This window comes from Streptomyces sp. 796.1 (assembly GCF_047525675.1).
Lineage (GTDB): Bacteria > Actinomycetota > Actinomycetes > Streptomycetales > Streptomycetaceae > Streptomyces.
This window is the reverse complement of sequence record NZ_JBLIWA010000036.1, coordinates 1-57,671: the sequence shown is the minus strand read 5'-3', so window position 1 is coordinate 57,671 and position 57,671 is coordinate 1. Positions and strand designations below refer to the sequence as shown.

The 57,671-nt window shown below is 69.8% G+C and carries 49 protein-coding genes and 1 pseudogene (1 of these 50 running past the window's edge); 22 read left to right on the top strand and 28 right to left on the bottom strand.

Annotated features, from left to right (window positions below; genetic code table 11):
• The 3 genes and pseudogenes from ACMA1D_RS23090 to ACMA1D_RS23080 form a co-directional block, all read right to left on the bottom strand.
• Window positions 1–272, bottom strand: the start of a protein-coding gene (locus tag ACMA1D_RS23090; protein ID WP_414725916.1) for a M15 family metallopeptidase. 385 nt of this gene lie to the left of the window's left edge; 272 of the gene's 657 nt are visible here — the first part of the coding sequence; the start codon lies at window positions 270–272; the stop codon falls past the left edge of the window.
• 26 nt (window positions 273–298) lie between these two features.
• A complete protein-coding gene (locus ACMA1D_RS23085; RefSeq protein ID WP_414725933.1) occupies window positions 299–1,210 on the bottom strand; it encodes a saccharopine dehydrogenase NADP-binding domain-containing protein in 912 nt (303 codons plus the stop codon).
• A 138-nt stretch (window positions 1,211–1,348) separates the two neighbouring features.
• A pseudogene (locus ACMA1D_RS23080) lies at window positions 1,349–1,489 on the bottom strand (saccharopine dehydrogenase); the annotation flags it as partial.
• Window positions 1,490–1,588: 99 nt separating this feature from the next.
• Between ACMA1D_RS23080 and ACMA1D_RS23075 the strand changes: the two are divergent.
• Window positions 1,589–2,539 carry a helix-turn-helix domain-containing protein gene (locus tag ACMA1D_RS23075; RefSeq protein ID WP_414725915.1) on the top strand — a complete coding sequence of 317 codons (951 nt, stop codon included), beginning with the start codon at window positions 1,589–1,591 and terminating at the stop codon, window positions 2,537–2,539.
• Between the two features lie 170 nt (window positions 2,540–2,709).
• The gene (locus ACMA1D_RS23070; protein ID WP_414725914.1) at window positions 2,710–3,501 is read left to right on the top strand and encodes a DUF6193 family natural product biosynthesis protein; all 792 of its coding nucleotides are present in this window, start codon (window positions 2,710–2,712) and stop codon (window positions 3,499–3,501) included.
• 113 nt (window positions 3,502–3,614) lie between these two features.
• Here the strand turns inward: ACMA1D_RS23070 and ACMA1D_RS23065 are convergent, their stop codons facing one another.
• The 9 genes from ACMA1D_RS23065 to dnaB form a co-directional block, all read right to left on the bottom strand.
• The gene (locus tag ACMA1D_RS23065; protein ID WP_414725913.1) at window positions 3,615–4,220 is read right to left on the bottom strand and encodes a LysE family translocator; all 606 of its coding nucleotides are present in this window, start codon (window positions 4,218–4,220) and stop codon (window positions 3,615–3,617) included.
• Complete coding sequence (locus tag ACMA1D_RS23060) at window positions 4,217–5,539, bottom strand: cation:proton antiporter (protein ID WP_414725912.1); 1,323 nt, start codon at window positions 5,537–5,539, stop codon at window positions 4,217–4,219. Before ACMA1D_RS23060 ends, ACMA1D_RS23065 begins: the two co-directional genes overlap by 4 nt.
• A 33-nt stretch (window positions 5,540–5,572) precedes the next feature.
• Window positions 5,573–6,325 carry a thioesterase II family protein gene (locus ACMA1D_RS23055; RefSeq protein WP_414725911.1) on the bottom strand — a complete coding sequence of 251 codons (753 nt, stop codon included), beginning with the start codon at window positions 6,323–6,325 and terminating at the stop codon, window positions 5,573–5,575.
• Window positions 6,322–7,200, bottom strand: a complete 879-nt coding sequence (locus ACMA1D_RS23050; RefSeq protein WP_414725910.1) for a DMT family transporter — start codon at window positions 7,198–7,200, stop codon at window positions 6,322–6,324. Before ACMA1D_RS23050 ends, ACMA1D_RS23055 begins: the two co-directional genes overlap by 4 nt.
• A 91-nt stretch (window positions 7,201–7,291) precedes the next feature.
• Complete coding sequence (locus ACMA1D_RS23045) at window positions 7,292–7,948, bottom strand: alanyl-tRNA synthetase (protein ID WP_414725909.1); 657 nt, start codon at window positions 7,946–7,948, stop codon at window positions 7,292–7,294.
• An 80-nt stretch (window positions 7,949–8,028) separates the two neighbouring features.
• Window positions 8,029–8,985, bottom strand: a complete 957-nt coding sequence (locus tag ACMA1D_RS23040) for a chlorinating enzyme (protein ID WP_414725908.1) — start codon at window positions 8,983–8,985, stop codon at window positions 8,029–8,031.
• A 62-nt stretch (window positions 8,986–9,047) separates the two neighbouring features.
• Entirely contained in the window at window positions 9,048–9,305 is a 258-nt protein-coding gene (locus ACMA1D_RS23035) for a phosphopantetheine-binding protein (protein ID WP_414725907.1), read from the bottom strand.
• Window positions 9,280–10,908 (bottom strand): amino acid adenylation domain-containing protein, encoded by a 1,629-nt coding sequence (locus ACMA1D_RS23030; protein ID WP_414725906.1) that lies wholly within the window; start codon window positions 10,906–10,908, stop codon window positions 9,280–9,282. The genes ACMA1D_RS23035 and ACMA1D_RS23030 overlap by 26 nt, the downstream gene beginning before the upstream one ends.
• A 474-nt stretch (window positions 10,909–11,382) precedes the next feature.
• Window positions 11,383–12,876: a replicative DNA helicase gene (gene dnaB / locus ACMA1D_RS23025; protein WP_349990465.1), complete on the bottom strand. Its 1,494-nt coding sequence runs from the start codon at window positions 12,874–12,876 to the stop codon at window positions 11,383–11,385.
• Between the two features lie 458 nt (window positions 12,877–13,334).
• Here dnaB and ACMA1D_RS23020 point away from each other — a divergent pair, with 458 nt between their 5' ends.
• The gene (locus ACMA1D_RS23020; protein ID WP_414725905.1) at window positions 13,335–14,672 is read left to right on the top strand and encodes an MATE family efflux transporter; all 1,338 of its coding nucleotides are present in this window, start codon (window positions 13,335–13,337) and stop codon (window positions 14,670–14,672) included.
• Between the two features lie 465 nt (window positions 14,673–15,137).
• Here ACMA1D_RS23020 and rplI read toward each other — a convergent pair whose 3' ends face one another.
• The 4 genes from rplI to rpsF form a co-directional block, all read right to left on the bottom strand.
• Window positions 15,138–15,584: a 50S ribosomal protein L9 gene (gene rplI / locus ACMA1D_RS23015; RefSeq protein WP_349997278.1), complete on the bottom strand. Its 447-nt coding sequence runs from the start codon at window positions 15,582–15,584 to the stop codon at window positions 15,138–15,140.
• 18 nt (window positions 15,585–15,602) lie between these two features.
• Entirely contained in the window at window positions 15,603–15,839 is a 237-nt protein-coding gene (gene rpsR, locus ACMA1D_RS23010) for a 30S ribosomal protein S18 (protein WP_004950692.1), read from the bottom strand.
• A 54-nt stretch (window positions 15,840–15,893) separates the two neighbouring features.
• A complete protein-coding gene (locus ACMA1D_RS23005; RefSeq protein WP_414725904.1) occupies window positions 15,894–16,487 on the bottom strand; it encodes a single-stranded DNA-binding protein in 594 nt (197 codons plus the stop codon).
• Between the two features lie 81 nt (window positions 16,488–16,568).
• Window positions 16,569–16,859 (bottom strand): 30S ribosomal protein S6, encoded by a 291-nt coding sequence (gene rpsF / locus ACMA1D_RS23000; protein ID WP_349997276.1) that lies wholly within the window; start codon window positions 16,857–16,859, stop codon window positions 16,569–16,571.
• 303 nt (window positions 16,860–17,162) lie between these two features.
• On the opposite strand from rpsF, the gene ACMA1D_RS22995 reads away from it, so the two are divergent.
• The 3 genes from ACMA1D_RS22995 to ACMA1D_RS22985 all read left to right on the top strand — a co-directional run bounded on the left by ACMA1D_RS22995 (window position 17,163) and on the right by ACMA1D_RS22985 (window position 20,048).
• Complete coding sequence (locus ACMA1D_RS22995) at window positions 17,163–17,480, top strand: hypothetical protein (RefSeq protein WP_414725903.1); 318 nt, start codon at window positions 17,163–17,165, stop codon at window positions 17,478–17,480.
• Window positions 17,481–17,757: 277 nt separating this feature from the next.
• Window positions 17,758–18,876, top strand: coding sequence for a lipid II:glycine glycyltransferase FemX (locus tag ACMA1D_RS22990; RefSeq protein ID WP_414725902.1), 1,119 nt, complete (start codon window positions 17,758–17,760; stop codon window positions 18,874–18,876).
• A gap of 140 nt (window positions 18,877–19,016) precedes the next feature.
• A complete protein-coding gene (locus ACMA1D_RS22985) occupies window positions 19,017–20,048 on the top strand; it encodes an alanine racemase (protein ID WP_414725901.1) in 1,032 nt (343 codons plus the stop codon).
• A gap of 84 nt (window positions 20,049–20,132) precedes the next feature.
• On the opposite strand, the gene ACMA1D_RS22980 is transcribed toward ACMA1D_RS22985, so the two are convergent.
• Both ACMA1D_RS22980 and ACMA1D_RS22975 read right to left on the bottom strand, forming a co-directional pair.
• Entirely contained in the window at window positions 20,133–21,668 is a 1,536-nt protein-coding gene (locus tag ACMA1D_RS22980; RefSeq protein WP_414725900.1) for a glycosyltransferase family 87 protein, read from the bottom strand.
• Between the two features lie 392 nt (window positions 21,669–22,060).
• Window positions 22,061–24,898, bottom strand: coding sequence for a transglycosylase domain-containing protein (locus ACMA1D_RS22975; RefSeq protein ID WP_414725899.1), 2,838 nt, complete (start codon window positions 24,896–24,898; stop codon window positions 22,061–22,063).
• Window positions 24,899–25,258: 360 nt separating this feature from the next.
• Here ACMA1D_RS22975 and ACMA1D_RS22970 point away from each other — a divergent pair, with 360 nt between their 5' ends.
• From ACMA1D_RS22970 to ACMA1D_RS22960, 3 genes are all read left to right on the top strand, one after another.
• On the top strand, window positions 25,259–25,951 hold the full coding sequence (locus ACMA1D_RS22970) for a PadR family transcriptional regulator (RefSeq protein WP_414725898.1): 693 nt from the start codon (window positions 25,259–25,261) through the stop codon (window positions 25,949–25,951).
• A gap of 50 nt (window positions 25,952–26,001) precedes the next feature.
• A complete protein-coding gene (locus ACMA1D_RS22965) occupies window positions 26,002–27,084 on the top strand; it encodes an inositol-3-phosphate synthase (protein WP_414725897.1) in 1,083 nt (360 codons plus the stop codon).
• A gap of 82 nt (window positions 27,085–27,166) precedes the next feature.
• Window positions 27,167–28,477: an MFS transporter gene (locus ACMA1D_RS22960; protein ID WP_414725896.1), complete on the top strand. Its 1,311-nt coding sequence runs from the start codon at window positions 27,167–27,169 to the stop codon at window positions 28,475–28,477.
• A 64-nt stretch (window positions 28,478–28,541) separates the two neighbouring features.
• Here ACMA1D_RS22960 and ACMA1D_RS22955 read toward each other — a convergent pair whose 3' ends face one another.
• A complete protein-coding gene (locus ACMA1D_RS22955) occupies window positions 28,542–30,026 on the bottom strand; it encodes a CCA tRNA nucleotidyltransferase (protein WP_414725895.1) in 1,485 nt (494 codons plus the stop codon).
• Between the two features lie 187 nt (window positions 30,027–30,213).
• On the opposite strand from ACMA1D_RS22955, the gene ACMA1D_RS22950 reads away from it, so the two are divergent.
• From ACMA1D_RS22950 to trxA, 7 genes are all read left to right on the top strand, one after another.
• Window positions 30,214–32,574 (top strand): DUF6049 family protein, encoded by a 2,361-nt coding sequence (locus ACMA1D_RS22950; RefSeq protein ID WP_414725894.1) that lies wholly within the window; start codon window positions 30,214–30,216, stop codon window positions 32,572–32,574.
• A 46-nt stretch (window positions 32,575–32,620) separates the two neighbouring features.
• A complete protein-coding gene (gene murJ, locus ACMA1D_RS22945; RefSeq protein WP_414725893.1) occupies window positions 32,621–35,356 on the top strand; it encodes a murein biosynthesis integral membrane protein MurJ in 2,736 nt (911 codons plus the stop codon).
• Window positions 35,357–35,466: 110 nt separating this feature from the next.
• Window positions 35,467–37,194: a protein kinase family protein gene (locus ACMA1D_RS22940; protein WP_414725892.1), complete on the top strand. Its 1,728-nt coding sequence runs from the start codon at window positions 35,467–35,469 to the stop codon at window positions 37,192–37,194.
• Window positions 37,195–37,231: 37 nt separating this feature from the next.
• Entirely contained in the window at window positions 37,232–37,921 is a 690-nt protein-coding gene (gene sigM / locus ACMA1D_RS22935; protein ID WP_414725891.1) for an RNA polymerase sigma factor SigM, read from the top strand.
• Window positions 37,918–38,946 (top strand): anti-sigma factor family protein, encoded by a 1,029-nt coding sequence (locus tag ACMA1D_RS22930; RefSeq protein ID WP_414725890.1) that lies wholly within the window; start codon window positions 37,918–37,920, stop codon window positions 38,944–38,946. Before sigM ends, ACMA1D_RS22930 begins: the two co-directional genes overlap by 4 nt.
• 273 nt (window positions 38,947–39,219) lie before the next feature.
• Entirely contained in the window at window positions 39,220–40,179 is a 960-nt protein-coding gene (gene trxB / locus ACMA1D_RS22925; RefSeq protein ID WP_414725889.1) for a thioredoxin-disulfide reductase, read from the top strand.
• 44 nt (window positions 40,180–40,223) lie between these two features.
• The gene (trxA, locus tag ACMA1D_RS22920; RefSeq protein ID WP_414725888.1) at window positions 40,224–40,553 is read left to right on the top strand and encodes a thioredoxin; all 330 of its coding nucleotides are present in this window, start codon (window positions 40,224–40,226) and stop codon (window positions 40,551–40,553) included.
• An 81-nt stretch (window positions 40,554–40,634) separates the two neighbouring features.
• Here trxA and ACMA1D_RS22915 read toward each other — a convergent pair whose 3' ends face one another.
• From ACMA1D_RS22915 to rpmH, 9 genes are all read right to left on the bottom strand, one after another.
• Window positions 40,635–41,252, bottom strand: coding sequence for a GNAT family N-acetyltransferase (locus tag ACMA1D_RS22915; RefSeq protein ID WP_414725887.1), 618 nt, complete (start codon window positions 41,250–41,252; stop codon window positions 40,635–40,637).
• A gap of 269 nt (window positions 41,253–41,521) precedes the next feature.
• Window positions 41,522–42,688 carry a ParB/RepB/Spo0J family partition protein gene (locus ACMA1D_RS22910; RefSeq protein ID WP_414725886.1) on the bottom strand — a complete coding sequence of 389 codons (1,167 nt, stop codon included), beginning with the start codon at window positions 42,686–42,688 and terminating at the stop codon, window positions 41,522–41,524.
• The gene (locus ACMA1D_RS22905; RefSeq protein WP_349989846.1) at window positions 42,685–43,833 is read right to left on the bottom strand and encodes a ParA family protein; all 1,149 of its coding nucleotides are present in this window, start codon (window positions 43,831–43,833) and stop codon (window positions 42,685–42,687) included. Before ACMA1D_RS22905 ends, ACMA1D_RS22910 begins: the two co-directional genes overlap by 4 nt.
• A 338-nt stretch (window positions 43,834–44,171) precedes the next feature.
• The gene (gene rsmG / locus ACMA1D_RS22900) at window positions 44,172–44,888 is read right to left on the bottom strand and encodes a 16S rRNA (guanine(527)-N(7))-methyltransferase RsmG (protein ID WP_349989845.1); all 717 of its coding nucleotides are present in this window, start codon (window positions 44,886–44,888) and stop codon (window positions 44,172–44,174) included.
• Window positions 44,889–45,014: 126 nt separating this feature from the next.
• On the bottom strand, window positions 45,015–45,521 hold the full coding sequence (locus ACMA1D_RS22895; RefSeq protein ID WP_414725885.1) for a protein jag: 507 nt from the start codon (window positions 45,519–45,521) through the stop codon (window positions 45,015–45,017).
• A 15-nt stretch (window positions 45,522–45,536) separates the two neighbouring features.
• Window positions 45,537–46,766 carry a membrane protein insertase YidC gene (yidC, locus tag ACMA1D_RS22890; RefSeq protein ID WP_414725884.1) on the bottom strand — a complete coding sequence of 410 codons (1,230 nt, stop codon included), beginning with the start codon at window positions 46,764–46,766 and terminating at the stop codon, window positions 45,537–45,539.
• A gap of 3 nt (window positions 46,767–46,769) precedes the next feature.
• Window positions 46,770–47,087, bottom strand: a complete 318-nt coding sequence (gene yidD, locus ACMA1D_RS22885; RefSeq protein WP_414725883.1) for a membrane protein insertion efficiency factor YidD — start codon at window positions 47,085–47,087, stop codon at window positions 46,770–46,772.
• Window positions 47,084–47,506, bottom strand: a complete 423-nt coding sequence (rnpA, locus tag ACMA1D_RS22880; RefSeq protein ID WP_349989841.1) for a ribonuclease P protein component — start codon at window positions 47,504–47,506, stop codon at window positions 47,084–47,086. The genes yidD and rnpA overlap by 4 nt, the downstream gene beginning before the upstream one ends.
• Before the next feature lie 16 nt (window positions 47,507–47,522).
• On the bottom strand, window positions 47,523–47,660 hold the full coding sequence (rpmH, locus tag ACMA1D_RS22875; protein WP_003949374.1) for a 50S ribosomal protein L34: 138 nt from the start codon (window positions 47,658–47,660) through the stop codon (window positions 47,523–47,525).
• Between the two features lie 421 nt (window positions 47,661–48,081).
• Between rpmH and dnaA the strand changes: the two genes are divergently transcribed.
• From dnaA to ACMA1D_RS22845, 6 genes are all read left to right on the top strand, one after another.
• Window positions 48,082–50,124 (top strand): chromosomal replication initiator protein DnaA, encoded by a 2,043-nt coding sequence (dnaA, locus tag ACMA1D_RS22870; RefSeq protein ID WP_414725882.1) that lies wholly within the window; start codon window positions 48,082–48,084, stop codon window positions 50,122–50,124.
• 1,284 nt (window positions 50,125–51,408) lie between these two features.
• Window positions 51,409–52,539, top strand: a complete 1,131-nt coding sequence (gene dnaN / locus ACMA1D_RS22865) for a DNA polymerase III subunit beta (RefSeq protein WP_414725932.1) — start codon at window positions 51,409–51,411, stop codon at window positions 52,537–52,539.
• 227 nt (window positions 52,540–52,766) lie between these two features.
• Window positions 52,767–53,651, top strand: a complete 885-nt coding sequence (gene gnd, locus ACMA1D_RS22860) for a phosphogluconate dehydrogenase (NAD(+)-dependent, decarboxylating) (protein ID WP_414725881.1) — start codon at window positions 52,767–52,769, stop codon at window positions 53,649–53,651.
• Between the two features lie 120 nt (window positions 53,652–53,771).
• Window positions 53,772–54,917, top strand: a complete 1,146-nt coding sequence (gene recF / locus ACMA1D_RS22855; protein ID WP_414725880.1) for a DNA replication/repair protein RecF — start codon at window positions 53,772–53,774, stop codon at window positions 54,915–54,917.
• Window positions 54,914–55,531 (top strand): DUF721 domain-containing protein, encoded by a 618-nt coding sequence (locus tag ACMA1D_RS22850; RefSeq protein ID WP_414725879.1) that lies wholly within the window; start codon window positions 54,914–54,916, stop codon window positions 55,529–55,531. Before recF ends, ACMA1D_RS22850 begins: the two co-directional genes overlap by 4 nt.
• Before the next feature lie 1,062 nt (window positions 55,532–56,593).
• The coding region (locus ACMA1D_RS22845) for an ATP-binding protein (RefSeq protein ID WP_414725931.1) at window positions 56,594–57,671 on the top strand (1,078 nt) is incomplete at its 3' end.

Below are 57,671 nucleotides of genomic sequence, written 5' to 3'. Positions count from 1 at the left end.
GAGTACTCGTCGAAGTACTGACGCTGAAGGGCTGGCGGGCGGTACCCCTCGACGAACAGCAGTCGCAGCCCCGGGGGGAGTGCCTGTTGTGCGGTGCAGAGCCGGTCCAGCACGCCCGACCGCAGGTGAGCGAAGGCGCTGCCGGCGTCCTGCCCCTTGCGCTCGTCAACGAGGAGGGGCGTGCCGCGCCGTACGTCCACCAGCGGTTCACCGCACTCCTCGACCGGCACGGCGGCCACCTGCGGATCGGACATCAAGACGATTTCAGTCATGGTGCGGTCATCCCCAACCCCCCACCTCACCCAACCTCCACCAAAACCCGCGGCGCCAGGGCCCGAAGGAAATCGGCCGCATCGAAGAGAGCACCGGCCGAGGCGACGCCCAGCGCCTTGGACCTGCCGGTGAGGATGCGGTCAACCGCCTCCACGACCAAGGGCGCGGTGACGGCGTAGATGTCCTGCCCCTGGGCCACGGCGCGCCGTTCGACGTCGCCGGCGCGGACCCGGACGTCGACCAGGAAGGTCTGCGCGGACCTGCCCTGTTCGTCGACGGCGGCCGGAGTGGGCGTGTCGGGGCCCACGACGTCCCGCGCGGCCTCGGTCGTCATGTAGGTGCACACCTCGGGAATGGCCAGATGGCTCGGCACCGTGATGACGTCGGCCATCGTGAACTCGCCGATCACGTCCCTCGCCCCGAGTGGGGCGGGGAAGTTCCATTCCAGGGTGGGCAGTTCGCTCCGAACGTACTCCAATCGGCCCTTCGTGTACCTGACGCGTTGGCCGTTGCGCCGGTCCCTGGAGACCCGCCCGGCCGCCCGTGTCCCCTCCGTAGGGTGCCAACTGTTCAGCCCGTACGCGATGTGCGCCTCGTCCGCCCCGGTCCAGTCGCCCATCGCCGCCGTGGCGAGCAGGTCGCCGAGGCCACCGTAGAAGGCCATCGCGGGGACGACCGCCACCCCGGCGGCGCGGGCGGGCCCGTCGAAGTGCGCGAACGTGTCGGCGTTGGCCTCCACTTCGGCCGCCACGTCCAGGTACGGGATGCCGGCACGCAGCGCCGCCTCGATCACGGGCGCCGCCGTGCTCGCGAACGGGCCCGCGCAGTTGATCACGGCGGCCACGCCCGTCAGCGCCCGATCGAGCGCCGCCGGATCGTCGGCCGTCGCCGGGCGGACGTCCAGCCCGACGGCCCCGCCCCCCACCGGCCCGCCCAAGCCACCTGCACCATCCAGCCCACCCCCACCACTCGAACCATCCACCCCACCTGAGCCATTCACTCCGCCCGAGACACCCAAGCCACCCAAGTCACCTGAGCTACCTACTCCATCCGCCGCACCCCACACCCGCCCCAACGCCCCCGCCAGCGCCCGCAGCTTCTCCGCGTCCCGGCCGACCAACACCGGCCTGAAGCCGCGTTCGAGCAGTTCGGCCACTACGAACCGCCCCGTGTGTCCGTACGCCCCGACCACCGCGACCGGCTGCCCCGACCCCATGACTACCTCCCGTACTCGATTGATCGTTCACGTCATCCTGGCCAGCACCGGCCCCCCGACGTGAGTGTCTGGAACGACCTGGCCCGTACAATTTCGGACATGAGCACTGTCGCGCTGGCCGTCACCGACGGGATGCTGCACCTCGAACTTTCGATGGCGTACGAGCTCTTCGGAGCTGCCCCGCCGCAGGTGGCAGACGATTGGTACGAGGTCGCGCTGTGCGGGCCCGCGGCCGTACGCGTCGGGCGGTTCCAGCTCGAACCCGACTGTGGGCTGGACCGGCTGCCGTTCGCCGACACCGTGATCGTCCCGGCCTGGGCGGACGTGGACGTGCCGCCGCCGGATGAGCTGATCGCGGCCGTGCGTGCGGCGCACGCGGCCGGCGCGCGGGTGGCTTCCCTGTGCACCGGCGCGTTCGTCCTGGCCGCCGCCGGCCTGCTGGACGGCCTGCGGGCCACCACGCACTGGGCGCACACCGCGGAGTTGGCCGCCCGCTACCCGCGGGTCGAGGTCGACGCCGACGTGCTGTACGTGGACAACGGCAGCGTTCTCACCTCCGCGGGCAAGGCCGCCGCCCTGGACCTGTGCCTCCATCTGGTTCGGCTGGACCGCGGTTCGGCGGTCGCCAACATCGCGGCCCGGCGGCTGGTCGTACCGCCGCTCCGGGCCGGCGGCCAGGCCCAGTTCGTCACGGCCCCGGTGCCCGAGCAGGGCGATCATCCGCTCGGTGCGCTGCTTCCGTGGGTGCTCGAACGGCTTGATGAGCCGCTGACCGTGGAGGATCTGGCCCGGCGGGCGGGGTTGAGCGCGCGTCACCTGGGCCGCCAGTTCCGGGCGGCGACCGGCACCACACCGTTGCAGTGGCTGCACACCCAGCGCATCCGGCGCGCCCAGGAGCTGCTGGAGAAGACCGACGACAGCATCGACGCCATCGCCGCGGCCACCGGCATGGGCACCGCGACCACCCTGCGCCGCCATTTCCACCGCGCGCTCGGCGTCCCCCCGCACGCCTACCGCCGCACCTTCCGGCACGGCCAGAGCGCCGGCTGACCCGAGGTCCGCTGTCCGGCCCGTACCAGTGTCCTGTCCGCACCCGCGCCCCAGGGCCGCCCCGTACACCCCCGGTGACCTGCGGTGAGACCGTCAGTCGGAGCGGATAGCCCGGATCATTCCCGTCCCGAGGGGTGGTCTTTCCGCAGCGCAGACGCAAGACTCCGACGGTGACTTCGAACTCTCCTCGCCCCGCCAACCCCGCAGATCCCGAGCTGTATCCGGACCTCGCGGCTGCGGGCAGTCTCGCCGAAGCCCTGGAGTCGGCGGCTGCCGAGCAGGGCCTCGACCTGGGCGCGATCCAGCGCAACGACTCGGAACCCCTGCGCTCCGCCGGGGTCACCAGCACCGACGCCGACCGGGCCCCGTGCTGGGTCTTCGTCGGTGTGAAGAGCCGCTGGTTCAGCATCAACGGCTGGTCGCAGGGGATCGAACTGCTCACCGGTACGACGTCCGACTTGGCGGAAGTGGCCCGGGCGGCGGCGGGTTGGCGCAGCGGCGTCGGGCTGGGCGAGATCCAGCGGGTCGCACCGTTCATCAAGGTGAGCGAGTTGGTCGCGGCCCACGAGGTGGGTCCGGCCGAGGCGGTGTCCGTGCAGTGGGGGCTGCTGTGCGACGACCTCCGCCGGCAGGCTGGTCGCCTGGAACCCGCGCGGCAGACGCTCGCGCTCGCCGAGGTGGCGGCCGAGGAGCCGAAGCTGCGGCAGTTGTACCCGTTCACCAGCCACTGGTCGCTGCACTTCAGCACCTGCACCGGTTTTCCGTACGCCTGGGACGTGCCGTTCGTCGACCTGTTGAAGGACGGGCGCTACCGGGTCTGCGGCCCCGCGCGGGGCACGGTCGTCGGGGAGGCGGACACCGCCGAGCAGGCGATAGCCCTGGTGCTCGCCGGCCTACCGGCCGACTGCGGCCCCGCCGTCGCAGGCACCGCGGGCGACCTGGCCCAGCCCGACCCGGCCTGACCGAAGCCTGCTGTCATCGGCAACGAAGCGGCAGCTCATTCTTCGCACCGACCGGCTCAGCGGGCGGAAGTTCTCCCACCCGTACCCGTGCACCGTTCCGCCAACGTGTCAGATCACCAGGCCACCAACGCCACGCCCAAGCAGATCAGGGCCGAGCCGAGCAGCCGGTTCAAGATCGCCTGACTGCGCAGCATGACCGCCCGCAGCCGTCGGTTGGAGAAGCAAAGGGCGGCCAGACCGAACCACACCCCATGGATCAACGACATGAACAGCCCGTATCCGATCCGCTGGGGCACCCCCGTGTCCGGGCCGACGACCTGGGTGAACACGCTGAGGACGAACAGCATCGTCTTCGGATTGAAGGCGTTGGTCAGGAATCCGGTGCGCAACGCGTCCAACCGGGAGGTACGTGGCCCCTGTTCGGCGTCGACGTCGGCCGTGACACGGGCCGTGAAGGTGCGATAGCCGAGGTAGACGAGGTATCCGGCGCCGCACAGCTTGATGACGGTGAACAACTGTGGCGACCGGGAGACGAGGAGGCTCGCGCCCAGCATGGTGTAGGTGACGTGGACGAGCACGCCCAGAGCAACTCCGGCGGCGGACAACAGCCCGTAGATCCGGCCGTAGAGGTAGCTGTTGCGCACGATCATCGCGAAGTCGGCACCGGGGCTTATGACCGCCAGTACGGTGATGGCCGCGACGGCCAGCAGCTCGGTCACACCCGCTCCAGAGGGGTGTCGTCATCCGTGACGTCCCGCGGCCCACGCTCCGAAGGCCGAGGCAGCCCACCACCAGCGGCAGCCGCGGGGGCGGGGGGCCACATCCGCAGGGCCCGGAGCAGGGGGCTGGCGACGACGGTCGTCAGCAGGGCCATCAGGACCATCATGGTGAACATCTGGTCGCTGATGAGCCCCAGCTCACGGCCGATGTCCAGGATGACGATCTCCGTCAGGCCACGGGTGTTCATCAGCGTCCCAAAGGCCCCGGCCTCACGCCAGCTCATGCCCGACAACCGGGCCGGGAGCGCAGCTCCAGCGAACTTGCCGACCATGGCGACCGCAACGATCAGCAACAGCGCCAGCAGCCCCGCCCAACCGAGCGCACCGACATCGACCGATAGCCCGGTGATGACGAAGAAGACCGGTAGGAACAGAGCTGAGACCTTCTCCAGGGAGACCGCCACCTGTCCGAGCTGCCCTGGCAGGGCGTCCCGCGGCATGACCATCCCGAACACGAAGGCGCCGAAGATGGCGTGGATGCCGATCCATGAGGTCGCGCAGGACGAGAGGAAGACCCCGGACACGACCAGGGTCGTCAACATGCCGTGGTCGCCGTCCCGGCTGAGGCGGGTGACCACCCGGTGCGCCAGTGGCCGCACGGCCAGGAACATCACCAGGCCGTACGCGACGCTCCAGGCGATGACGGAGGCGGATCGGCTGACGCCGCCGGTCTGGGCGACGGCCACGACCACGGCCAGCAGGCACCAGGCGAGGACGTCGCCCAGCGCAGCGCAGGCCATGGCCAGGGCGCCGACCCGAGTCCGGGACAGCCCGCCGTCTCGGATGATGCGTGCCAGTACGGGAAAGGCCGTGATGGAGAAGGCCGTTCCCAGGTAGAGGGCGAAGACACCGTGGCTGACGTCGCCGGTCCCGTACCGGCCGTAGAGCAGGGCCGCGGCGCCCGCACCGAGGGCGAAGGGCACGGCCAACGAAAGCCCCGCCATGGCGCTCACGGCTCTCCCCTTGCCGCGCAGCAGCGTGACGTCGAGCTCCATGCCTGCGAGGAACATGAAGAGCACCAGGCCGACCTGGGCGACGATCGACAGCATGGGCAGGGCCTCGCCCGGAAACAGCATTCCCGGAATGTCTCCGGGCAACAGACCGAGGACGCTGGGCCCGAGCATGAGGCCGACGGTGATCTCGCCGACGACCGGGGGCTGGCGCAGTCGCTTGCCGAGTTTCACCATCACGGTTCCCGCGAGGAGAACGAGGGCGATGTCCGCAAGGACTATGGATTCGATGGGTGGAGCGGCAGCCATGCTTTCTCACTCCCAAGGAAGTCCGGAACTGAGCTATACCTCCGCGACGGCGCGGTTCCGGTCCGGTCCTGACGGATCGATTCCCAGGTGCGTGGATACCGCCCCGGCCACCTCCGCGGCGTGGTCCGTCAGGTAGAAGTGGTCCCCGGCAAAGGACACTATTTCGCTGCTGGCCGTCGTGCTGAGTCGCCAGCGGTCGAGTTGCTCGGCGGTGAAGACGTCGTCGGTGCCGTGGCACACCACGATCCGGCTCTCGGTCACGGTATTGCGGTGCATCCGTACGAAGGAGTCGCACACCGAGAAGTCGGCGCGGAGCAGTTCGGCGGTGCGTTCTCGTAGCTGCTCGTGTTCGAGAATCTGCGGCGACAAACCACCGAACCGGGCGGCGGTGTCCAGAACCTCCTGATCGCCGGCTTCCCGCGGATCGCCGCCGAACAGCGGGGATGCGCCGAGAGGCCCGGCGTTGGCCGAGGCGAACAGCGTCCCGCAGTACGCGCCGCCCGAGATGCTCTCGAAATGCGAGGCGAGGAGCAGCCCGAGATACGCCCCCATGCTGTGTCCGAAGATCGAGAATTCCCCGGTGATTCCGGCTTCAGTTACCTGCCCGGCCAGATGCTCTACGGCTTCCAGCGCCGATACGGCCGGCTTCTCCCGCCACCTGCGTCCCCGCCCGGGAAGCTCCAGGGCATGGGCGTCGACTTGCTCAGGCAGTGCGCGGACGAGCGGATCGAAGACTTGCGCTGATCCGCCGGAATGATGGAGCAGAACCACCGGGAAAGTGCTCACGACATGTCCTCCAGGCTGGCTTTCGGTTCACGGTGTCTGGCGTCCAACCAGCGCCCTACGAGGGCGGCGAAGAGGATGATTCCTCCGCCGACCAGTTGAGCGGGACCAAGATGTTCGCCGAGCAGGACGACAGCGAAGACGGCAGCGAAGAACGGTTCGGTGGAGAGCACCAGCCCCACCCTGGTCGGGCTGGAGGCGCGTGCGGCGTGCAATTGGACGAGGAACGCGAAGGCCGTTCCCAGCACTCCCAGATACAGGATGACCAGCCAGGCCCCGACCGACAGTTGGCCGATGTCGTGCAGTGTCTCCACCGGTTGCGCGAGGGAGAGCAGCAGGCCGCCGGCGGCCACGACCCAGAGTTCGATCGCAGTGATCCGCAGCAGCGAGACGTCCTCCCCCTTGGCCCGGGAGGCGAAGAGCACGATCTGGCTCGCTCGGATCAGCGCCGCGGCCAGGATGATCAGGTCACCGCTACGGACCGACAGGCCCTGCTGGAAGGTGAGGAGCGCGCAGCCCGCCAGGGAGAGCAGCGCCAACAGGTAAATACTGCGGGCCACCCGACCCTTGAGGAACACCCGCTCGATGATGGGCACGAGCATGACGGACAGGGCGATCAGGAAGCCCGCATTGGACGCCAGGGTGTAGCGCACGCCGAGGGTTTCCAGAAAGAGAATCCCGAAGAGGAGTACTCCGAAGAGCACGCCGATCTTCCATTCGGTCCGGCTGGCGCTGCGCCACGTCCGGAGGGACATCAGGGTGATGCACAGGGCGCCGAGGGCGAAGCGAAGAAAGAGAAAGGCCGGTACGGACACGTAGTGGCCCACCCACTGCATGGCCACATAGGTCGATCCCCACACCACGGCCACGGCAAGCACGCCGAGGTCAACCGCCCAGGTATTCCGTCCGCGGGTGGATTCCTCCGTTGCAGCAGTACCGGTGCTTGCAACGAAGGACTCGCTGGCGACGTCAGGCGTGTCCAACCGTGTACCCCACTTTGAGAACACCGCCCTTGATCTTGAGGGACCTCAGCGAAAACCCGGTGAGCTGGCTCAGCGAGGCCACGTGCGTACCGCCACAGGGGTCCTCGGTCAGACCGTCGATGACCACGATTCGCTGGTCACCGCGGTCGGTCGCCGACACCTTGTGGTCGGCTTCGATGGCCAGGCGGGTACGCTCCTCGACCTTGGCCGCGAGCTGGTCCAGATCAGGCCGCTCGGCCCCCACCTCGAATTCGATACGGGCCTGGCCGGGAAAGTGGTTACTGACCTTGTGCGAGAACCCGAGCGCGCGGATGAATCCGTCCACCACATGGCCGCAGGTGTGCAGGGCGGCGTGCAGGCGGCGCAGCTCGGGATCGATGCTGCTGGTGACCTGCTCGCCGACCTGGAACTCGCGGGTGCTCGCGAGCCGGACGACATGGCCGCCTTCGCCGGGCACCTTGAAGGGGTGGGCCTGCGCCTCGGCGACCGTTCCCCGGTCGCTGGGCTGGCCGCCGCCCTGGGGATGGAAGATGTTCTCCTCCAGCTCCACCCAGGGCCCCTTGTCAGTCGTACCGGCGTCGGCCACTCGGCTCTCGACGGTGAAGTGGTAGGTGTCCTGTAGGTAGATGTGTCGTTGTGGCACCGGTTCCTCCGCGGTGGTACTGGGCTCTGCGCCCGGTGGCGGGGCGCAGCGCACACGCCCCACCACCGGCCTACGTGTTGTCAGAATCGGCGGGGGGTGAACACATAGCCCCGCCGGCTTTGTTCGGTGACCTTGTTGATCCCGTAGGTGTCCTGGCCGGAGACGAGAACCGCACCGTAGTTGTCGAGCGGGATGCCGCCACCGTATTCAGCCACTTGCTCGGTGTCGGGGTAGATCTGCACCTTGGTCGGCACATAGCGGGCAGCGAACCCCATGCGGTAGTCCTTCTTACTGCCGGTGTGCGGAAGGGAGGCGTGCATCAGGGTGGACCAGAAGATGACGCATTCACCCCGCTTCATCACCAGGGGGAAGGCCTGCGACTCGTCCGGCTTCCAGTTCGGATCCTTCTGAAGCTGCCGGTAGTCGTAGCCGAAGAATCCGCGCCTGATGCCCTCCTTCTCACGGGAGTTGATCGCGTTCGGATCGTAGTCCATGGCCCTGGACTCGTCGTAATTCATCTCCCGGTGGGTGCCCGGCATGAGCTGGAGGCAGCCGTTCTCCAGGGTGGAGTCCGTGAACGCGGTCCACACCGTGATCGTGCCGCCGAAGGGGATCTCACCGTCCTCGGCGGGCCACTTGATCTGCGGCTTCTTGCTGGCATTGGCGAAGGTGGCGGCCTGGTGCCAGTCGGTGCCCTCGTCGCCGGGGTACTTGGGGAAGAACTCGGTACGCCAGCAGAACACGTCGGGCCCGAGTATGGAGGCCACCCGGTCGACGATCTCCCGGTTCATGATGTGCTCGGAGAGCAGGTCGACGTCGAGGTGACGGTCGTAGTTCGAGATGTTCGTGCCGCCGCTGAGCGCGTCATCGGGGTAGATGGCCTTGGAGCGGTCGGGGAGTTGCCGCCGGATGGCGTCCCAGCGCTCCTCCATCTCCTCCGGCTCGAAGATCTTGACCGGGCCGATGAAGCCGTCCCGTTCGAACTTCGCGAGCTCCTCGGTGCTGAGTCGGAAGTCCTTTTCCTGACTGGTCGTCATCTGAACGATCCCTTCTCTGCTGTCACGGAGTTCCGTACGCGGGGTCGTGCGTGCGACGCTGCTCAGCCCTTGGTGACGCGGGAGGCCAGTTCGGCTGCGGCCGAGGCGAGGCTTCCTTCGAAGAGCGTCTTGAGGTCGTAGTCGGCACCGAAGGCGTCCTTGGCGCGCTGCCCCAGTTGCAGGGCGAGCATCGAATGGCCGCCCAGGTCAAGGAAGTTGTCCTCCGCGAGGACCTCGGGTTCCTCAAGGATCTCGGCGACCCACTCCAGCGTGCGGCGCTGGATTTCCGCCACGTCAAGTGCTGTGTGTGCTTCGGGCATCTCGCGTGTTCTCCTGTCGTTGCTCTTCCCAGATCCGGACCACGGCGGCCCGGTCGACCTTTCCGTTGACGGTTCGTGGCAGGCTCGGCAGCCGCTGATAGCTCGCGGGCTGCATGTAGGAGGGCAGTTGCTCCTTGACGTGGCGGCGCAGGGCTCGCGCGTCCGGCGATGCGGTTGCCGACTCCTCGCCCGCGACGAAGGCGCAGACCAGCCGCTCGTCACCGGGCTTGAACTCGCGTACCCACACCACGGCGTCGACGACACCGCGGTACGAGCGCACGGAGGCTTCGATGTCACTGAGCTCGATACGGTGGCCGCGCAGCTTGACCTGGAGGTCGGCACGGCCGTGGTAGATCAGGTCGCCCCGCTTCCGACGGCTTACGAGGTCGCCGGACCGGTAGTACCAGGACGGGCCGGGCTCGGCTCCCGCCGGCGCCGGAGCGTCGTCCCCGCTGCCCGAAGCCGGGATGCGAGGAAACCTTTCAGCGGTGAGCTCGGGTCGGTTCAGGTAGCCCTTGGCGACCTGTGGTCCCGCCAGCCACAGCTCTCCCGGCTCGTCGACACCGGCTTCCCGGCCGTCCTCCGTCACGACCCGCGCGGTGAACCCGGGCAGCGGACGACCGATGCACGAGACGTCCTCGTCCAGGTCTGCCTCCGCGTACTCGTGGAAGGTGGAGTGCACGGTGGTCTCGGTGATCCCGTACATATTGACCAGCCGCGGCTGGACCAGGCCGTAGCGCTTGGCCCAAGGTCGCAGCACCGGCGGCGTCAGCTTCTCCCCGCCGAAGACGACGTAGCGGAGGTCCGGCAGGTGTGCGCCCTGCCGCAGCGCCTCCGCTGCCACTGCACCGAACGCGGTCGGCGTCTGGTTCAGGACGGTGATCCGCCGGTCAGTGACGGCCTTGAGGGTCTCCTCGGGGGATCGAGTGGTCCAGTGCGGCAGGACCACCAGCCGGGCACCGGTGGACAGCGGCCCCCAGATCTCCCAGACGGAGAAGTCGAAGGCGATGGAGTGGAAGAGGAGCCACCGGTCGGAAGAGGTGAAGGTGAAAAGACCTGAAACGGCGGTGAGGAGGGCCACCACGCTGCTGTGCCGCACGGGCACGCCCTTGGGTCGCCCCGTCGTGCCAGAGGTGTAGATGATGTAGGCGACGTCATCCGGCCGCGGGCCTGGCGCGGTGCTGTCCGGCCCAGGAGCTCCACTTCGGCGGGCGCCGGAGACGGACTCCGGCTCACCGAGCTCCGCCACGAGCTGCTCCCCGATGACGGGTAACCCGGTCAGGGTGGAGCCATCCGGATCGCCGACGAACGCAACAGCACCACTGTCAGCGAGGATGAACTCGTTGCGGGAGGGTGGATTGCGCACGTCCAGCGGTACGTAGGCCGCGCCTGCCTTGAGGATTCCCAGCATGGCTGCGATGGCCTCGGCTCCGGGGGGCATCCGCAGGACGACGTAGTCGCCCCTGCCTACACCGATGCCTCGCAGCGCCGCACAGACGGCGTCCGACCATCCGTCGAGCTGGGAGTAGCTGACCGTACGCCCTTCCGCTTCGATAGCTGGGCCATCGTCCGATCGCGCGGCAGTAGATACGAAGAGATCCACGAGGGTAACGCCGGGACGTCCACGAGTTTGAGTGGCCGGTAATGGTGCATTGTGCGTCAACGTTCCTCCCCACATTGGATGTTGGAAAGGTATTGGCGATCAATGATGACCAACTACAACACTTCCACGCTGCGATCGCGCGTATGGCCGATTCCGGATGAAGTGATCTTCCTTACAGGTCGTGCCCCTCTGGTTTGAGTAGACGCATATACGAATGAGTGCAGGTCACGTGATGTACGGAAACCGCGCCAGTCGGGCCCATGGGCGCCCCATCGCATGTCTGTGACCCTGCACGCCTCGGGGAGGACACCTTTCGCGAGCCGACGGCGCTCCCTAGACCGCGGCCGGGGCCAGCACTACGCCGCCTGAACGATCATGACGAGGCGCAGTCTCATCGAGCTGTCACCCGAGGCTGCAAAGGGCAACGGTCAACGCGAAAGGGACATTTGAAATTCGGGCTTAAAGCCGCCCCGACTACGTCTGCGCCATATCCACAAAACGCGAGTAATGCCCCTGAAAGGCGACCGTGATCGTGGCCGTCGGGCCGTTTCGGTGCTTGGCGACGATCAGGTCCGCTTCGCCTGCTCTCGGCGACTCCTTCTCGTACGCGTCCTCACGGTGCAGCAGGATGACCATGTCGGCGTCCTGCTCGATCGATCCCGACTCTCGAAGGTCGGAGACCATCGGCTTCTTGTCCGTACGTTGCTCGGGACCACGGTTGAGCTGGGACAGGGCGATCACCGGGACCTCCAGCTCCTTGGCCAGCAGCTTGAGGTTACGGGACATGTCCGAGACCTCCTGCTGACGGCTCTCGGGGCGGCGGGCGCCGCCGGACTGCATCAGTTGGAGGTAGTCGATGACCACGAGCTGGAGGTCGTTGCGCTGCTTGAGGCGGCGGCACTTGGCACGGATCTCCATCATCGACAGGTTCGGGGAGTCGTCGATGTACAGCGGCGCTGCGGTCACCTCGGGCATCCGGCGCGCGAGTCGCGTCCAGTCGTCGTCCGTCATGCTGCCCGACCGCATGTGGTGCAGCGCCACCCGCGCCTCGGCCGACAACAGACGCATGGCGATCTCGTTGCGACCCATTTCCAGCGAGAAGATGACACTGGGCAGATTGCCCTTGATCGAACATGCCCGTGCGAAGTCCAGGGCCAGGGTGCTCTTACCCATCGCGGGACGCGCCGCGATGACGATCATCTGTCCCGGGTGCAGGCCGTTGGTGAGCGAGTCCAGGTCCGTGAAGCCGGTCGGTACGCCCGACATCTGGCCGCTGCGCGAGCCGATGGCCTCGATCTCGTCGAGCGCGCCCTCCATGATGTCGCCGAGCGGCAGGTAGTCCTCGCTGGTGCGCTGCTCGGTGACGGCGTAGATCTCGGCCTGGGCGCTGTTGACGATCTCGTCGACGTCGCCGTCGGCCGCGTATCCCATCTGGGTGATGCGGGTGCCGGCCTCCACCAGGCGGCGCAGCACGGCCCGCTCGTGGACGATCTCCGCGTAGTACTCCGCATTGGCCGCGGTGGGGACCGACTGGACGAGGGTGTGCAGATACGAGGCGCCGCCGACCTTGGTGATCTCGCCGCGCTTGGTGAGCTCGGCGCCGACCGTGATCGGGTCGGCCGGCTCACCCTTGGCGTACAGGTCGAGAATGGCCTGGTAGATGGTCTCATGCGCGGGTCGGTAGAAGTCGTGGCCCTTGAGGACCTCGACCACGTCGGCGATGGCGTCCTTGGAGAGCAGCATGCCGCCGAGCACGGACTGTTCGGCGTCCAGGTCCTGCGGGGGGACGCGCTCGAAGCCCGAGCCCTCCCAGCCGCCGCCGTCGCGCTCCCGGTCGTGCTGGTCCTCGCGGCGTCCTTCGCCCCGACCGCCGCGGCCCTCGCCCCGGCGGGGGCGTGGTGCCGTGGGCAGCCGGTCACTGGGGCCAGGGTCGGGCCAGGGGTCGTCCATGGGCTCGGGCATGCTCACCCCGCCACCTCCTCCCGTCCGCGACGCGGACCCTCGCCGGTGCCCTTCCTTCTTACGGCACGGCTCTGACAAAAGGACGTCCGACTCCGCTTACGGCGCGTCGAGTTCGAGGTTCGTCATGCCAAAAGAGGCGGCGGGCGCCGGACCACGGTAGGCCCGCAAAAGCCGTCCGCCAATCTGGTTATCCACAGGCCATGTGGATGACGGGGGCCATCCTGTGGAGAACTCCCGAAAAGCTGTGCATGGCGCGGGGGACAGCGCTGTGGACAAGCTCTCACGTTCCGCGCTTCCACCTCGCTGACCTGCACTTTCCTCATGACGGGGCTGTGCAGAAGAAAAACTTCCCCGCTCGACCGAAGATCGCGACAAACGGCGCAGAGGACACCACGCAGAGCGACCCCAAGTAAGGACTGCGACTGCATTGCATCTCTTACCTGTGGACGATTAGATTGGGACGCATGATCCAGGCCACCGCGAAGGACCGGCGCACGCGCAGCCGCCACGACCGAGAGATCATCGCGCTCGCCGTTCCGGCCTTCGGCGCCCTCATCGCCGAGCCCCTCTTCGTGATGGTGGACAGTGCCATTGTCGGTCACCTCGGCACCCCCCAGCTCGCCGGACTCGGCGTCGCCGCCGCCCTCCTGCTCACCGGCGTGAACGTCTTCGTCTTCCTCGCCTACGCCACCACGGCGGCCGTCGCCCGCCGGGTCGGCGCCGGCGATCTCCCCGGCGCCATCAGGCAGGGCATGGACGGCATCTGGCTCGCCCTCCTCATCGGCCTCACCGTGATCGCCGTGGTCCTCCCCACGGCGCCCGCCCTCGTCGACCTCTTCGGCGCCTCCGGCACCGCCGCTCCGCACGCCCTCACCTATCTGCGGATCAGCGCCCTCGGCATCCCGGCCATGCTCATCGTGCTCGCCGCCACCGGCGTGCTCCGCGGCCTCCAGGACACCCGTACCCCGCTCTACGTCGCCATCGGCGGCTTCACCGCCAATGCGGGGCTCAACGCCGCGCTGGTCTACGGCGCCGACCTCGGCATCGCCGGTTCCGCCTGGGGCACCGTCATCGCCCAGTGGGGCATGGCCGGCGCCTACCTCGTCGTGGTGGTCCGCGGCGCCAGGCGCCTCGGCGCCTCCCTCCGTCCCGACGCGGCCGGCATACGCGCCTGCGCCCAGGCCGGAGTGCCCCTCCTGGTCCGTACGCTCTCGCTGCGTACGGTCACCCTCATCGCCACCGGCGTCGCGGCCAACCTCGGCGACGCCGACGTCGCCGCCCACCAGATCATCCTCACCCTGTGGAGCCTGCTCGCCTTCGCGTTGGACGCCATCGCCATCGCCGGGCAAGCCATCATCGGCCGCTATCTGGGCGCCGGCGACAAGGAAGGAGCGCGGGCCGCCTGCCGGCGCATGGTCGAGTGGGGGATAGCCTCCGGCATCGTGCTCGGCCTCCTGGTCATCCTGGCCCGCCCGCTGTTCATCCCGCTCTTCACCACGGACCAGTCCGTACGCGACACGCTCCTCCCCGCCCTGCTGGTGGTCGCCGTGACCCAGCCCATCTCCGGGGTGGTGTACGTGCTCGACGGCGTGCTGATGGGCGCCGGCGACGGCCCCTACCTCGCCCTAGCCATGATCATCACCCTGGCGGTGTTCGCCCCCGTCGCCCTGCTCGTCCCGACGCTGGGCGGCGGCCTCACCGCGCTGTGGTGGGCGATGGGGCTGATGATGACCATGCGCATGGTGACCCTCTGGGTGCGCACCCGGTCGGGCCGCTGGCTGGTCACGGGAGCCACCCGCTGACGCGCGTTGAACCGGCCCGCCCGCCGCCCCTCTCGCCGCACCGCGCCCCTCGTACGCCACCGGCCTCGGGCCCGGCCCCGCGGCACTGTTTCACGTGAAACGGCGCCCTCGCCCGTACGGCCATCGCCGCGACGTACTGCCGTCACGCACCACCGCCACGAGTCGGTGCCACGAGTCGGTGCCGCCTCCCGACGCCTGCCGGTTCCGCTCCGCGCACGGCGGGTGTTTCACGTGAAACGAGGGCGAGCAGCTCGTGAAACGAGAACGGTCCCCCGCGGCACACCGCACCAACCCAGCCCCAGCCCCACACCCCGTACGACGAGCGCGCCGTTTCACGTGAAACGGCGCGGCGGAGTTCACGCCTTCGCCCGCGCCGGGCCACGACATGCAGAAAGGGCCGCATCCCGAAGGATGCGGCCCTTCCCTACCGCGCTACGTCTCCGCAGCGTGGCGGTGCACCTGTCGTCAGGCGGCGACGACCTCGACGCCGACCTTGGCCGAGACCTCGGCGTGCAGTCGCACGGACACCTGGTGCGCGCCCAGGGTCTTGACCGGGGTGCCCAGCTCGATGCGGCGCTTGTCCACATCGGGGCCACCGGCGGACTTGATCGCCGAGGCGATGTCGGCCGGGGTCACCGAGCCGAACAGCCGGCCGCCCTCGCCGGCACGGGTCGCGAGCTGAACCTTGAGGTTCTCAAGCTGCGCCTTGATCTCGTTCGCCTGCTCGATCGTGGCGATCTCGCGGATGCGACGACCGCGGCGGATCTGCTCGACGTCCTTCTCGCCACCCTTGGTCCAGCGGATCGCGAGACCGCGCGGAACCAGGTAGTTGCGAGCGTAGCCGTCCTTGACGTCCACGACGTCGCCCGCGGTGCCGAGGCCGGTGACCTCGTGGGTGAGGATGATCTTCATGAGTCGGTCACCCTTCCCTTATCGCGCGGACGAGGTGTAGGGCAGCAGCGCCATCTCACGGCTGTTCTTCACAGCCGTGGCGACGTCACGCTGGTGCTGCGTGCAGTTGCCGGTCACGCGACGGGCACGGATCTTGCCGCGGTCGGAGATGAACTTCCGCAGCATGTTCGTGTCCTTGTAGTCCACGTACGCGGTCTTGTCCTTGCAGAACGCGCAGACCTTCTTCTTCGGCTTGCGCGGAGGCGGCTTCGCCATGGTGTTTCTCCTGTGTGATCAAGAAGGGTGTGATCGCCCTCCAGAGCCGTGGCTCTAGAAGGGCGGCTCGTCCGAGTAGCCGCCGCCCTGCTGGCCGCCGCCGGAGCCACCGCCCCAGCCGCCGCCACCCTGCTGGCCACCGCCAGCCGGAGCACTGGTCGCCCAGGGGTCGTCGGCGGGAGCCCCGCCGCCCTGCTGGCCACCGCCGGAGCCACCGCCCCAGCCGCCGCCACCACCCTGCTGGCCACCGCCACCGCCGAAGCCGCCACCCTGACCGCCCCGACCGGACGTCTTGGTGACCTTCGCCGTGGCGTTGCGCAGGCTGGCGCCGACCTCTTCGACGTCGAGCTCGTAGACCGTGCGCTTGACGCCCTCGCGGTCCTCGTAGGACCGCTGCTTCAGCCGGCCCTGCACGATGACGCGCATGCCGCGCTGGAGCGACTCGGCGACGTTCTCCGCTGCCTGCCGCCAGACCGAGCAGGTGAGGAAGAGGCTTTCGCCGTCCTTCCACTCGTTGGTCTGTCGATCGAAGGTGCGGGGAGTGGACGCGACACGGAACTTCGCGACCGCCGCGCCGGACGGGGTGAAGCGCAGCTCGGGGTCGTCAACAAGATTGCCGACGACCGTGATGACGGTCTCGCCTGCCATTGGATGAACCTCTCGGCGGGTGTGCTGCTGGCTGCTGTGCTACTCGGGACACGGCCCGAGAGCCGCTGAACGCTGACGCGATCAGTGGGTCTCGGGACGGAGGACCTTGGTCCGGAGGACCGACTCGTTCAGGTTCATCTGGCGGTCGAGCTCCTTGACGACCGCAGGCTCGGCCTGGAGGTCGATGACCGAGTAGATGCCCTCGGGCTTCTTCTTGATCTCGTACGAGAGACGACGACGGCCCCAGGTGTCGACCTTCTCGACCTTGCCGTTGTTCGAGCGAACGACGGAGAGGAAGTTCTCGATCAGGGGGGCGACAGCGCGCTCCTCAAGATCGGGGTCGAGGATGACCATCACCTCGTAGTGACGCATGTGGAACCCACCTCCTTTGGACTCAGCGGCCACGGTCGTTCCGTGGCAGGAGGGTCGTGATGCGTAGCGCCGGATGCGTCCCCGGACCTCGTCCTCGGACCTCACCCGCAGACCCGGTGATCAGGACTGGGAGGAGTGTGGCCCTCGAACGGCTCTGGGCAGACACCGGCGCAGACCGTACAGACTACCCGGGACGGTGCTTGCGGTTGAAATCCAGCCGGACCTGCCCGCAATCTGGAGACCAAGAGTGTGAGCGGCGTTACTCCTCGCCGCCCCGCGTCCTCGCAGGACCGGAGGTCTCCCATGGCTCAGGCAGCCCGTTCCCCGCACGGCGTTCTCTCCCTCCTCGATACCGACGGCAAGCCACACCCGGTCGAGAACACCTTCGCCGCGGCCACCCTCGTACTCGGCGTGGTGGCTTTCGTCACAGCCATGTTTCACCATCTCCACCTGGTCAGCTCCTGGACCGGGTTGGTCGGTGTCCTCACCGGTGCCTGGGGACAGTTCATCTCGGCGACCACGGCCGAGCGGTTCGTCCTGATCATCGGTCTCGGCGCGTCCGCCATGGGGCTCTTCCTCGGCATGGCGCACGGCGGCCTCTTCGGCGGCGTACTGGGGTGATGCGCACCGCCGTTCGGCCCTCCCGGTGCCGTGGGCGCCCGGGGCGCCGGCGGTGCCACCCCCCGGACGGCGGTCCGGTGCGGGCGACGTCCGGAGCCCCCCGCACCGGCCGTACCGCCACCGCTTCCTCGGGCCCGGGCCCTGCGGCGTGACCGCCGGGCCCGCAGGGCATCCATCGCCGTAGGCCCAGCCTCTGGTGCACCCTCTCGCAGTAGGCTTCGCCGCGAGAGCCGGAGCCCCGACACTGGGGACACACCTGCCCGAGGAGCGCCCCGCAATGAGCCTGACCCTGAGGACCATCAGCCGCGAGCAACATCTGGCGTACATCCAGAGCCTGCCGTCGGCGAGCCACATGCAGGTCCCGGCGTGGGCGGACGTCAAGACCGAATGGCGCTCGGAGAGCCTCGGCTGGTTCGACAGCACGGGCCAGATGGTCGGTGCCGGCCTGGTTCTCTACCGCCAGCTCCCCAAGATCAAGCGCTATCTGGCGTACCTCCCCGAGGGCCCGGTGCTCAACTGGTACGCGCCGAACCTGGAGGACTGGCTGCGGCCGATGCTCGCGCACCTCAAGCGGCAGGGCGCGTTCTCGGTGAAGATGGGCCCGCCCGTGATCATCCGGCGCTGGGACGCCGCCGCGATCAAGGCCGGCATCCAGAACCCGGACGTGAAGCGGCTGCGGGACATCGAGGCCACCCACATCGAGCCGCGTGCCTTCGAGGTCGCCGACCGGCTGCGGAAGATGGGCTGGCAGCAGGGCGAGGACGGCGGCGCCGGCTTCGGTGACGTACAGCCGCGGTACGTGTTCCAGGTGCCGCTGGAGAACCGCTCGCTGGAATCCGTCCACAAGGGCTTCAACCAGTTGTGGCGACGCAACATCAAGAAGGCCGAGAAGGCCGGCGTCGAGGTCGTCCAGGGCGGCTACGAGCACCTCGGCGAGTGGCAGCGGCTGTACGAGATCACCGCCGAGCGCGACCACTTCCGCCCGCGGCCCCTCAGCTACTTCCAGCGCATGTGGACGACGCTGAACTCCGAGGACCCCAACCGGATGCGGCTGTACTTCGCCATGCACGAGGGCGAGGCGGTGGCCGCCGCCACCATGCTGATCGTGGGCGGGCACGTCTGGTACTCCTACGGCGCATCGGCCAACCACAAGCGCGAGGTCCGGCCCTCCAACGCGATGCAGTGGCGCATGCTGCGCGACGCCTACGCGCTCGGCGCCAGCGTCTACGACCTGCGCGGCATCAGCGACTCGCTGGACGAGAACGACCACCTCTTCGGCCTGATCCAGTTCAAGGTCGGCACCGGCGGCCAGGCCGCGGAGTACCTGGGCGAGTGGGACTTCCCGCTGAACAAGCTGCTGCACAAGGCGCTCGACATGTATATGTCCCGCCGCTAGCGCCGGGCCCAGGGCCGGCGCCGACCGCCGCGCGGCCCCCGCACCGACCGCCGCCCCACCGACCGCGCCGGGACCGCCCGGCACCGTACCGATCACGACTGCACCCCGAGCCGACTGACGAGAAAGGTCTCCCCCCAGCCATGGCGCTCACCCTCTACGTCGACACCGCGCGTTGGCGGGCCCACCAGCAGAGCGTCCTCCAGCAGTTCCCCGGCATGGTCCCGGTCTGCAAGGGCAACGGCTACGGCTTCGGCCACGACCGGCTGGCCGAGGAGACCACCCGCATGGGCTCCGACATCCTCGCCGTGGGCACCACCTACGAGGCCGCGCGCATGAAGGACTCCTTCAGCGGCGACCTGCTGGTGCTCACCCCGTTCCGGCGCGGCGAGGAACCGGTGCCGCTGCCCGACCGCGTCATCCGCTCGGTCTCCTCGGTCGACGGCGTGTACGGGCTGGTCAACGCCCGCGTCATGATCGAGGTCATGAGCAGCATGAAGCGGCACGGGGTCACCGAGGAGGACCTGCCGAAGCTGCACGCGGCGATCGAGAACGTACGGCTCGAAGGGTTCGCCATCCACCTCCCGCTGGACCGCACCGACGGTTCGGACGCGGTGGAGGAGGTCATCGCGTGGATGGACCGGCTGCGGGCGGCACGACTGCCGCTGCACACCATGTTCGTGAGCCACCTGAAGTCCGATGAGCTCGCCCGGCTCCAGCAGCAGTTCCCGCAGACCCGCTTCCGCGCCCGGATCGGCACCCGGCTCTGGCTGGGCGACCACGACGCGACGGAGTACCGCGGTTCGGTCCTCGACGTCACCCGGGTCGCCAAGGGCGACCGGTTCGGCTACCGCCAGCAGAAGACCGCGGGCGACGGCTACCTGGTCGTCGTCGCCGGCGGCACCTCGCACGGCGTCGGCCTGGAGGCCCCCAAGGCGCTGCACGGCATGATGCCGCGCGCCAAGGGCGTGGCCCGGGCCGGGCTCGCCACCGTCAACCGCAACCTGTCGCCCTTCACCTGGGCCGGCAAGCAGCGCTGGTTCGCGGAGCCGCCGCACATGCAGGTCTCGATCCTCTTCGTCCCCGGCGACGTGCCGGCGCCGCAGGTGGGCGACGAGCTGGTGGCCCACCTGCGGCACACCACCACCCAGTACGACCGGATTCTGGACCGCTGACCGCACTCTGACCGCCGGCCCCGGCCCCTCGGGAGTCCCCGGACTCTCGGGGGGCGTCCCAGCAGACGGGCCGGGGCGCCGCGGCTATTCGGGGCGGGTGCCGCCGTGCGTGCCCCGGCCCTCGGCGGCCCCCCACTGCACGTACCCGGCCTTCGACTCCTCCGCCGACCACTGGCTGCGGAGCGTGAACACGTCGGGGGCGTTGTCCAGGACGCCTCCCGACGGGTCGTCGGAGCCGTCGGCGCGTACGGGGTCGCGGTCGGGCCGCAGCGCGTCGCGGACGACCATCGCGCACAGGAAGAGCGTGCCGAGCAGGTGCACCACGATGGCCAACTGGTAGCCGTCGGTGGGCAGGCCCTGGTGCTTGTTGCCGCTGCCGGTGTACGCGAGGTACATCCAGATGCCGAGGAAGTAGGCGACCTCGGTGGCCTGCCAGATCAGGAAGTCGCGCCAGCGGGGCCTGGCCAGCACCGCCAGCGGCACCAGCCACAGCACGTACTGCGGCGAGTAGACCTTGTTGGTCAGGATGAACGCCGCGACCACCAGGAACGCGAGCTGCGCCAGCCGCGGACGGCGGGGCGCGCACAGCGCGAGGGCGGCGATGCCGGCGCAGGCGAAGAGCATCAGGACCGTGGCGTAGGTGTTGGCGTTGTCCAGGGGGTGGCCGGAGCGCTGCGAGATGATCAACCAGATGGAGCCGAAGTCGACGGGCCGTTCCTGGCTGAAGGTGTAGAACTTCTTCCAGCCCTCCCTGATGGCCAGGTCGCCCTGGTCGTTCTGGGTGAGCATGACCGGCAGGTTCACCACGAGCCAGGCCGCGACGGCGCCGGCAGTGGCGCTCCAGAAGGCCCGCCACTTCCCGGCCCGTAGGCAGAGCAGCAGCAGCGGGCCGAGCAGCAGTACGGGGTAGAGCTTGGCCGCGGTGGCGAGCCCCAGCAGCACGCCGGCGGCCAGCGGCCGGCTGCGGGACCACAGCAGCAGGGCGACGGCGGTCAGGGCGACCGCGAACAGGTCCCAGTTGATGGTGGCGGTCAGCGCGAACGCCGGTGCGAGGGCGACCAGCAGCGCGTCCCACGGCCGGCGGCGGTGGGTGCGGGCCACGCAGACGGCGATGACCACGGCGCAGACCATCAGCATCCCGGAGTTCACCAGCCAGTAGACCTGGGCCCGGTGCTGGTCACTGCCGCCGTGCGGGGTCAGCCAGGAGGCCACCTCCATGAACAGCCCGGTCAGGACCGGGTATTCGAGGTAGTCCATGCCGCCGGAGACGTCCTGCGGGATGCGGTCGAAGTACGGCACGAGGTCGATGGAGAAGCCGCGGCCACCGTACAGGTGGGGGATGTCGGAGTAGCAGGCGTGCGTGTACTGGCTGGTGGCGCCGAAGAACCAGCCGCCGTCGTAACAGGGCGCCTTCTGGGCCATGCCGAGCGCGAACATGCCGATGGCCACCAGCGCGATGATCCGCACCGGTGTCCACCAGTTGATGCCGGTCAGCGCCCGGCGCCCGAGCGGCCCGCCGATCAACTCGCTACCGGCGGCCGACACCTCGTCCTCGACGGTGGGCCGTACGGGGTTCCGGGCGGCGGTGTCGCTGCCGTGAGGGCCGTGGACGCTCGTCATGCCCTCATCCTGCCGTACGCGCTGCCGCGGGACAGCGACGGCCGGCATCGGACCGGTACCGGCCGCGGAGGGCAGCGGCACGGGCGGGGGCCGGATCTGGCGGGTGGGCTGGTGCGATGGTGCAACCGACGGGCTGGGCCGGCAGGTGGGCCGGGCCCGGTAGGCAGACCGGTCCAGCAGGTGAGCCGATCCGGCAGGCGGGCCGGCGCGGCTGTCCGGCCCTCGCGGCCTCCCAGACGCCCCCGAGCCGGCCGGTCGGCGACTGACGCACCGGCACGCGGCGCCGGGCCCGGCGAGAACGCCACAGGGCGGGCTCGTGGTTCGAGCCCGCCCTGTGGTCCCTGCTTCACGTCGTGCCGCGCGACCTGCGCCCGCGGCCCGGACGCCCGGAGCTAGAACCAGCCCCCGCTGTCGTCCTCACCCGGCGGGTTCGTGGTCGGCGTTCCGGTGCCGCCCGGGCCCCCGGGCCCGCCGGGCCCACCCGGACCGCTGCCGGGTCCGCCCTCGCCGCTGCCGGGTCCGCCCGGCCCACCGGGACCACCGCCCGGACCGCTGCCAGGGCCGCCGTTGTTGCCGCAGTTCGGGTCGAACGGCCCGCAGCTATCGGACGGGGTCTCCGACGGCGTCTTCGACGGCGTCTCGGACGGCGTCTCGGAGGGGGTCTCCGACGGCGTCTCGGACGGGGTCTCGGACGGCGTCTCCGACGGTTCCTCGGACGGCGTCTCCGTGGGCGGCTTGGGCTTCTGGCTCGGCGGCGGGCTCGCGCCGTCGCCGTAGATCTTCTCGCCGATCGGGGAGGGCTTCGGGAACTTCAGCTTCTCCTCGTTCTTGAGCGCCTCCCGCATGTACCCGGCCCAGATCTCGGCCGGGTACGAGGCACCGTGGATGCTCTCCGTGCCGGTGTCGGAGCCCACGCCGTACATCGGCAGGAACTTCTGGTTCTTGGCCTGGTCGTCGACGCGCCACATGCCGATCGCGGTGGCCAGTTGCGGGGTGTACCCGGCGAACCAGGCCGACTTGTTGTCGTCGGTGGTGCCGGTCTTGCCCGCGGCGTCCCGCCCGATCTTCGCGGAGGTGCCGGTGCCGTGCTCCACGACCGTCTTCAGCACGTCGGTGACGTTGTCGGCCACGCTCGGCTCGAAGGCCTGCTCGATCTTGTCCTCGTGTGCGTACACCTCGGCCCCGTCCCGCTCGACCTTGGTCACCGAGTACGGGTCGGCCTGCTTGCCGCTGGCCGCGAAGGTGGCGTACGCGCCGGCGAGCCGGATCGCGCTGGGCGACGAGGTGCCGAGCGAGAACGTGGGGGTGATGGAGGCGAGCTGGTTCTTGCTGAGCCCCGCGGCGAGCGCCGCGTCACGGACCTTGTCGGTGCCGACGTCCATGCCGAGCTGGATGAACGGTGTGTTCACCGAGTACTGCATGGCCTCACGCAGGTCGATCTTGCCCCGGTTCTCGTCACCGTCGTTGCGCTGGTGCCACTCCTTGCCGTCCTTGTCGAGCCAGATCTTGCCCGTGTAGTCCCGCAGCGCCAGCTTGTTGTCGCCGTTGTAGATGCTCTTGGGCGAGACGAGGGTGCGCTGCTCGCGGGACTGCTCGGGCGGCAGTTCGGGGTCGCGCTTGCCGTCGATCATGGCTGCGGCCAGCACGAACGGCTTGAACGTGGAGCCCACCTGGACACCGGTGTCGTCGGCGTTGTTGGTGTAGTGCTCCAGCGCGTCCTTGCCGCCGTAGACGGCGACGATCTTGCCGGTGCCCGGCTCCACGGACGCCCCGCCGAACTGGACGTGCTTGTCCTGCTTGCGCTTGTCCGGCTTGATGTTCTTCTTCGAGACGTCCTGGACCGTCTTCTCCAGGGCCCGCATCTTCGTCCGGTCGAAGGTGGTGTGGATCTGGTACCCACCACGGTCCAACTCGGCCTTGGAGATGTTGGAGTTGGCGATGATGTAGTTGTCGGCGAGGTCGGTGAGGTAACCGATCTGACCGGCCTTGTTCGTCGCCAGCTTCGGCTTCTGCGGCTCCGGGAACTTGGTGATCTTGTCCCGCTCCTCCTTCGCGAGCCGGTCCACCTTCACCTCGCGGTCCAGCGTCCACGACCAGCGCTGCTCGGCCCGCTTGCGGTTCTTCTCCTTGGTCGCCGCGAGGCCGGTGCCACCGGCGGGGTCGTAGAGGTTGGGACCGTTCAGCGTGGCCGCGAGGAACGCGCTCTCGCTGGTGGTCAGGTCCTCGCAGTCCTTGTCGTAGTACGCCCGGGCCGCGGCCTGGATGCCGTACGCGCCGCGGCCGTAGTACGCGGTGTTGAGGTAGCCCTCAAGGATGTCGTCCTTGTCCCGGGTGGCGCCGACCTTGATGGAGATGAAGAGCTCGGTGACCTTGCGCTTGAGCGTCTGCTCCTGGCCCAGGTAGGTGTTCTTGACGAACTGCTGGGTGATGGTCGAACCACTCTGGGTCTGACCGCCCTTGGCCATGTTGAACACGGCGCGGGCCACACCCATCGGGTCGACGCCCGCATCGTCGTAGAACGAGGCGTTCTCGGCGGCGATGACCGCGTTCCGCATCGACTTGGGGATCTTGGAGAGCGGCACGATCTGCCGGTTCAGGTCGCCACCACCGGAGACGACCATCTGCTTGCCGTCGCTCCAGTAGTACACGTTCTTCTGGGTCTTGGACGCGGCCTGCGCCGTCGGCACCTTCACCAGCATCAGCGCGACGCCGACGGCCCCGATCAGCAGCAGCATGAAGACCAGCGTGGTGCCGGTGACCAGCTTCCAGGACGGCACCCAGCGCTTGAAGCCGCGCTTGCCCATCCGTGGGTAGTCGATGAAGCGCTTCTTGGTGCGTCCCGGCGTCGCCGGCCCCCGGCCGCGCCCGCGACCGCCACCGGCAGCCCCCGGGCCCGGGCCACCGCGGCCCCCGTTGCCCCCAGCGCCACCGCCGTGCGCGCCGGCCCCACCGGCGCCCGCGGATCCGTGTGCCGCGCTCGCCCCAGCCGCGGCGCCCGCGCCCGCCGCTCCTGCTCTGCGGCGTCCTCCGCCGCTACGGGCCGCGCGGCGGGCCTCGGCCCGTCCACCACGCGGCAGTCCTGCTTCGGGTGACTCCTGTGGATCGGAGCCCGACCCCGTGCTGCTGTGCGGTGGCGCGGCGCGGCGGCCTGGCGGCTGCTGCGCGGCACGCCGGGCCGCTGCTCGTCCGCCGCCCTGGGGCTGCGGCGGCTTGCGACGGTGCTCGCTCATGGAACGACTACTCCTCGGGCAGGCGCGATCGCCTGGAAGCGGCATGTGGCTTGCGGTCCCCCCAACGTACGCACCAGCGCCGAAGGGCAGCCGGACGCACGGCATCCAGGACGAAGACGCGTGGCGGCGTCGCACGGTTCCCGGTGGTCTGCATGGCGAACAGAGTACGCACGGTCAAAACCAGCCCACCCATCATCTTCGGTTCAAATCAGGCACGTTGGTTCGCACGAATCGGTGATGTGACCTCGTTCACCGCGCCCGCCCTTGTCCTGTGGAAGGCGCCGTTCTATCGTCTGGATGTATCGAGTCGATACATCAGCTCGACACAACGGGACAGCGGCAGACGTGGAGGGGCGGGGGATGAGCAGGCGTTCCGGCGTACTGGAGTTCGCCGTTCTCGGTCTGCTGCGGGAGTCCCCCATGCACGGGTACGAGCTGCGAAAGCGGTTGAACACCTCGCTAGGGGTGTTCCGCGCCTTCAGTTACGGCAGCCTCTATCCCTGCCTCAAGACGCTGGTCGGCAACGGCTGGTTGATCGAGGAGCCGGGCGGCGCCCCCGAGGACGCGTCCGCGCCCGCAGGACGGGTGGTGCCGTCCACTGCCGCACTCGGCGGACGACGAGCCAAGATCGTCTACCGGCTGACGGCAGAGGGCAAGGAGCGCTTCGAGGAGTTGCTCTCCCACACCGGGCCCGACGCCTGGGAGGACGAGCACTTCGGTGTCCGCTTCGCCTTCTTCGGCCAGACCTCGCGCGACGTACGGATGCGCGTGCTCGAAGGCCGGCGCAGCCGGCTGGAGGAGCGCCTGGAGAAGATGCGGGCCTCGCTGGCGCGTACCCGTGAGCGGCTCGACGACTACACGTTGGAGCTCCAGCGGCATGGCATGGAGTCGGTGGAGCGCGAGGTCCGCTGGCTGAACGAGCTGATCGAAAGTGAGCGGGCGGGTCGCGAGCAGCGCCCGGCCGCCGAGCAGGACACATCGGAAGACACGGGCGGCCTGCCCCGGCACCGGGGTGGTACCCGGCCGGACCCGTCCGACGAGACCGCCAAGTGAGGCCCTGCACCCCGCAGGGCTTCGTCGAATACACACAGGGAGCAACCGGAATGGGTTCGGTTCGCGTAGCCATCGTTGGCGTGGGCAACTGCGCTGCCTCGCTGGTCCAGGGCGTCGAGTACTACAAGGACGCCGACCCGGACAGCCGCGTCCCGGGTCTGATGCACGTGCAGTTCGGCGACTACCACGTGCGGGACGTCGAGTTCGTGGCCGCCTTCGACGTGGACGCCAAGAAGGTCGGTCTCGACCTCGCGGACGCGATCGGTGCCAGCGAGAACAACACCATCAAGATCTGCGACGTGCCCAACAGCGGCGTCACGGTGCAGCGCGGCCACACCTACGACGGCCTCGGCAAGTACTACCGGGAGACGATCGAGGAGTCGCCCGAGGCTCCCGTCGACATCGTCCAGACCCTCAAGGACCGTCAGGTCGACGTCCTCGTCTGCTACCTGCCGGTGGGCTCCGAGGAGGCTGCGAAGTACTACGCGCAGTGCGCCATCGACGCCAAGGTCGCCTTCGTCAACGCGCTGCCGGTGTTCATCGCGGGCACCAAGGAGTGGGCCGACAAGTTCACCGAGGCCGGCGTGCCGATCGTCGGTGACGACATCAAGTCCCAGGTGGGCGCGACCATCACGCACCGCGTGATGGCCAAGCTCTTCGAGGACCGCGGCGTCATCCTGGACCGCACGATGCAGTTGAACGTCGGCGGCAACATGGACTTCAAGAACATGTTGGAGCGCGAGCGCCTGGAGTCCAAGAAGATCTCCAAGACGCAGGCCGTCACCTCGCAGATCCCCGACCGTGAGCTGGGCGAGAAGAACGTCCACATCGGCCCGTCGGACTACGTGGCCTGGCTGGACGACCGCAAGTGGGCGTACGTCCGCCTGGAGGGTCGTGCGTTCGGCGACGTCCCGCTGAACCTGGAGTACAAGCTTGAGGTCTGGGACTCCCCCAACTCGGCGGGCGTGATCATCGACGCGCTGCGTGCCGCGAAGATCGCCAAGGACCGGGGCATCGGCGGCCCGATCCTGTCGGCCTCCTCGTACTTCATGAAGTCGCCCCCGGTGCAGTACTTCGACGACCAGGCCCGGGAGAACGTCGAGAAGTTCATCAAGGGCGAGGTCGAGCGCTAAGCGTTCACCCTCGACACCCTCAGCGCGTGGCCCCCGGGGACGGATTCCTCGGGGGCCCGCGCGCTGTGTGAAGCTGTGCGCCATGCCCGTGGTGCGAGGTCTGCGCGAACTCCTGCGGCTCGGCGACTTCCGTCGGCTGCTCACCGTCCGGCTGCTCTCCCAGGGGGCCGACGGCGTCTATCAGGTGGCGCTCGCCTCCTACGTCGTCTTCTCACCGGAGAAGGAGACCTCGGCCGCCGCCATCGCCTCGGCCATGGCCGTGCTCCTGCTGCCGTACTCGCTCCTCGGTCCGTTCGCCGGCGTCCTCCTCGACCGCTGGCGCCGGCGCCAGGTGCTGCTGTACGGAAACCTGGTCCGGGTCGTCCTGGCCGCCGTCACGGCCGCGCTGATCGTGGCGGACGTGCCCGACGCCCTCTTCTACGCCTCGGCCCTCGCCGTCACGGCCGTCAACCGCTTCGTCCTGGCCGGGCTCTCGGCCGCACTGCCGCGCGTGGTGCCGCCCGGCGAGCAGCTCGTCCTGGCCAACTCCCTCTCCCCGACGGCGGGCACCCTCGCGGCCACCGCGGCAGGTGGCCTGGCCTTCGTCGTACGGCTGGCGGCCCCCGAGGGCGCGGCATCCGATGCCTTCGTCATCCTGCTCGGCTCCGCGCTCTACCTCTGCGCGGCCCTCGCCTCGCTCCGGATGGCGCGCGACCTGCTCGGCCCCGACCCGGACCGGCTCCCGTCCCGGGCCGGCCAGGCGCTCCTGAGCACCGCCCGAGGCCTCGTCGCCGGACTGCGCCATCTGACGGACCGCCCGCTGGCGGCCCGGGCGCTGGCCGCGATGACGCTCATGCGCTTCTGCTACGGGGCGCTGACGGTCATGGTCCTCATGCTCTGCCGCAATGCGTGGAGCGACGGGGACGGGGACGGTCTGGCGCTCCTCGGGCTGGCGGTGGGCATCTCCGGCGCGGGCTTCTTCGTCGCCGCGCTGTGTACGCCCTGGGCGGTGGCGCGACTCGGGCCGCTCGGCTGGGTGGCGGTCTGCGGGACGGCGGCGGCCGTGCTGGAGCCGGTCCTCGGGCTGCCGTTCGCGCCGGTCCCCATGATGGTGGCCGCCTTCCTCCTCGGGTTCACCACCCAGGGGGCGAAGATCGCCACGGACACGGTCGTCCAGTCCGCCATCGAAGACGGCTACCGGGGGCGGGTCTTCTCGCTCTACGACGTGTTCTTCAACGTCGCCTTCGTCGGCGCGGCCGGGGTGGCGGCGCTCATGCTGCCGGCCGACGGGGCATCGGTCACCCTCGTCCTGCTCGTGGCCGTGCTCTATGCGCTGGCGGTGAGCCTGGTCGTGTTTCACGTGAAACGAGACCGCCCCGATGTTTCACGTGAAACCGAGCGCCGTTTCACGTGAAACATCGGGGCGGGGACGGCGACGCCCGTGCGGGTGAGGCCGCGAACTGCTTCCCGGGGTTGGCTCAGTCCTGAGCCGCCCACCATTCCTTGAGCGCCTCGACCGCGACCTCGTGCTCCATCGGCCCGCGCTCCATCCGCAGCTCCAGCAGGTGCTTGTACGCCTTGCCGACCTGGGGCCCCGGCGCCAGCCCCAGGATCTGCATGATCTCGTTCCCGTCGAGCGCGGGCCGGATGGCGTCGAGTTCCTCTTCCTTCCGCAGCCGCGCGATCCGCTCCTCCAGGCCGTCGTACGCCTGGGAGAGCGCGGTGGCCTTGCGCTTGTTCCGCGTGGTGCAGTCGGAGCGGGTCAGCTTGTGCAGCCGGTCCAGGAGGGGGCCCGCGTCGCGCACGTAGCGGCGGACCGCCGAGTCCGTCCACTCGCCGGTGCCGTAGCCGTGGAAGCGCAGGTGCAGCTCCACAAGACGCGAGACGTCCTTGATCAGCTCGTTGGAGTACTTGAGCTTGCCCATCCGCGTCTTGGTCAGCTTGGCGCCGACGACCTCGTGGTGGTGGAAGGAGACACGGCCGTCCGACTCGAAGCGCCGCGTCTTCGGCTTGCCGATGTCGTGCAGCAGGGCGGCCAGCCGGAGCACCAGGTCCGGGCCGTCCTCCTCCAGGTCCATCGCCTGCTCCAGCACGATCAGCGTGTGCTCGTACACGTCCTTGTGCCGGTGGTGCTCGTCCCGCTCCAGGCGCAGCGCGGGGAGCTCGGGCAGCACGCGGGCGGCGAGCCCGGACTCCACGAGCAGCTTGAGCCCCTTGCGCGGGTGCGGCGCCAGGATGAGCTTGTTGAGCTCGTCCCGTACCCGCTCGGCGGAGACGATCTCGATGCGCTCGACCATGGCCTTCATCGCGGCGACGACCTCGGGGGCCACCTGGAAGTCGAGCTGGGCGGCGAAGCGCGCGGCCCGCATCATGCGCAGCGGATCGTCGGAGAAGGACGTCTCCGGCGCTCCGGGCGTGCGCAGCACTCCGGCTGCGAGGTCCTCCAGGCCGTGGTGCGGGTCGATGAACTCCTTCTGCGGGAGTACGACGGCCATGGCGTTGACGGTGAAATCTCGCCGGACGAGATCTTCCTGGATGGAGTCGCCGTAGGAAACGTCAGGCTTCCGCGAGGTCCGGTCATACGCTTCCGACCGGTATGTGGTGACCTCGATCTGGAAGTTCTGGCTTGCCCCACCTTGGCCCGGTGCGCGCTTCTGACACCCCACGGTGCCGAAGGCGATCCCGACCTCCCAGACCGCGTCCGCCCAGGGCCGGACGATCTTCAGTACCTCTTCGGGCCTGGCGTCCGTGGTGAAGTCGAGATCGTTGCCGAGCCGACCCAGCAGGGCGTCCCGTACCGAGCCCCCGACCAGCGCGAGCGAGTACCCGGCCTGCTGAAAGCGGACGGCTAGGTCGTCGGCCACGGGGGAGACCCGCAGCAGTTCGCTCACCGCACGGCGCTGCACCTGGCTGAGCTCGTGGGACGGCTGCGGGTTCTGGTTGTCATGGTTGGCGTTCGGCACAACAGAAAAGGGTACGTTGCCCGCCGGCCCGGGGCGGCATCGATCCACGCGGCGGGGCTAGCGGGCCAACGCCGGGGCTGTGACGATCATGTGGAGCACTCCCCAGCACTTCGCCACACCGGATCTCGTTACCATGCGTGGACGCACAACCGACGACCACTGACGACGACGAGGGACGGGCGAGCGCGTGGCCGAGGCGGCAGAGCTCCAGGGGACGACTTCTGCTCCTGCCCGACGATGGCTACGGCGCGCCGCGGGGCTGTTGGCGGCCGTTCCCCTCATCGCGGGGCTGGTGCAGGCCACCGCGCCGCCCCGGGCGGACGCCGCCCCCAAGCCGACCGGGTCGCACTCGGTGGACGTGGCGATCAACTCGCTGACCCCCGCGACCCCGACCGCCAACGACACGCTCAACATCAAGGGCACCCTCACCAACAAGGGACGGGCGGTCATCAACGCCGGCCACGTGGGGCTGCGCGTCGGCCCGGTGATGCGGGGGCGCAGCGCCATCGACACGGCCGCCACCCGCACCGGCTACTTCCCGGGTGACGACGGGGCGGAGATCGACAGCAGGTACGCGGCGAAGGTCGGCCGGCTGCCCGTGGGCGGCAGCCGGGACTTCAGCCTGGCGGTGCCGCTGCGGCAACTGTCGCTCAGCGAGGACGGCGTCTACCAGATCGCCGTCTCGCTCACCGGCGAGACCGCCAAGGAGCCGGGCTACCAGCAGGTCCTCGGCATCCAGCGGACCTTCCTGCCGTGGCAGACCACCCCGCCCGGCAAGAAGACGAAGCTGAGCTTCCTGTGGCCGGTCATCGCCACCACCCAGATCACCGCCAGGACCGACACCGACAAGCAGCAGACCCCCGTCTTCCGCAACGACGAGTTGGCGAAGGAGCTCGCGCCGGGCGGACGGCTCCAGCAGCTCGTGGCGCTCGGCAAGGACCTCCCCGTCACCTGGGTCCTGGACCCCGACCTGCTGGCCACGGTGGACGTGATGGCCCGCGGCTACGACGTACAGGACGGCGAGGAGACCACCCCCGGCCGCGGTCAGGAGGTCGCCCGGCGGTGGATGGCCGCCCTTGACCAGGCGGTGCAGGGGCACAAGGTGGTGGCGCTGCCGTTCGCCGACCCCGACCTCGCCTCACTCGCCCACCGCGGCAAGGTCGTCTCCGGGACGCTCAGCCACCTCCAGTCGGCCACCAAGCTCGCGGTCAGCACCGTGGAGTCCACGCTCCAGATGACGCCCGAGACCGACTTCGCCTGGCCGGTGGACGGCGCCATCGACTCCTCCATCATCGACGTCGCCACCTCGGCGGGCGCCCACCACGTCATCACCCGCAGCGACAGCATCCAGGAGAGCGACACGCTCCCCTACACCCCGACCGCGGCCCGCCCGATCGGCGGCGGCACCACCGCCATCGCGGCCGACGCCCGGCTCTCGACCGTCTTCGACGGCGACATGTCGCGCGCCGAGAACTCCACCCTGGCCATCCAGGAGTTCCTCGCCCAGACGCTGATGATCACCCAGCAGACGCCGGAGCGGCAGCGCAGCATCGTCGTCGCACCGCCGCGGATGCCCACCGCCAACCAGGCCCAGGCGATGGCCACCGCGCTCGGCGGCCTGGAGCCCCAGCGCTGGAGCGAGCCGCAGGACCTGAGCGAGGCCGCCAAGGCCAAGCCCGACCCGGCCGCCAACCGACAGGTGCCCGGCCGCGGCGACTACCCCAAGTCGCTGCGCAAGCGGGAGCTGCCCACCTCGGCGTTCTCCCAGATACAGGAGACGCAGCGCACCCTCGACCGCTTCCGCAAGATCCTCACCGCGGAAGACCGGGTGGTGACCCCGTTCAGCACGGCGATCATGCGGGACATGTCCACATCGTGGCGGCGCGACCCCCGCGGGGGCTCCGCCTTCCGTAACGATGTGAGCACCTATCTCCAGGGCCTGACCGAGCGGGTCGGCATCATCCAGAAGTCGCCCGCCACCCTCTCCGGGCGCAGCGCCACCATCCCCGTCACCGTCAAGAACGACCTCTTCCAGGGCGTCGACAAGCTCCGCCTGGTCCTGACGTCGAACCAGCCGCTACGGCTGAAGGTCAGCGATCCGCAGGACATCAAGATCGAAGGGGGCCACAGCCAGTCGGTGAAGTTCGAGGCGTCGGCCCGGGCCAACGGCCGGACGACGATCATCGCCCAGCTCTTCACCGAGGACGGCCAGCCCTACGGCGAGCCGATGACCTTCGAGGCCAATGTCACCTCCATCACCTCGACTGTGATACTGGTCATCGCGGTAGGAGTACTGCTTCTCGTACTCGCGGGCATCCGGATCTACATCAAGCGCAAGCGGTCGGGTCCGGAGTCCGCCGGACCCGACGACAAGCCGGGTGGCCAGAGCCCGGATTCAGCCCCCGACCCGCTTGTCGACCCCCAGGACGGGCCCGGTGCACCCGCCGGAACGGGCCCGCAGGACCCCGCGCAGCCGAGTGACCCGTCTCCGGACACCGGATCGCAAAGCACTGGCCCATCCGGCTCAGGTGAGAAAGTGGACCGTTGAGGAAATGGTGGGGCCACACGGCCGCGGACGATGAGGTGGGGTAGCGATGAACGCGCCGTACAACGGTGACCGCGACCGTGACGCGGGCGCGGACCCCTCGGGCCAGGGGCACGGGTACCACTCCGGTGCCTCCGCCCACGACCCGTCCTACGCCTCCTCCTACCACCAGCCGTCCTACCCGCAGGACTCGTACACCCCCGACCCGTACGCGCAGGACGTCTACCAGCAGGGCTTCTTCCAGCAGCCGTACGTCACGGGCTCCTTCCCGGTCTATACCGACGAGGCCTACCAGCAGTACGCGCCCTACAGCGAACCGTCCTACCAGCAGGATCCGTACGCGCAGGACGGCTACTCCCCCTACCCGTACGCCCAGCACGATCCGCGGGTGCAGGGCGGCGACGGGTTCTACGACCAGCAGGCCCAGCCGCCGCCCGGCTCCGCCGACCCGACGCAGCACCTCTACCACCAGCCCGCTCCCGGGCAGCAGCAGGACCCGAACGCCTGGCCGTCCGCGCCGGAGTCCGGCCAGCCGGCGCACTACCCGGGGTACGGCGACGGCTCCGCCCAGAACCCGTACGGCGGCGACGCCCTGGCCGGTCAGGGCGGGGAGCAGCGCCCGGAGCCGGACGCCTTCGCCCACCTCTTCCGCGACCAGCAGCCCTACGAGCCACAGCGCCCCGCGCCGCAGGGCCCCGACGCCTACGGCCACGGCCAGTACGGCCAGCAACAGGCCCAGGGGGACTACGCAGCGGGCTACGGGCAGCCCCAGCAGTATCCGCAACAGGGCGGCGACTACCCGCAGCAGTACGACGCGCACGGGCAGTACGCCCAGCAGGCGGGGTACGGGCAGCAGACCGGTCAGCCGGAGTACTACCAGCAGAATCCTTATGACCAGGCAGCTCAGGCCGGGCAAGCCGGTCAGGCGGCCCAGGGCGCCCCGCAGGACCAGTACCAGCAGCAGGGCCACGACCCGCGTGGTCAGCAGGCCCCGGCCGGCCCGCCGCAGGGCCGCCACCACCGCCCCGCGGCGCCCGGTGCGCCGGCGGGCGCAGGGCCGGGCCAGGGCGCCGACGCCACCATGATGCTGGGCTCGCCCGCGGCGCTGAAGGCCGCGGCGGCGCAGGCCGCGCCCAAGCCGGCCGGGGGCAAGGCGGCGAGCCTGCTGAAGTCCAGCGCCCTGATGGCGGCCGGCACCATGGTCTCCCGGCTGACCGGCTTCGTCCGGCAGATGATGATCGTCGCGGCGCTCGGTGCCGCCACCCTCGGCGACACGTACACCGTCGCCATGACGCTGCCGACGATGATCTTCTTCCTCACCGTCGGCGGCGGCCTCAACTCCGTCTTCGTACCGCAGCTCGTACGTGCCATGAAGGAGGACGAGGACGGCGGCGTGGCCTACGCCAACCGGCTGCTCACGCTCGTCATCGTCATCCTCATCGCGCTCACCGCCGCCTCGGTCTTCGCGGCGCCGCTGTTCGTGCACATGATGTCCCCCGAGATCGCCGGCGACCCGGCGGCCAACGAGGTCGCCGTCACCTTCGCCCGCTACTGCCTGCCCACCATCTTCTTCATGGGCGTGCACGTGGTGATGGGCCAGATCCTCAACGCCCGCGGCAAGTTCGGCGCCATGATGTGGACCCCGGTCCTCAACAACATCGTCATCATCGCCACGTTCGGGATGTTCATCTACGTCTACGGCTCGGCGAGCAAGTCCGAGTTCGGCGTCACCACCATCCCCTCCGAGGGCATCAGGCTGCTCGGGGTGGGCACGCTGCTCGGCCTCACCGTGCAGTCGCTGGCGATGATCCCCTACCTGCGCGAGGCCGGCTTCCGGTTCCGGCCCCGGTTCGACTGGCGCGGCCACGGGCTGGGCAAGTCCGCCAAGCTGGCGAAGTGGACCGTGCTGTTCGTCCTCGCCAACCAGGCCGGCGTCATCGTCGTCACCCAGCTCGCCACCGGCGCCGGCTCCGCCGCAGCCGACCAGGGCTACCCGGGCACCGGCATCCTCGGCTACTCCAGCGCCCAGCTCATCTGGGGCATGCCGCAGGCCATCATCACCGTCTCGGTCATGGCCGCGATGCTGCCGCGGCTCTCCCGGGCCGCCCACGACGGCGACGTGGGCGCGGTCCGCGATGACATGTCGCAGGGCCTGCGCACCTCGGCGGTGGCGATCGTGCCCATCGCCTTCGGCTTCGTGGCCCTCGGCGTCCCGATCTGCACCCTGCTCTTCGGCTCCTCGGGCGTCGAAGCGGCCCGCGCCATGGGCTACATCCTGATGGCCTTCGGCCTCGGCCTGATCCCCTTCTCCGTCCAGTACGTCGTCCTGCGCGGCTTCTACGCGTACGAGGACACCCGCACCCCCTTCTACAACACGGTCATCGTCGCGGCCATAAACGCCGCCGCCTCTGGCCTGTGCTACGTGCTGCTGCCGCCCCGCTGGGCCGTGGTCGGCATGGCGGCCTCCTACGGCCTGGCCTACGCGGTCGGCGTGGGCATCGCCTGGAAGCGGCTGCGCGACCGGCTCGGCGGCGATCTCGACGGACGGCACGTGGCACGCACCTACTCGCGCCTCTTCGGCGCCTGCATCCCCGCCGCCGCACTCGCCGGCGCGACCGCGTACGCCATCACCCAGTCGCTCGGCAGCGGGATCGCCGGCTCGCTCGCTTCCCTGATCGGCGGCGGGATCGTACTGATCGGGATCTTCTACATCGCGGCCAGACGCATGCGTATCCAGGAGTTGACCGCGATGGTCGGAATGGTCCGCGGGCGCCTGGGCCGCTGACCGCAGCACAACCTTCGTCCGCCATCGCGTGTCGTGCAGGGCGGCGGACTGTGGGCACAATTGTCGTGGCCGTGGAAGAGGCGCAACGGATGGGGAGGCAGGGAACGACGGTGGCGGACCGGAGTACGGCTGCCGTCGACGTGGCCGATAGCAGCGGCGGAAAGCCGCTGACCGCCAAGGCGGACCAGGCCACGACCGACGAGGCTAAGGCCGAGCACAAGGCCAGCAACAACACAGAGACCGCGCGCCCTGCCGGCAAGGGCCAGAGCGCATCGGCCGATACCAGCCCCCCCGACCTGCACAGCGGTCACAAGCTCGCCAGACGCTACCGTTTGGAGGAGTGCGTCACCCGACTGGACGGATTCAGCAGTTGGCGTGCCGTCGACGAAATGCTGCGCCGGGCCGTCGGCGTGCACGTCCTGCCAGCCGACCATCCGCGGGCCCGCCCCGTCCTGGCCGCCGCCCGTTCCGCCGCGCTGCTCGGCGATCCCCGCTTCGTCCAGGTGCTGGACGCCGTCGAGGACAACGACCTCGTCTACGTCGTCCACGAGTGGATCTCCGACGCCACCGAGCTCACCACCGTGCTGGCCACCGGGGCGCTGGAGCCGCACGACGCCTACCAACTCGTCAGCCAGGTCTCCCAGGCCATGGCCGCCGCCCACCGCGAGGGCCTGGCCCACCTGCGGCTGACGCCGAACTCCGTGCTGCGCACCGAGTCGGGGCAGTACCGCATCCGCGGCCTCGCCGTCATGGCCGCGCTGCGCGGCATCACCGCCAGCCAGCCGCACCGCACGGACACCGAGGCGATCGGCGCCCTGTTGTACGCCGCGCTGACCCAGCGCTGGCCGTACGAGAGCGACGCGCACGGACTGGCCGGGCTCCCCAAGGGCGTCGGCCTCATCGCACCGGACCAGGTGCGCGCGGGGGTCCACCGCGGGCTGTCCGAGCTCGCCATGCGGGCCCTGGTGAACGACGGTGCCACCGCCTCCCGGCAGGAGCCGCCGTGCACCACCCCGGGTGAGCTCGCCGCGGCCGTGGCGGAGATGCCGCGGGTCCGCCCACCGGAGCCGTCGTTCACCGCCACCCCGGCCTACCAGCACACCACCTACCAACAGGGCGCCTACGCCCAGCCGCCGACCCACGGCGGCACCGGCGCCCGCCGGCTGGCCCCCGTGGCCCCACCGCCCCCGCCACCGCTCCAGAGCCGGGCCGGGCGGGTGCTCAAGTGGGCCGTCTCGGCCCTGATCATCGCGGCCATCGGGCTGGGGAGCTGGCAGCTCGCGGACATCCTGCTGAAGGAAGAGGGCGAGTCCAGCGACTCGGGCCAACACGAGGACGACAAGAACGAGCAGCGCCCGCCGAAGCCCGCGCCGAAGCCGCTGGCCATCGAAGACGCCAGCGAGTTCTCACCGCTGGACACCCCGCTGGCCCCGGAGCGCGTCGCCGCGGCCATCGACAAGCAGCCCGGCACCGCCTGGATCACCAAGCGCTACGAGGGCTACGCCAACTTCGGCAACCTCAAGAACCGGCTGGACGGCAGCGGCATCGTGGTCGACCTCGGCAGCCCCCAGGACGTGGCGGGCGTCAACGTCGACTTCTACGCCCCCGGGCAAACCGTCGAGGTGCTGGCCGCCGACGCCGGTGCGACATCGCCCAGCACGCTGTCGGACTTCCCGCAGAAGCTCAGCAAGCTCCAGCGGGCGGACAGCACTTTGACCGCCACTCTCGACAAGCCGGTCCAGACCCGGTACGTACTGATCCACATCACCGAACTGCCCAGCGACGGCACCGCCGACGGGTACCGCGGGGGCATCTCGGAGATCAAGATCACGGGTTGATCCGCGTCCGGCGCGGCAGGCACGAGAGGGGGCTCCGGTGCAGAACGCCGCACACGGCGACGTGGATGACCGTGAGCTCCTCGCCCGCCATGTGGCGGGCGATCCCGACGCCTTCGGCGAGATCGTCCGGCGCCATCGCGACCGACTGTGGGCGGTGGCGCTGCGTACCCTCGGCGACCGCGAAGAGGCGGCGGACGCCGTGCAGGACGCCCTGGTGTCCGCCTACCGCGCCGCCCACACCTTCCGCGGCCAGTCGGCCGTCACCACCTGGCTGCACCGCATCACCGTCAATGCCTGCCTGGACCGGGCCCGGAAGGCCGTCACCCGCAAGACCTCGCCGACCGACGACACCGAGCGGCTGGAACAGCTCCTGGAGCCGCACGAGTCGGCCGCGGTCCCGGCCGAGCGACACGACCTGCACCGCGAACTCCTCCAGGCGCTCCGCACCCTCCCGGCAGAACAGCGGGCGGCGCTCGTCCTCGTCGACATGCAGGGCTATCCGGTGGCGGAGGCGGCCGACGTACTCGGCGTGGCCGTCGGCACCATCAAGAGCCGGTGTGCCCGAGGACGGGCTCGACTCCTACCTCTGCTGTCACATCTCCACCCGAAGGAACGGGATAACGCCGAGTCGGGCGGGGGAAGGAACCGGGCGCAGGGGGCATCCGTCTCACCGCCAGCAGAACCGAATGACGCAGATCCCGTGAAGGGCGGAGGTGGGCGAGCGTGACATCGACGACCGGCACGGACGAGCACCCGGAGGTCGCGGAAATCTCCGCCCTCACCGAAGGCGTGCTCCCCCCACACCGCGTTCGCCCCGTCCGCGAACACCTGGCGCTGTGCCCGCTGTGCGCCGACGTCCACGCCTCGTTGGAGGAGATCCGCGGACTGCTCGGCACGTTGCCGGGGCCCGCCCGGATGCCGGCCGACGTCGCCGGGCGGATCGACGCGGCCCTGGCCGCCGAAGCCCTACTGAACTCCACCGTGACCCACCCCGAGGGGGCGGACGAGGAGACCGCCACCGTCGTGGTTTCACGTGAAACAGCGACAGGATCGACGGCCGAGCCCGTACGGGAAGCAGCGCGGGAGACAGCAGCGGGGCCGGCAGAGGAACGAACGGCTGAGCCGACAGCGGGTTCGACGCGGGAAACGGCCGATGTTTCACGTGAAACGACGACCGCCGGCCCCGACCGCCCGCCGGGCCGCGCCCGCTCGGCTACCGGCCCCGGCCGGTCGACCACCGGATCCGGCGCCCGCCCCCGGCGTCGCCGCCGCTGGCAGACCGCCCTGCTCGGCACCGCGTGCGCGGCGGCCGTGCTTGGCGTGGGCACGTTCCTCGTGCAGCACACCACCGATGACGACACGCCCTCCCCAGGCCCGGCTACGGCGGAGGGCACTGCGATCACCGCGTCCGACCTGGCCGGGGACGTACGGGCGCTGCTCGACACCACCACGGCCAAGCCGCTCGGCAAGGCCTCCCGCGGCGTCGACATGGACTCCTCGCCGAACGCTCCGCTGGAGGCCGGTGCCGCAGCCGTCCCCTCCTGTGTCCAACAGGGCACCCAACGCCCCGAACAACCGCTGGCCGTCAAGGAAGACACCTACGACGGCAAGCCCGCCTATCTCGTCCTGCTGCCGCACCCCGGCGATGACACGACGATCGACGCCTTCGTGATCGACGCCGCCTGTACGCGGGAGAGCCCCTCGCCGCCGGGCACCGTGCTGGCCCAGCACAGCTTCCCGCGGCACGGCTGACGCAGTACGGGGGTTGCACGGGGGCGGAAGTCCCACGGCATGGGGGTACCACGGCGCGGCTGATCCGCAGCGGGACTGGTCCAGTGCGAGCGGGGCACGGTGCGGCTGGGGCATGGTGCGGCTGCGCCCCGGAGACGAACACGGACGGTAGCCGAGGGCTTCCGGGAATGCCCGCCCCGTAGTATCCGTTGGGTGGGATGGCAGCAGTTTTCCGGGAACGATCGCCGGTCGGTTGCCTCCAATCCGTCGTCGGCAGAGACAAGGAAGACATCCGTGAGCGACGTCCGCAACGTGATCATCATCGGTTCCGGGCCCGCGGGCTACACGGCCGCGCTCTACACCGCCCGAGCCTCGCTGAAGCCGCTGGTCTTTGAGGGCGCCGTGACCGCCGGTGGTGCTCTGATGAACACCACCGACGTGGAGAACTTCCCCGGCTTCCGGGACGGCATCATGGGCCCCGACCTCATGGACAACATGCGGGCCCAGGCCGAGCGGTTCGGCGCGGAGCTCATTCCCGACGACGTGGTCGCCGTCGACCTCACCCAGGAGATCAAGACCGTCACCGACTCGGCCGGGACCGTGCACCGTGCGAAGGCCGTGATCGTCACCACCGGCTCCCAGCACCGCAAGCTCGGACTGCCGCGTGAGGACGAGCTGTCGGGCCGCGGCGTCTCCTGGTGCGCCACCTGCGACGGGTTCTTCTTCAAGGACCACAACATCGCCGTGATCGGCGGCGGCGACACCGCGATGGAAGAGGCCACCTTCCTCTCCCGCTTCGCCTCCTCCGTGACGATCGTCCACCGCCGGGACACCCTGCGGGCCTCCAAGGCCATGCAGGACCGCGCCTTCGCCGACCCCAAGATCTCCTTCGTCTGGGACAGCGAGGTCGCCGAGATCCACGGTGACGGCAAGCTCTCGGGCCTGACCCTGCGGAACCTGAAGACGGGGGAGTCCTCCGAGCTTCCGGTGACCGGCCTGTTCATCGCGATCGGCCACGACCCGCGCACCGAGCTCTTCAAGGGCCAGCTCGACCTGGACGACGAGGGCTACCTGAAGGTCGAGGCGCCCAGCACCCGCACCAACCTGCCGGGCGTCTTCGCCGCGGGCGACGTCGTGGACCACACCTACCGCCAGGCCATCACCGCCGCCGGTACTGGCTGCTCCGCCGCGCTGGACGCCGAGCGCTTCCTGGCCGGGCTTGCGGACGACGAGCCGCCGGCCGCTGCCGTCTGACCTTCTCTCCCTTCACCCCTGCATCACCGAAACGAGGAAACGCTGTGGCTGGCACGCTGAAGAACGTAACGGACGCCTCCTTCGACGAGGACGTCCTCAAGAACGACAAGCCCGTTCTGGTCGACTTCTGGGCCGAGTGGTGCGGTCCGTGCCGCATGATCGCCCCGTCGCTTGAGGCCATCGCGGCCGAGCACGGCGACAAGATCGAGATCGTCAAGGTCAACATCGACGAGAACCCGGACGTGGCCGCGCGGTACGGCGTCATGTCCATCCCGACCATGAACGTCTACAAGGCCGGCGAGGTCGTGCAGACCATCGTGGGCGCCAAGCCGAAGGCCGCCCTTGAGCGCGAGCTGTCCGACTTCCTCGGCTGAGGACACCCGGACCTACGACGTGTGGGCCCGCTCCCCCTCGGGGTGCGGGCCCACACGTCTTCGGCGTCCGTGCCGCGCCCACTACAGCGGGCGGAGCACCGGTTCCTTCTGTACGGCCCCCAGCAGCCGGTCCAGGGCGAGTTCCACGTCTTCCTTCCAGGAGATCGTGGCCCGCAGCTCCAGCCGTAGCCGGGGAAAGCGAGGATGTGCCCGTACGGTCTTGAAGCCGACCGCCAGCAGATGGTCGGCCGGCAGCACGCACGCGGGCTCTTCCCACCGCGCGTCCGCGAACGCCTCGATGGCCTTCACCCCGCGCCGCATCAGGTCCTTGGCCACGGCCTGCACCATCACCCGGCCGAGCCCCTGCCCCTGGTAGCCGGGCATCAGCCAGGCCGTCATCAATTGCACGGCGTCCGCCCCCACCGGACTGGTGGGAAAGGCCAGCGACCGCGGCACGTACGCCGGCGGCGCATAGAGCACGAAGCCCACCGGCACCTCGTCCACATAGGCCACCCGGCCGCAGGACCCCCATTCCAGGAGCACTGCCGAGATCCACGCCTCCTTCTCGACCTCGGGCCGCCCGGCGCGCACCGCTGCTTCACCACTGACGGGGTCGAGTTCCCAGAAGACGCAGGCGCGGCAGCGCTTGGGGAGGTCGGTGAGGTTGTCCAGGGTGAGTGGTACGAGCCGACGCCCCATCTAGCCAGTTCCTCGCTTCCCTCACCGGCCGCCGTCGAGCGGCCGACAGTGCGCTGCGTTCCGCAAGGCCGTCCACGAGGTCTCCAGCGACCCGCGCCGCGGGTCAGCCGTCGCCCAACCGGTGCGGCTCACCCTGCCGGGAGCCGCCCTCCGCGCGGACGTGCCACTCGTACGCATCGTATCCACGAGCAGAATCCCCCGGTACCGACTCCCACGCAGCGAGCGGGCCGCACCCCGATACCGGAGCACGGCCCGCTCGTCAGGACGGCCTACTCGGCAGCCGTGTCGTCCTCGGTCGGCTGCTGCTCGGATGTCTCTTCCGCGGTGAGCCGGTTCTGCAACACCCGGCCCTCGCCCGGCGCCAGGGTGCCCAGGATGCGGTCCAGGTCGTCCATCGAGGCAAACTCGACGACGATCTTTCCCTTCTTCTGGCCCAGGTCGACCTTCACCCGCGTCTCGAAGCGGTCGGAGAGCCGGGAGGCCAGGTCCGTGAGCGCGGGCGAGACCCGGCCGCCGGCCCGCGGGCCCTTCGCCTTCTGCGTGCTGTTCGGCCGCGACCCCATCAGGGTCACGATCTCCTCCACCGCCCGCACCGAGAGCCCCTCCGCGACGATGCGGTGGGCCAGCCGGTCCTGCTCCTCCGAGTCGTCGACCGCGAGTAGCGCCCGGGCATGTCCGGCCGAGAGCACCCCGGCCGCCACCCGGCGCTGCACGGACGGCGACAGCCGCAGCAGCCGCAGCGTGTTGGAGACCTGTGGGCGGGAGCGCCCGATGCGGTCGGCCAACTCGTCGTGCGTGCAGTTGAAGTCCTTCAGCAACTGGTCGTACGCCGCGGCCTCTTCCAACGGGTTGAGCTGGGCGCGGTGCAGGTTCTCCAGCAGCGCGTCCAGCAGCATCTTCTCGTCGTCGGTGGCCCGGACGATCGCGGGAATCTGCTCCAGGCCCGCCTCGCGACAGGCCCGCCAGCGCCGTTCGCCCATGATGAGCTCGTAGCGCTCGGGGCCCAACTGACGGACGACGATCGGCTGGAGGAGCCCGACCTCCTGGATGGAGGTCACCAACTCGGCAAGGGCGTCCTCGTCGAAGACGCCGCGCGGCTGGCGGGGGTTGGGGGTGATGAAGTCCAGCGGCAGTTCGGCGAAGTGGGCGCCCAGGCCGCCATCGATCGACGCGGCCGATACGACGTCCTCGTGGAACACGCCCTCGGTTTCACGTGAAACGCTCGCTGGAGAGACCGTCTCGTCACGCGTCGAGCCGCCGGGAGGCAAGGTCGTGACCTTGGCCGCCGCAACGCCCCGCTCGGGCGAGAGCACGGGGACCGCCGTCGGCGAGGCCGCACCGGCGCCCACCGTCGGCGAAGCGCCGTCGGTGCCCTTCGGGGCAGCGGGAATCAGCGCGCCAAGTCCGCGGCCCAGCCCCCTCCGTCGCTCAGTCACTGCATCCCCTTCGACATATCGTGCTGCTCAAGCTGTGGATTCCCGTTGGACGTCGCGTGCGCATGGTGCCCGTCGTAGTAGACGCCGGCCCCGCGCAACGCGATCTCGCGGGCCGCCTCAAGGTAGGAGAGCGACCCGCTGGACCCCGGGTCGTAGGTGAGTACCGTCTGCCCGTAGCTCGGGGCCTCGGAGATCCGTACGGAGCGGGGGATGCTCGTACGCAGCACCTCGCTGCCGAAATGGCTGCGCACCTCGTCCGCCACCTGCGAAGCCAGCCGGGTACGGCCGTCGTACATCGTCAGCAGGATGGTCGAGACGTGGAGCTTGGGGTTCAGATGGCCGCGTACCAACTCGACGTTCCGCAGCAACTGGCCCAACCCCTCCAGCGCGTAGTACTCACACTGGATCGGGATGAGCACCTCGGCGCCGGCGACCAGCGCATTGACCGTCAGCAGGCCGAGCGAGGGCGGGCAGTCAATGAGGATGTAGTCCAGCGGCTGGTCGTACGCCTGGATGGCGCGCTCAAGGCGGCTCTCCCGGGCCACCAGGGAGACCAACTCGATCTCCGCACCAGCCAGGTCGATGGTGGCCGGCGCGCAGAACAACCCCTCCACGTCGGGCACCGGCTGCACGACGTCGGACAGCGGCTTGCTGTCGACCAGGACGTCGTAGATGGACGGCACCTCGGCGTGGTGGTCGATCCCCAGGGCGGTGGAGGCGTTCCCCTGCGGGTCCAGGTCGATCACCAGTACCCGGGCGCCATGGAGGGCCAGCGAAGCCGCCAGGTTGACGGTCGTCGTGGTCTTGCCCACGCCGCCCTTCTGGTTGGCCACCACCATGACTCGGGTCTGTTGGGGACGGGGGAGGCCCTCACCCGAGCGTCCCAGGGCCGCTACGGCAAGCTGTGCCGCTCGGCCGATGGGCGCCGGAGCTTCCCCCTCGTAGCCAGGGGAGCCGTCCATCGGAGGCGGCGTTTCACGTGAAACATCCTCCCCCGAGGCTGGATGCCCCGGGTGTACGCCCGGGGAGGGCTCAGCGGTACGGGGGCCGGGGACCGGTTCGGTCATCGGCCCCGCGATGTTGGCGTCGGACCGCAAGGATTCACTCTCCTCGACATCAGGCTCGCGATGGATAGAGCCTGTCATGCTTTCGGGGTTGTGAACCAGCGAGGCCCGTCCTCCTGTGGATAAATCAGCCCCCCGTCGGGCCCGGAGGTCGCGCGGTGTGGCAGCCGCACGGCCGCGGCTGATGATTCCATGCAGCAGAGAGCGACGTTTCACGTGAAACACGATGCACGGGGTCGTCCCGCGCACCACCCCGACACTCCGATATGCATAGTTTTGGCAGCTTGTATGGAGCACTGCCCGCTCTGCGCGGTGTGCTCCGTACGAGCTACCCAGCACGGCTCTCCACCGGGGGCGCGAACCGCTGCTCCCCTACGCCACAGGGGACCGCGGAATCGGGCGCCGGGCCCGTACCCCACTCAGCGGCGGCGGCGCGGCCCCTTCCGGGCGGCCTTCGCCCGCTTGGCGGCGAACCGCACTCCGCCGGGGCTCTCGCCCACCTCGACCCGCACCACCGTGGACGGCGGATCGACGATGCCCGCTCCCACCTGGAGCACCGAGGTCTCCACCACGCCGAGCTTGCTGAGGGCCGCCCGGGCGCTCTTCAGTTCCTCGGCCGCCGTGTCGCCCTTGAGCGCCAGCATCTCGCCGTACGGGCGGAGCAACGGCACGCCCCACCCCGCCAGTCGGTCCAGCGGCGCCACCGCACGCGCGGTCACCACGTGCACCGGCTGGAGCTTGCCCAGCACCTCTTCCGCCCGGCCGCGCACCACCGTGACGTGGTCCAGGCCCAGCAGCTCCACCATCTCCTGAAGGAAGTTGGTCCGGCGCAGCAGCGGCTCCAGCAGGGTGATCCGCAGGTCCGGGCGGGCCAGGGCGAGCGGGATGCCCGGCAGCCCGGCCCCCGAGCCCACATCGCAGACCGTGACGCCTTCGGGGACCGCCTCGGAGAGCACGGCACAGTTCAACAGGTGCCGCTCCCACAGCCGCGGCACCTCGCGCGGTCCGATCAGCCCGCGGGTGACCCCGACATCGGCCAACAGCTCGGCGTACCGCACGACCTCCGGAAAGCGGTCACCGAACACCTCTCGCGCCGCCTCCGGCGCTGGGGGAAGTTCCTCCGTTGCCTCCGCCACGAGGGACCGTCCTTCCTCTCGACATGCCGTTGCCCTAGCTGACAAACTCCGGCCCCGCCTGTGGACAGACGGGGCCGGACGTACGGTCTCCCTCTCAGGCGCCGGGCCCGGAGGGGGTGGAACAGATCACGCGGGAAGGACGACCACCCGACGCTCGGGCTCCTCGCCCTCAGACTCGCTCCGCAGGCCGGCCGCCGCCACCGCGTCGTGCACGACCTTGCGCTCGAAGGGGGTCATCGGGTCCAGCTTCACCGGCTGACCGCTGCCCTTGGCCTCCTCGGCGGCCTGGGTACCCAGCTCCGAGAGCTCGGTCCGCTTGCGCGCCCGGAAGCCCGCGATGTCCAGCATCAGCCGGCTGCGGTCGCCGGTCTCCCGGTGCACCGCGAGCCGGGTGAGCTCCTGTAGCGCTTCCAGCACCTCGCCGTCCCGGCCGACCAGCTTCTGTAGATCACGGCTGGTCGAGTCGCTGATGATCGACACCGCGGCGCGGTCCGCCTCGACATCCATGTCGATGTCGCCATCGAGGTCCGCGATGTCCAGCAGGCCCTCAAGGTAGTCGGCCGCGATCTCGCCTTCCTGCTCCAGGCGGGTCAGGGTGTCGACACCCTCGGCCGGGGTGGTGCCTTCGGTCACGGATGGACTCCTTCGTTACTTCTTGGACGGGTGCTTGGGGCCGCGCTGGCCCTTGCGCTGCCCGGACTTGGCGTTACGGGAGGAACCGGAGGCGGAGCTGCCGGTGGACTTGCCGGACTGGGCCCCCTTCTTCCCCTTCTCCAGCGAGGGCTTGCCGGACTGCGCGGGGGAGCCCTTCGCACCGCCGGCCTGCGCCGTGGCCCTGGCCCGACCCGCGCCCCGGGTGCTCGATGCCTGGCCGGGCTTGGCGTCCGTCGGCTCGTCCTTCGCGCCGCCCTGCGCCGTGCCCGCCGTCTTGGTGCCGCCCTGGGCCGCCCCGGACTGGCGCTGCGACTTGGACTGGCGCTTGGGCTGCGTGCGGTTGGCCCGGGCCGTCTCGACCGCCTGCCGCGCCTCGACGACCTCCGGGTCCTCCTTGAGCTTGCCCTTGGCCCGCAGTCGTTCCTGGCGCTTGGTGTAGGCGAGGCTGCCGGGGGTGGGGTTGCGGCGGATGATGTACATCTGCTGCCCCATGGTCCACACGTTGGTGGTCAGCCAGTAGACGAGGACACCGACGGGGAAGTTGATGCCGAAGACGGCGAACATGATCGGGAAGATGTACATCAGCATCTTCTGCTGCTGCATGAACGGCGTCTTGACCGTGAGGTCGACGTTCTTCGTCATGAGCTGACGCTGGGTGAAGAACTGCGACGCCGACATGAGGATGATCATGGTGATCGTGACGACGCGCACGTCGGTGAGCGAGGCCCCGAGCCCCTCGACCTTGGAGGCGCTGCTCATGAACTTCACGGACAGCGGGGCGCCGAAGATGTGCGCCTCACGGGCGCTGTCCACCAGGTCCTGGTTGATCGAGCCGACCGGGTGGTTGTTCGCGATCTTGTTGAGCACCTGGTAGAGCGCGATGAAGAACGGCGACTGCGCCAGGATGGGCAGACAGCTGGAGAGCGGGTTGGTGCCCGTCTCCTTGTACAGCTTCATCATCTCTTCGGACTGACGCTGCTTGTCGCTCTTGTAGCGCTCCTGGATCGCCTTCATCCGGGGCTGGAGCGCCTGCATGTTCCGCGTCGCCTTGATCTGCTTCACGAAGAGCGGGATCAGGCAGATGCGGATGAGCACCACCAGCGAGACGATCGACAGACCCCAAGCCCAGCCGCTGTTCTTGTCGAAGACGAGGCTGTACAGCGAGTGGAACTGGACGATGATCCAGGAAACGACTTCATAGAGAGGACCGAGGATCGTGTCCACGAATCAGGCTCCTTGGGCGTTGGGCTGAGTCTCGGGCTGGGCGGCGGCCTTGGCCGTGGTTCGTCCGCCGAGGCGGTCGCGTAGCCACTGGTGCCACACCGGTCGCTTCCGGGCGGGTACGTGGTCGACGCCTCCGTGCGACCACGGGTTGCAGCGCAGGATGCGCCAGGCCGTCAGCGCCGTGCCTTTCACCGCGCCGTGCACGTTGATGGCCGTGTAGCCGTAGTGCGAACACGACGGGTAGTACTTGCAGACCGGCCCCAGCATCGGGCTGATGGTCCACTGGTAGAGCTTGATCAACCACAGCAGCGGGTACTTCATCGCGGCACCCTCCCCTTGGTCTCTCCCCCGGGCTTCGCCGAGGGGGTCTCAGAGGAGGCCCCGCCCAGCAGCCGCCGTATCGCGGTGTCGAGGTCGTGGGCCAACTGATCGTGGCCCGCCTCGCCAGCGCCGGGCAGCGCCCGTACGACTACCAGGCTACCGGGGGGGAAGCGGTCGAGCCGATCGCGCACCAGGTGGCGCAGACGGCGCTGCACCAGGTTGCGGGTGACGGCGTTGCCGATCGCTTTGCTGACGACGAAACCCGCACGCACCGGGGGAACGATTTCCCCAGGTGGGTGCGGGTCCGAGGTGCGGCTTCGAAGGTGCACGACGAGGAGCGGGCGCCCGGCCCTGCGTCCTCGGCGTACCGCGGTCGCAAAGTCCTCGCGCCGCCTCAGCCGATGCTCGGAAGGCAGCACGTCATGACCTGTGCGGTCAGGCGGACAGGCGGGCGCGACCCTTGCCACGGCGGGACGCGAGAATCGCGCGGCCGGCACGGGTGCGCATACGCAGCCGGAAGCCGTGGGTCTTCGCGCGGCGGCGGTTGTTCGGCTGGAAGGTGCGCTTGCTCACTCGGGGGCTCCAGAAATGATTCGTGTGGTGGCGGGACATCGCCTGGCTGTCACCGTGCGCCCACGAGAAGCTCGCATACGCCCGAGTGCACCGCTTCTTCACCACGGTTCGTGGATGTATGCCCATCGGAGGCAGGCGGCAGCAGCCATCGACAACTCGACCTGGTCACGGTACGCGCGGCTACGCCATTCGGTCAAACCAGAGCGGGCGTACCACTCCGCGGCCACCGTATACCGGGTCGCCAGAACACGGGGCGACGGCGCATGGCACATTTGTACACACCCTGTGGACAACGACTTGAACCACCCGCGTCGGCCTGACTACCGTGGCGGAACTTCGAATCCTTCCCGCCCGTCCCAAGAACCACGCATTCGTGGGACCTGTCGGCGTCCCCCTCCGAGTGAGTGAGTGAGCGTGCCCTGTGGCTGACGTACCTGCTGATCTTGCCGCAGTGTGGCCACGCGTATTGGAGCAGCTACGGGGCGAGGGCAGAGGGCAGGGCGTCGAGGCGAAGGACGAGCACTGGATCAACCGCTGCCAGCCGCTGGCGCTGGTCGCCGACACCGCGCTGCTCGCGGTGCCCAACGAGTTCGCCAAGGGTGTGCTTGAGGGCCGGCTCGCGCCGCTGATCAGCGATGCGCTCAGCCGGGAGTGCGGGCGCCCGATCCGGATCGCGATCACCGTCGACGACTCGAAGAACGAACCCGTCGCACCCCAGCCCCAGGGCCCCCCGCAGCAGCACACGCCACCGCCGCACCCGTCGGCGCACGCCGGCCAGCAGTCCCGGTACGGAGACGCGCCGCGCGAGGGCTACGACGGGCGGGACGCCTACGAAGGACGCGACGCCAGGGAGGTGCGTTCCGGACGGGACGCGCGCGAGGGGTACGAAAGCGCCCGGGACGGCTACGAGCCGTACGACGGGCGGGACGCGTACGACCAGCGGGACGCCTACGAAGGACGCGAGGCGTACGAGGCGCGCGAGGCCCCCGGCGGCTACGACGGGCGCGACAGCCGGGAGTCGTACGACGGGCGGGAGGGTTACGGCCGCCCGGGTGACGAACTGCCCAGCGCCCGTCCCGCCTACCCCGACTACGCGCAGCAGCGCCCCGAGCCGGGCGCCTGGCCGCGGTCCGGCAGTGGCGCCGGGCCCGACGGGCGCGGCGACTACAACTGGCAGCAGCCCCGACTCGGCGGCTTCCCGGACTCCGACCCGTACGCACAACGCGGCCAGCACCCCCAGCACGCGCCGCCGGCCCACGGCGGCGGGCCCTACGACGGGCCGCGCCGCGACCCCGCCGACCCCTCGTCCGTGCTGCCCAGGCCGGGCCCCGGTGGTCCGGGCCCGGGGCCAGGGGGCGGCCCGACCGCGCCCACCGGTGCGCCGGGGCCGCTCGCCGCGCAGCCCGCGCCGGCCTCCGGCCCCGGCGAGCCGACCGCGCGACTGAACCCGAAGTACCTCTTCGACACCTTCGTCATCGGTGCCTCCAACCGCTTCGCGCACGCCGCCGCGGTGGCGGTGGCCGAGGCGCCGGCCAAGGCGTACAACCCGCTGTTCATCTACGGCGAGTCCGGGCTCGGCAAGACGCACCTGCTGCACGCCATCGGGCACTACGCGCGCAGCCTCTACCCGGGGACCCGGGTGCGGTACGTGAGCTCGGAGGAGTTCACCAACGAGTTCATCAACTCCATCCGCGACGGCAAGGCCGATGCCTTCCGCAAGCGGTACCGCGACATGGACATCCTGCTCGTGGACGACATCCAGTTCCTGGCGAGCAAGGAGTCGACGCAGGAGGAGTTCTTCCACACCTTCAACACGCTGCACAACGCCAACAAGCAGATCGTGCTCTCCTCGGACCGGCCGCCCAAGCAGTTGGTGACCCTTGAGGACCGGCTGCGCAACCGCTTCGAGTGGGGGCTGATCACCGATGTGCAGCCGCCCGAGTTGGAGACGCGGATCGCGATCCTGCGCAAGAAGGCGGTGCAGGAGCAGCTCAACGCGCCGCCCGAGGTGCTGGAGTTCATCGCCTCCCGCATCTCGCGCAACATCAGGGAGCTGGAGGGCGCGCTGATCCGGGTCACCGCGTTCGCCAGCCTCAATCGGCAGCCGGTGGACCTGGGGCTGACCGAGATCGTGCTGAAGGACCTGATCCCCGGCGGCGAGGACGCGGCGCCGGAGATCACGGCGACCGCGATCATGGCGGCGACCGCCGACTACTTCGGGCACACCGTCGACGACCTGTGCGGCGCGTCGCGCAGCCGGGTGCTGGTGACGGCGCGGCAGATCGCGATGTACCTCTGCCGCGAGCTGACGGACCTGTCGCTGCCGAAGATCGGCGCCCAGTTCGGCGGCCGTGACCACACGACGGTGATGCACGCCGACCGCAAGATCCGCGCGCTGATGGCCGAACGGCGCTCCATCTACAACCAGGTGACCGAGCTCACCAACCGCATCAAGAACGGCTGACGCCACCCCGCCCGCGAGTCGCCCGCGGGGCCGTCGTCCGGCGATCCACCGCCCTGGTTCCCGTCCCCGTTGCGGCAACCTCCTCGCGCGCGTGCTGGCCCCAGCCGTACGAGCCCGTCGGCCCCCGCGCCCTCGTACGGCGTCTCTTGCCATCCCGCGCGACCGTACGAGTCGCCGTCCGTGGCTGTGGCTGAGTGCGCGTCAGCGGCTGGGTACCTGTCGGCGGTACGCGCGCGAGCCCGCGCGGCCGTACGCGGCCGGGCTCCTTCGGGTCCGCCAACCGCCGGTTCGCCGGGGCCCGTTGGGCCGGCGGATGGCGTGGGCGGCGGGGCGAACGGGCCGGGCTGACGGGGCGGCGGGCGCCGGACCCGCCGTCGCTTTCCCCACCCTTGTGCACAGGTGTGTACGGCCGAAGCCGCCTTCGTCAGGCGCCCCTGGAGCGATCCTGGGGCGCCTTTCTGCGTTCACCGATCGGTCCGGAACGCGTCGGGGGACGGCTACGGGGTGGCTACGGCGAGGGCACTTCGGCGGCCAGCTTGTTCGAATTCGAGGGGGGACACGGGTCTTCTCCACAGATGTGCCCACTATTTTGCGTCCACAGGTTGGGGACGTCTGGACTATCCCAACTGTGTCCACAGGCACCCCGGGTGCGGGAGGATCTTCCGAGGTCAGAGGGGTGTGGATTTGTGGCCAACCACTATCCACAGGCTGTGGATGATTTTTTATCCACAGCCCCCTCCCCACGGTTGTCCACCGGCTACCCACAGCTCAGCGGCGCTTGTGCACAGCTTTTGGTGTCTTCTCCACACCGTTGTCCACTGTTCGGCAACATGACACCCGCTCTCACCGTCACGAGTGAAAGGCATCACATCAACCCCTCGGGTTGGGCTGTGCAGAACCTGGGTAAAACTGGGGACGCGGCTGGGGAGAACTAGCCCTCCCCTGTGTATCGGGTGTGCAGAACTTTCGGTGGTCCACAGCGACCCCTAGTTATCCACCGCCGTCGCCCACAGGGTCAGTGGACAAAAAATGCGCTGTGACCTGCGCAAAGGAAGTTATCCACGGTTTCCACAGGCCCTACTACTACGACCACACAGTTAGAGCGAGAAGTTCGTTTCGAAGTGGGGCCTGTGCACAACTTGGCTGCGGGTCGCTCGAACGCCTTCGTACGGACTTGACCCCGAGGCGCGCTCGCTGTCGGTGGCGTACGTCAGACTGGTCTCCGGCAATCAGCCGACGACGAAGGCCAGCAGGGCGAGTCAGCAACAGCAGGAGGCGGTTCCGGTGAAGATCCGGGTGGAGCGCGATGTACTCGCGGAGGCAGTGGCTTGGGCAGCCCGCAGCCTCCCGGCCCGTCCGCCCGTCCCCGTCCTCGCGGGCCTGCTGCTGAAGGCGGAGGAGGGCGCGCTGAGCCTCTCCGGCTTCGACTACGAGGTCTCCGCCCGCGTCTCCGTCGAGGCGGACGTGGAGGAGGACGGCACCGTCCTGGTCTCCGGCCGGCTGCTCGCCGACATCTGCCGGGCGCTGCCCAACCGGCCGGTGGAGATTTCCACAGACGGTGTACGGGTGACGGTCGTCTGTGGATCCTCCCGCTTCACCCTGCACACCCTGCCGGTGGAGGAGTACCCGGCGCTGCCGCAGATGCCCACCGCCACCGGCACCGTGCCCGGTGAGGTGTTCGCCGCCGCTGCCGCCCAGGTCGCCATCGCCGCCGGCCGTGACGACACGCTGCCGGTGCTCACCGGTGTGCGCATCGAGATCGAGGGCGACCACGTCACCCTCGCCTCCACCGACCGCTACCGCTTCGCGGTCCGCGAGTTCCTGTGGAAGCCGGAGGCGGCCGACGTGTCCGCGGTCGCGCTGGTGCCCGCCAAGACGCTCCTGGACACCGCCAAGTCGCTGACCAGCGGTGACACCGTGAGCATCGCGCTGGCCGGGTCGGGTGCGGGCGAGGGGCTGATCGGTTTCGAGGGCGCCGGGCGGCGGACCACCACCCGTCTCCTCGAAGGCGACCTGCCGAAGTACCGCACGCTCTTCCCGACGGAGTTCAACTCCATCGCCGTGATCGAGACCGCGCCGTTCGTCGAGGCCGTCAAGCGCGTGGCCCTGGTGGCGGAGCGGAACACCCCGGTCCGGCTGAGCTTCGAGCAGGGCGTGCTGATCCTGGAGGCCGGCTCCAGCGACGATGCACAGGCTGTGGAGCGGGTCGACGCGCAGCTCGACGGCGACGACATCTCGATCGCCTTCAACCCGACCTTCCTGCTGGACGGGCTCAGCGCCATCGACTCGCCGGTGGCCCAGCTCTCCTTCACCACCTCGACCAAGCCCGCCCTGCTGAGCGGCAAGCCCGCGGTCGACGCGGAGGCGGACGAGGCGTACAAGTACCTGATCATGCCGGTGCGGCTGTCGGGCTGAGGCGCGGAGAGGCCGGGCCGTGGCAGCGTCCACGGCCCACCGCGCGGATCGCGTCAGGGTGGCTCAGAGTGAGCACAGTGGGCGCCGTTTCCACCGGGCAAAGCGTGAGGTTCCGGAGTGTGCCGGACATCCCGTATGAGCGGTGGAGCCCACAGTCGTGCACACGGCCGCCGGCGTAGGCTCGGCTGCGTTACCCAACGCACTCACTCCGGCAAGAAGGATTAGTGATGGAGCTCGGTCTCGTCGGTCTTGGCAAGATGGGCGGCAACATGCGCGAGCGCATCCGCCGTGCAGGCCACACCGTCATCGGATACGACCGCAACCCGGATCTCGCCGACGTGGCGAGCTTGGAAGAACTGGTCGGCCAGCTTCAGGGGCCGCGCGTGGTGTGGGTCATGGTCCCCGCCGGGGCACCCACCCAGTCCACGATCGACGAGCTCGGGGCGCTCCTGTCGCCCGGCGACGTCGTGGTCGACGGCGGCAACTCGCGCTGGACGGACGACGAGAAGCACGCCGCCGAGCTCGCCGAGAAGGGCATCGGCTTCGTGGACTGCGGTGTCTCCGGCGGCGTGTGGGGCCTGGAGAACGGCTACGCGCTGATGTACGGCGGCGCCGAAGAACACGTCGCCAAGGTGCAGCCGATCTTCGACGCGCTGAAGCCGGCGGGCGAATTCGGCTCGGTGCACGCGGGCAAGGTCGGCGCCGGCCACTTCGCCAAGATGGTGCACAACGGCATCGAGTACGCCATGATGCAGGCCTTCGCCGAGGGCTGGGAGCTGCTGGAGGCGGTGGACTCGGTCACCGACGTCCGCGAGGTCTTCCGTAGCTGGCAGGAGGGCACGGTCATCCGGTCCTGGCTGCTTGACCTGGCCGTTCGGGCGCTGGACGACGATGAGCACCTGGAGAAGCTGCGCGGTTTCGCGCAGGACTCCGGCGAGGGCCGGTGGACCGTCGAGGCGGCCATCGACCACGCGGTGCCGCTGCCCGCGATCACCGCCTCGCTGTTCGCCCGCTTCAGCTCGCGGCAGGACGACTCGCCGTCGATGAAGATGATCGCCGCGCTCCGCAACCAGTTCGGCGGCCACGCGGTGACGAGCAGCACGGACAAGTGATCGCGGGCCCTTCCGCGCCCGCGTCACAGCACGCGTAACAGCACGAGTCATCGCAGGTCGTGCGGTCCCCGGTGGGCCGCACCCAACGCAGGAACGACGGGGGAGGTCGATACGGGAGCCATGCACGTCTCGCATCTGTCACTCGCCGACTTCCGCTCGTACGCCCGGGTCGAGGTGCCGCTCGACCCGGGCGTCTCCGCCTTCGTGGGGCCCAACGGGCAGGGCAAGACCAATCTGGTCGAGGCCGTCGGCTACCTCGCGACGCTCGCCAGCCACCGGGTCTCCACGGACGCCCCGCTGGTGCGGATGGGCGCCGAGCGGGCGATCGTCCGGGCCGCCGTGGTGCAGGGCGACCGGCAGCAGCTCATCGAGCTCGAACTGAACCCGGGCAAGGCCAACCGCGCCAGGATCAACCGATCGTCGCAGGTCAGACCGCGTGACGTGATCGGCATCGTACGGACCGTGCTGTTCGCCCCAGAAGACCTGGCGCTGGTCAAGGGCGACCCCGGCGAGCGGCGGCGGCTGCTCGACGAGCTGGTCACGGCCAGGTCGCCGCGGATGGCCGGGGTGCGCTCGGACTACGACCGGGTGCTCAAGCAGCGCAACACGCTGTTGAAGACGGCGGCCATGGCCCGCCGGCACGGCGGCCGGCAGCTCGACCTGTCGACGCTGGACGTCTGGGACCAGCACCTGGCCCAGGCCGGTTCGGAGCTGCTGGCCCGCAGGCTCGACCTGGTGGCCGCGCTGCACCCGCTGGCCGACAAGGCGTACGAGCAGCTCGCCCCGGGGGGCGGGCCGGTCGGTCTGGAGTACCGCAGCTCGATCGGCGAGGCGGCCGGAGCGGCGGGGCTGCACGCCGGAACGGACCGCTCCGAGCTGTCCGGGCTGCTGCTCGCGGCGCTCGGCGAGGCCCGCAAGCGGGAGATCGAGCGCGGCGTCACGCTGGTCGGCCCGCACCGCGACGACCTGCTGCTCAAGCTGGGTGACCTGCCCGCGAAGGGGTACGCGAGCCACGGCGAGTCCTGGTCGTACGCGCTGGCGCTGCGGCTCGCCTCCTACGACCTGCTGCGCGCCGAGGGCAACGAGCCGGTCCTGGTGCTCGACGACGTCTTCGCCGAACTCGACGCGCGCCGCCGTGAGCGGCTCGCGGAACTGGTCGCTCCGGGGGAGCAGGTGCTGGTGACGGCCGCGGTGGACGATGACGTTCCGGGGGCGCTCGCGGGCGCGCGGTACGCGGTCTCGGAAGGTGTGGTGGAACGCGTATGACCTGGTCGGTGAGTGGCCCCGGGCGGGATGCCGAGGGTGTGCGCGGGACGGAAGCGGGCCGGGATGCCGGGCGCCCCGCCGCGGCGGAGCGCCCGGCCGCGGCCGGTGCGTCGGCCGAGCCGACTGGTGTCGACCTGGCCCGGGTGGCGCTGCGCGCGGCGAAGGAGCGGGCCCGGGCGCACGGTGCCGCGGTGCAGCAGAAGAAGCAGGCGCGGCGGGGCGGCCTGCGCTCCGGCGCGCGGGCGGACGGCCGCGATCCGCTGCCGCTCGGCGCCGCCATCAACAGGCTGATCACCGAGCGCGGTTGGGAGGCCCCGGCCGCGGTCGGCGGCGTGATGGGCCGCTGGCCGCAACTGGTGGGGCCCGAGGTGGCCCAGCACTGCGAGCCGCAGCGGTACGACGAGGACGCCCGGGTGTTGACCGTGTGCTGCGACTCGACCGCCTGGGCCACTCAACTCCGGCTTCTCGCACCGCAGTTGGTGGCCCGACTCAATGCGGATCTGGGCCAGGGGACCGTCCGACTGCTGAAGGTCCTCGGACCGGGCGGCCCGAGCCGGCGGTACGGGCCGCTGCGCGCGCCGGGCAGCCGCGGCCCGGGCGACACGTACGGCTGAGCTGGCGCGGCTGCGGCGGGCGTACGGGCGATGGCCGGCGCCGGCGTGCGGTGTGTGGTGTGCGCCGGCGTGCGGGGCTGGTGCCGGTTTCGGTGCCGGCTGATGGGGTCGGCGGCCGTACGGGGCGTTGGCTGTTGGGTCGGCCGGGGCGGCTGGTGCCGATGGTATGAGGCATCAACTCCGCTTGCCCGCCGGGGTGTTGGGGCGCGGCAGGTTGCTTTGCGTGCCGGTTCGGTGGCCTTGTTCTCCGTCGCATCCTGGTGCCCCCGTGTGCTGCCTGCTCTCTGGTACGCGGATGCTCGTACGTGGGTGCTCGTACGCGGATGGGGGCCCGGCCCGGGGGCAACTCCGCTGCGCGCCGGCCCGCTTGGCGTTCTCGCGTACCTGCTCCGCCTCTCTCCCCTCCCGGCCCCGCGCCTCCCTGTCCGCTCCCGGTGCCCCCTTACCCCCCGCGTCCCGCGGCGTTTCGCAGCGCTCCCCGGCCGGGTGTGCCGAGGAAGGTGCGACGGCGGAATTCAGCCGTGCGGGGCGGGGCGGGTGGGAAGGACCGGGGGCCCCGCGGTGGGGCGGGCGGGGTGACGCGGTGTCGGGGGCCTGTGCGCTCCCCATGTGTTGTTGGCATATTTCTGCGACCTGCGGTGATGCGTTCGCCGGCGGTGCGCGGCGCGGCGATGGGCGTACGCGGTGGGCGCGGGGAGTGGGGCGGCGTTCCGCCGGCGGGCGCGTACCCCCGTCCTCGGCGGGGCCTCGTGCTCCCCTCATACGGCGCTGGTGCGGTGCTGGGACGGGCGAGAGGGGTGAGACGACGGTCACATTGCCGGTCGTTGTTGGGTCGAAGCGCTGAGTGCCTGTGTGAGCCTCTTGGAGGCCCGGACCAGATATGGGGAGTAGGAAGGTGGAGGTTCAGGGCGGCAGTCGCCGACTCAGACGCCCGCAAGCCCCAATTCTGTCAGTGCTTACCGGTAGACTGAAGTACACCGTCGCCGCTTGCGCACACGGTGGTTCACGTGTGTGCGGGGCATTCGAAAGACAAGGCCGGTCCTCCGTACCAGGGGTTCGGCTCTGCTGTGCCAGAAAGGGCGCTTCGTGGCCGATTCCGGCAACCCCAACGAGAAGATCACCGCTTCCCCGAACGCGGAGGACGCCGCCGTACAGGACCCCGTCGGAGCCGAGGCGACGTCCTCGTACGACGCGAGTGCGATCACGGTCCTTGAGGGCCTGGACGCGGTCCGCAAGCGGCCCGGCATGTACATCGGGTCCACCGGTGAGCGCGGTCTGCACCACCTGGTCCAGGAGGTCGTGGACAACGCCGTTGACGAGGCGCTGGCCGGACACGCGGACACGATCGACGTGACGATCCTGCCCGACGGTGGCGTGCGCGTCATCGACAACGGGCGCGGCATCCCCGTCGACCTGCACCCGGTGGAGAAGAAGCCGGCCGTCGAGGTCGTGCTGACCGTGCTGCACGCGGGCGGCAAGTTCGGCGGCGGTGGCTACGCCGTCTCCGGTGGTCTGCACGGCGTGGGCGTCTCCGTCGTCAACGCGCTCTCGACGAAGGTCGCCGTCGAGGTCAAGCGGGATGGTTTCCGCTGGACGCAGGATTACAAGCTGGGCGTTCCGACCGCCCCGCTGGCCAAGAACGAGGCGGTGCAGGAGACCGGCACCACGGTCACCTTCTGGGCCGACCCGGACGTCTTCGAGACGACGGAGTACTCGTTCGAGACGCTGGCCCGCCGGTTCCAGGAGATGGCGTTCCTCAACAAGGGACTGACCATCGCCCTCACCGACGAGCGCGCGGCGCACGTGGACGAGGAGGGCAAGCCGCTCTCGGCGCGGTACTACTACGAGGGCGGCATCGTCGACTTCGTGAAGTACCTCAACTCCCGCAAGGGCGAGCTGGTGCACCCCACGGTGATCGACATCGAGGCGGAGGACAAGGAGCGGCTGCTCTCCGTCGAGGTCGCGATGCAGTGGAACACCCAGTACACCGAGGGTGTCTACTCCTTCGCGAACACCATCCACACCCATGAGGGCGGCACCCACGAGGAGGGCTTCCGCGCGGCGCTCACGTACTTGATCAACAAGTACGCGCGGGAGAAGAAGCTGCTGCGCGAGAAGGACGACAACCTCACGGGTGAGG

Coding starts and splice junctions, on each gene's coding strand:
- ACMA1D_RS23075 (WP_414725915.1), top strand. CDS start 1,589: ATGAGCACTGTCGCGCTGGCCGTCACCGACGGGATGCTGCACCTCGAA.
- ACMA1D_RS23060 (WP_414725912.1), bottom strand. CDS start 5,539: ATGGCTGCCGCTCCACCCATCGAATCCATAGTCCTTGCGGACATCGCC.
- ACMA1D_RS23040 (WP_414725908.1), bottom strand. CDS start 8,985: ATGACGACCAGTCAGGAAAAGGACTTCCGACTCAGCACCGAGGAGCTC.
- ACMA1D_RS23035 (WP_414725907.1), bottom strand. CDS start 9,305: ATGCCCGAAGCACACACAGCACTTGACGTGGCGGAAATCCAGCGCCGC.
- ACMA1D_RS23020 (WP_414725905.1), top strand. CDS start 13,335: ATGATCCAGGCCACCGCGAAGGACCGGCGCACGCGCAGCCGCCACGAC.
- rplI (WP_349997278.1), bottom strand. CDS start 15,584: ATGAAGATCATCCTCACCCACGAGGTCACCGGCCTCGGCACCGCGGGC.
- rpsR (WP_004950692.1), bottom strand. CDS start 15,839: ATGGCGAAGCCGCCTCCGCGCAAGCCGAAGAAGAAGGTCTGCGCGTTC.
- ACMA1D_RS23005 (WP_414725904.1), bottom strand. CDS start 16,487: ATGGCAGGCGAGACCGTCATCACGGTCGTCGGCAATCTTGTTGACGAC.
- rpsF (WP_349997276.1), bottom strand. CDS start 16,859: ATGCGTCACTACGAGGTGATGGTCATCCTCGACCCCGATCTTGAGGAG.
- ACMA1D_RS22995 (WP_414725903.1), top strand. CDS start 17,163: ATGGCTCAGGCAGCCCGTTCCCCGCACGGCGTTCTCTCCCTCCTCGAT.
- ACMA1D_RS22990 (WP_414725902.1), top strand. CDS start 17,758: ATGAGCCTGACCCTGAGGACCATCAGCCGCGAGCAACATCTGGCGTAC.
- ACMA1D_RS22985 (WP_414725901.1), top strand. CDS start 19,017: ATGGCGCTCACCCTCTACGTCGACACCGCGCGTTGGCGGGCCCACCAG.
- ACMA1D_RS22980 (WP_414725900.1), bottom strand. CDS start 21,668: ATGACGAGCGTCCACGGCCCTCACGGCAGCGACACCGCCGCCCGGAAC.
- ACMA1D_RS22975 (WP_414725899.1), bottom strand. CDS start 24,898: ATGAGCGAGCACCGTCGCAAGCCGCCGCAGCCCCAGGGCGGCGGACGA.
- ACMA1D_RS22970 (WP_414725898.1), top strand. CDS start 25,259: ATGAGCAGGCGTTCCGGCGTACTGGAGTTCGCCGTTCTCGGTCTGCTG.
- ACMA1D_RS22965 (WP_414725897.1), top strand. CDS start 26,002: ATGGGTTCGGTTCGCGTAGCCATCGTTGGCGTGGGCAACTGCGCTGCC.
- ACMA1D_RS22960 (WP_414725896.1), top strand. CDS start 27,167: ATGCCCGTGGTGCGAGGTCTGCGCGAACTCCTGCGGCTCGGCGACTTC.
- murJ (WP_414725893.1), top strand. CDS start 32,621: ATGAACGCGCCGTACAACGGTGACCGCGACCGTGACGCGGGCGCGGAC.
- ACMA1D_RS22915 (WP_414725887.1), bottom strand. CDS start 41,252: ATGGGGCGTCGGCTCGTACCACTCACCCTGGACAACCTCACCGACCTC.
- ACMA1D_RS22905 (WP_349989846.1), bottom strand. CDS start 43,833: ATGACAGGCTCTATCCATCGCGAGCCTGATGTCGAGGAGAGTGAATCC.
- yidD (WP_414725883.1), bottom strand. CDS start 47,087: ATGAAGTACCCGCTGCTGTGGTTGATCAAGCTCTACCAGTGGACCATC.
- gnd (WP_414725881.1), top strand. CDS start 52,767: ATGGAGCTCGGTCTCGTCGGTCTTGGCAAGATGGGCGGCAACATGCGC.
- recF (WP_414725880.1), top strand. CDS start 53,772: ATGCACGTCTCGCATCTGTCACTCGCCGACTTCCGCTCGTACGCCCGG.
- ACMA1D_RS22850 (WP_414725879.1), top strand. CDS start 54,914: ATGACCTGGTCGGTGAGTGGCCCCGGGCGGGATGCCGAGGGTGTGCGC.